This window comes from Streptomyces sp. NPDC054770 (genome assembly GCF_053611985.1).
Genome location: NZ_JBSHBL010000052.1, coordinates 1 through 55,411 on the forward strand (window position 1 = coordinate 1; position 55,411 = coordinate 55,411).

Sequence of the window (55,411 nt, forward strand, 5' to 3'; positions counted from 1 at the left end):
CGCCTGCGCGAACTCCGCGTTCTCGGAGAGGAACCCGTAGCCCGGGTGGACGGCGTCCGCTCCGGCCTCGTGTGCCGCGTTCAGGACCTTCGCGAAGTCCAGGTAACTGGTGGCCGGGGTGTCACCGCCCAGGGCGAACGCCTCATCCGCGGCGCGGACATGCAGAGCGTCCCGGTCCGGATCCGCGTAGACGGCCACGCTCGCGATCCCGGCGTCCCGACAGGCCCGGGCCACGCGGACAGCGATTTCGCCACGGTTGGCGATGAGCACCTTGCGCACGATTGAGGCTCCCTCCTTGAAACAAGCCGAGTTTAGGGACTGCCGACACGGCACTTCGACCCGTCCCCAATGGTGACCTTGCCCACACGGAGCGTGATGCGAAGCTCACCCGACCCGGGAAATCCCTTGTCGCACCTCGGTACGCAGGACTCCTTCGGGAAACCCTAGCCCCGTCATGTGGTCAAGGTCTCTGTGAGAGCGTGCCGCGCCCCACTCCGTTTCTTTGTTGAGTCCCTACGAATGGCCCAACGTTTCTTTGCTGCCGACCGGACCCTTGTCCCGCGGTTTACCCGTTAGTAGCGTTCGCGATGTCTTGAACGTACTTCAAGTAACACCGGCTCGGTCCGAGCCGTGATCGAAAGTGGGTGGGACCGGTGGTGCGCAGACCGGTGGCGTGGGTGGTGGCGGTCATACTCTTCGCCGAGGCATTCGGCATCGCGGCATTCAACTGGTTCATGGGAGTGGTCGTCGACCACCAGCAGATGTCCCTGGCCGGCCTCGACGCGGACAAGATGTCGGTGTCCGCGAAGGCCGGCGCCGTCGTCTTCGGCCTCTACTTCGCGCTGTGCGGCCTGGTGGCCCTGCTGGTCGCCGTACGCAACCGGGCGCCCGCAGGCCTCGGCCGGGTGCTCCTGATCAGCGTCGCGGTCGTGCACGGCCTGCTGGGCGCCGTCGCCTGGGGTCTGATCGGCCCTGCCGCGTTCGGGTACATGCTGGTCGTCCTCGCGCTCGTCGTCCTGCTGCTGATGACGTACGACCAGGTGGACGGTGCCGGTGCCGCCGGGACGGAGGCCGACGGCGGCGGCGAGGACGGTTCCGGTCCCGCGGTCGGCCCGCAGCCGGAGCGGGAGCCGAAGAACGACACGCCCCCCGCGGGGCCGCTCACTCCGCCGGCGCCCACAACTCCGTGATGCCGACGCCCAGCTCCGCGAGCAGCCGGCGGACCAGGGGCAGGCTGATGCCGATCACGTTGCCGTGGTCGCCGTCGATGCCCTCGATGAACGGCGCGCTGCGGCCGTCCAGGGTGAAGGCTCCCGCCACGTAGAGGGGTTCGCCCGAGGCGACGTACGCGGCGATCTCCGCGTCGGTGGGCTCGCCGAACCGCACGACGGTGGACGCGGTCGCCGACACGTGCCGGTTGTTCGCCGTGTCCCAGACGCAGTGCCCGGTCTGCAGGGTGCCGGCCCGGCCGCGCATCGACTTCCAGCGGGCGGTGGCCTCCTCGGTGTCGGCCGGCTTGCCGAGGGCCTGGCCGTCGAGGTCCAGCACGGAGTCGCAGCCGATGACGAGCGCGCCCTGGACGTCGGGGCGGGCGGCGACCACGGACGCCTTCGCCTCGGCGAGGGCGAGGGCCAGCTCGGCCGGGGTGGGGGCGGTGACGGCGTCCTCGTCGACACCGCTGACGATCACCTCGGGGGTGAGACCCGCCTGGCGCAGGAGATTCAGCCGGGCGGGGGACTGGGAGGCGAGGACGAGTCTGCGCATGGGGGAAGCGTATCGGGGTGGGCCGACAGGGGGATGCTCACCTCACGCCGAGCACGATCATCAGTACGACCATGACCAGGGCCAGGACGACGCCGAGCCGCCGGAGGGTGTTCTGCATGTCCTGCAGGTCCTTCGGCGGCTCGTCTTCGGGGTCCGACCACAGCATGTCACCAGCGTGGGGCTTGGCCGACCTGGGCGCCTGAGTAGGGGTACTCAGATTGGTGCTCGGGGTTCCACTTAGGTGCGCCCACGCGGCGGAGCCGCATATCGATACAGCCGCGCGCCCCCAGGGGGTGGTGGCTCAGCTCGGCCAGTACGTGCGGGTCCATGCGCTTGCGCTCGGATGCGGGACCCGGCGTTGGGCGATGCGGCTCGGGTCGGACCAGGCGCTTCTTGTCGTCGGGGTGCCGGACGGGACGGCCGCCATGGCCGCTGCCCTCGCCCTTACCACCGCCAGTGCGGCGGCCAGCTCCTCCGGGGTCGGGTTGCCCCGTATGACCTTGATTGTCACAGCGGCTCCTTACAGGGGGATGTTGCCGTGCTTCTTCGGGGGCAGGGACTCGCGCTTGGTACGGAGCTGGCGCAGGCCCCGTACGACGTGGCGCCGGGTGTCCGACGGCATGATGACGGCGTCGATGTAGCCGCGTTCGGCCGCCGTGTAGGGGTTGAGGAGGGCGTCCTCGTACTCCTGGATGAGCTGTGCCCGGGTGGCATCGACGTCGTCCGCCTCGGCGATGGTGCGGCGGTGCAGGATGTTGACCGCGCCCTGGGCGCCCATGACGGCGATCTGGGCGGTGGGCCAGGCGAGGTTGAGGTCGGCGCCCAGGTGCTTGGAGCCCATGACGTCGTAGGCGCCGCCGAAGGCCTTGCGGGTGATGACGGTGATGAGGGGGACGGTGGCCTCGGCGTAGGCGTAGATCAGCTTGGCGCCGCGGCGGATGATGCCGTCGTGCTCCTGGTCGACGCCCGGCAGGAAGCCGGGGACGTCGACGAAGGTGATGACCGGGACGTTGAAGGCGTCGCAGGTGCGGACGAAGCGGGAGGCCTTCTCGCTCGCCTTGATGTCCAGGCAGCCGGCGAACTGCATGGGCTGGTTGGCGACGATGCCGACCGGGTGGCCCTCCACCCGGCCGAAGCCGGTGACGATGTTCGGGGCGAACAGGGCCTGCGTCTCGAAGAACTCACCGTCGTCGAGGACGTGCTCGATCACCGTGTGGATGTCGTACGGCTGGTTCGCGCTGTCCGGGACCAGGGTGTCCAGCTCGCGGTCCTCGTCGGTGACGGCGAGGTCGGCCTCCTCGGGGAAGACCGGGGGCTCGGAGAGGTTGTTGGACGGCAGGTACGACAGCAGCTGCTTGACGTACTCGACGGCGTCCTTCTCGTCGCCGGCCATGTGGTGGGCCACGCCGGAGACGGAGTTGTGGGTCCGGGCGCCGCCCAGCTCCTCGAAGCCGACGTCCTCGCCGGTGACCGTCTTGATGACGTCCGGGCCAGTGATGAACATGTGGGACGTCTGGTCGACCATGACCGTGAAGTCGGTGATGGCCGGGGAGTACACGGCGCCGCCGGCGCAGGGGCCCACGACGAGCGAGATCTGCGGGATCACGCCGCTCGCGTGGGTGTTGCGGCGGAAGATCTCGCCGTACGCGCCGAGGGAGGCGACGCCCTCCTGGATCCTGGCCCCGCCGGAGTCGTTGATGCCGATGACCGGGCAGCCGGTCTTCAGGGCGAAGTCCATCACCTTCACGATCTTCTGGCCGTAGACCTCGCCGAGGGCGCCGCCGAAGACGGTGAAGTCCTGGGAGAAGACGGCGACGGGACGGCCGTCGACCGTGCCGTACCCGGTGACGACGCCGTCCCCGTACGGGCGGTTCTTCTCCAGGCCGAAGTTGGTGGAGCGGTGCCGGGCGAACTCGTCCAGCTCGATGAAGGAGCCCTCGTCGAGGAGCAGCTCGATCCGCTCACGGGCCGTCAGCTTGCCCTTGGCGTGCTGCTTTTCGACCGCACGCTCCGAACCGGCGTGTGTCGCTTCGTGGACACGGCGCTGGAGATCCGCGAGCTTCCCCGCGGTCGTGTGAATGTCGATCTCTTCCGGCTCGGACATCGGGATGCGGCTCCCTGCCTGCTCAAAAGGGGGGACGGTTACTCATCCGTAGCGTAGTGGGGCGCCTTCCAAACGGCAGTGCGGCGTACAACACACCTAGGGTGGCTTGCATGACGCCGCGAGATGCAGCAGATGCGAACAACAGTCGTTGGTCCGACCTGGACCGTCCACCGCTGAACGGGACGGGGTTGCGCAAGGCCCTGGTGCGGGACGGCGGGGACGGGGGTCTGTACCGCGACATCGAGATCGTGGACCGCACCGGCTCCACCAACTCCGACCTCGTGGCGCGGGCCGTCGCGGGGGACGCCGGCGAGGGCGTGGTGCTGGTCGCCGAGGAGCAGACGGCGGGGCGGGGCCGGCTGGACCGGCAGTGGACGGCGCCGCCGCGCTCGGGTCTGTTCTTCTCGGTGCTGCTGAAGCCGGCCGAGGTGCCGGTGGCCCGCTGGGGCTGGCTGCCGCTGCTCACCGGGGTGGCGGTGGCGACGGGGCTGGCGCGGGCGGCGGGCGTCGACATGGCCCTCAAATGGCCGAACGACCTCCTGGTCACCGTGGGTGAGGAGGAGCGCAAGACCGGGGGCATCCTCGCGGAGCGGGCCGGCGAGGACGGGGTGGTGGTCGGCGTCGGCATCAACGTCACGCTCCGGGCGGCGGAGCTGCCGGTGCCGCAGGCGGGGTCGCTGGCGCTGGCCGGGGCGGTGAGCACGGACCGGGAGACGCTGCTGAGGGCGGTCCTGCGGTCGCTGGAGGACTGGTACGGGCGCTGGCGCGCGGCGGGCGGCGATCCGGCCGTGAGCGGGCTCCAGGAGGCGTACGCGGCAGGGTGCGCGACGCTGGGGCGGTCGGTCCGGGCGGAGCTGCCCGGGGACCGGTCGCTGGTCGGGGAGGCGGTGGCGATCGACGGCGACGGAAGGCTGGTGATCGCCACGGGGGAAGGGGTTCAGGAGCCGGTGGGGGCGGGGGACATCGTGCATCTGCGGCCGGCGTGAGGGCGGGGGTGGGGGCGCTTACCGCGCTGGCCGGGTGCCGCTGCGCCCACCCGTGCCGCCCTGCGGCACGCCTGCCCGCAGCTGGGAAGCTGACGCGACTGCAGCGCCCCGTAAGGGGCGCGGGGAACTGCGCGGGCAACCCCCACTCACCCGCACTCGAAACTCGACCCCTCACCACCCCGATGTCGGCTTACCTCACGAAGTGAGCTACCGCACAGCTGCCGTAGAGTTGAGGCCGGTCGGTATGCGACCGCGGTAGATCGGAAGGGCAGCAGGCGTGACCGTCGACGACACGGGCTCCGGCGAGGGCGCGGACGCCGCCGACTCCGGCGAGGACCCCCTCGCGCTGCGTCTCGAAGGCCTGATCCTCGGGGCCGAGCGCCGCTACACCCCCTTCCAGGCGGCCCGCAGCGCCGGCGTCTCCATGGAGCTGGCGTCGAGGTTCTGGCGGGCGATGGGCTTCGCCGACATCGGGCAGGCCAAGGCGCTGACCGAGGCCGACGTGCTGGCCCTGCGCCGGCTCGCCGGCCTCGTCGAGGCGGGGCTGCTCAGCGAGGCCATGGCGGTGCAGGTGGCGCGGTCCACGGGGCAGACCACCGCCCGTCTGGCGGAGTGGCAGATGGATTCCTTCCTGGAGGGCCTGACCGAGCCCCCCGAGCCGGGTATGACCCGGACCGAGGTCACGTACCCGATCGTCGAACTGCTCCTGCCCGAGCTGGAGGAGTTCCTCGTCTATGTCTGGCGCCGCCAGCTCGCCGCCTCGGCCGGCCGGGTCGTGCAGGCCACCGACGACGAGGAGATGGTCGACCGCCGGCTGGCCGTCGGCTTCGCCGACCTCGTGGGGTTCACCCGGCTGACCCGGCGCATGGAGGAGGAGGAACTCGGCGAGCTGGTCGAGGCCTTCGAGACCACCGCCGCCGACCTGGTGGCGGCCCGCGGCGGCCGGCTCATCAAGACCCTCGGCGACGAGGTCCTGTACGCCGCCGACGACGCCGGTGTCGCCGCCGACATCGCGTTGCGCCTGGTCGAGACCATGGCGAACGACGAGACGATGCCGGAGCTGCGCGTCGGCATGGCCTTCGGCACGGTCACCACCCGGATGGGCGATGTCTTCGGTACGACCGTGAACCTCGCCTCCCGCCTCACCTCCATAGCGCCGCGCGACGCCGTGCTCGTGGACAGCGCCTTCGCGGAGGAGCTGATCCGGGTGGGGGAGGCGCCGGCCTCGGAGGCGGCCGCCGCGGAGGAGGCGGCGACCGCCGAGAAGGAGGGCGAGGAGCCCCCGACGTACCGCTTCGCGCTCCAGCCGATGTGGCAGCGCCCGGTGCGAGGCCTGGGCGTGGTGGAGCCCTGGCTGCTCACCCGCCGGGACGGCGAGCCGTAGCCGCCGGCGGGCCGACGCACAGTCCGACGACCGGCAGGCATACCCCGCCGCCCGGCTGATCCGCGCTGGGTGTCGGCGTCGGCGTCGGAGCGGGTGCGGGGTCCGTGGCCGGTGGCGGCGGAGTGCTGGTCGGCCGGGTCGGGGCCGTCGGGATGGTGGTCGGGACCGTGCCGGTGCCGGGCAGTGCGGTGGGCGAGGCGGACGGTGCCGCGGAAGCCGTGCGGGCGGCGGCGGTGGCCGTCGGTGTCGTGCTCTCGCCGTCCGTCGCGGTGGCCGCAGAGGGCGTCGCCCTGAGGACCGTACCGACCGTGGCGGCCGCGTTCGCCGGGCGGTCCGTGACGTCGGCGGTCGGGTCGAGGTGGGGCTCCGCCTCGGCGGTCCCGGCCGGGCCGGTGCCGCCGCCGTCCGGGATCAGCCGTACGAGGCTGAGCGCCCCGGCGGCCAGCGCGAGCCCTCCGGCGGCGAACAGCACCTTGCGGGGCCGGGGCTTGCGGTGCCGCCCCCGGCGACCGGCTGCAGACGTTCCTGTCATGACGTTCCCTCCCCGATTCCCTTCCCGATCCCTCCTCGCTGCGCGCCCCCCCGATGCGCCGTGGCGAGCGCACGTTATGCGCTCCCGTGGGGCGTGCGCCCGGAGTCTCCCGGGATGTCACTCGAACGAGGGTGTCCAGGAGCGGCCGGTACCCCTTTCCTCCGGCCTGCTCGGGCTGCGATGATCGAGGGAGTTAACAGGCGTTAACTCGTGGGCGGGTCGAGCGGAGGGTGACGGACATGAGCGAGGAGCGGTACGGGGAGTTCGTGCTGGTGCGGCGGCACGGGCACGTCGCGGAGCTCGTGCTGGACCGGCCCAAGGCGATGAACGCGGTGTCGACGGCGATGGCCCGCTCGATCGTCGCCGCGTGCGCCGCGCTCGGTGGCGACCGGGACGCGCGCGTGGTGGTGGTGACCTCGTCGCACGAGCGGGCGTTCTGCGTCGGCGCCGACCTGAAGGAGCGCAACGCGATGACCGACGCGGAGCTGCTCCGGTCGCGGCCGCTGTCGCGCGGGGCGTACACCGGCGTGCTGGAGCTGCCGATGCCGACGATCGCCGCCGTGCACGGCTATGCGCTCGGCGGGGGCTTCGAACTGGCCCTGTCCTGCGATGTGATCGTGGCCGACGACACGGCCGTGGTGGGCCTGCCGGAGGTGTCGGTGGGCGTGATCCCCGGCGGTGGCGGCACGCAGCTGCTGCCGCGCCGGGTGGGTGCGGCCCGGGCGGCCGAGCTGGTCTTCTCGGCGCGGCGGGTGGAGGCGCCCGAGGCGCGGGAGCTGGGCCTGGTCGACGAGCTGGTGGAAACGGGGCGGGACCGGGAGGCGGCGCTGGCGCTGGCGGCGCGGATGGCGGCGAACTCGCCGGTGGGGCTGCGGGCGGCGAAGCGGGCGTTGCGACTGGGGCACGGGCTGGATCTGCGGACGGGGCTCGAGGTCGAGGACGCGGCGTGGCGGACGGTGGCGTTCTCGGGGGACCGGGCGGAGGGGGTGGCGGCGTTCAACGAGAAGCGGCGGCCGGAGTGGCCGGGGGAGTGACGTGCGGGTGGGCTGTGGCTGGGGCGGGGGGTTTCGCTTACCGGCGCTGGCAGGGTGCCGCTGCGCCCACCCTCCCCCACTCTCGGCTTCGCTCGAGCGGGGGGACCCCCATCGCCCTGCGGCACGCCTGCCCGCAGCTGATGCTTTTAGGGGCGCGGGGAACTGCGCGAGCAACCCCCACCGGCCCGCAGGTCGCGACGATGCCCCCGCTCCGCAACACCTGTTCGCCGCACCAATGTCCCGAATGAACCAGATTCTCCCTAACCTGGAGTGATGGGTGAGGACAACCGGCTGGTCGCCGTCGTCGCGCTGGCCCAGGGCATGGCCGCGGCTCACACCCCACGTGAGTGCTGGCACGCCGCCGCGGCCGGTGCCTGCCGTGCGCTCGACGGCAGCTTCGCCGCGCTCTCCGTCTGGGAGCGCGAGCTCGGCCGGCTCCGCGTCCTCGTGAACGTCGGGGAGCGCGCCCCGGAGGAGGAAGAGTTCCCGGAGGCCGAGGCCTACCCGGTGCACCAGTTCCCGGAGATCACCGAGTTCCTCCACGAACGCTGGGCGGGCGGCGGCGGCCCCAACGCCTGGGTCGAGACGGCCGAGGGTCCCGCCGCCGGCCGCCCCGGCTACTCGCACCAGCGCGTCGCCGCCCTGCGCCGCCGGGGCCGCGGCTGCTGCCTGGTCGCGCCGATCTTGCTGCACGGCAGGGCCTGGGGCGAGCTGTACGTGGCCCGCGCCGCCCGCGCCCCCGTCTTCGACCGTGCCGACGCCGACTTCGCCACCGTCCTCGCCTCGGTCGTCGCCGCCGGGATCGCGCAGACCGAGCAGTTGGAGGAGGCCCGCCGGCTCGCGTACACCGACGCGCTGACCGGACTCGCCAACCGCCGTGCCGTCGACGTACGTCTCGACGAGGCGATCGAGCAGCACCGTGCGGACGGGGCGGTGGTCAGCCTCGTCGTCTGTGACCTCAACGGGCTCAAGAAGGTGAACGACACCTGCGGGCACGCCGTCGGCGACCGGCTCCTGGAACGCTTCGGCTCGGTGCTCTCGCTGTGCGGGGCGATGCTCCCGGGCGCGCTCGCCGCGCGGCTCGGCGGGGACGAGTTCTGTCTGCTGGCGGTCGGTCCGGCGGCCGACGACGTGGTGAAGGCGGCCGGCGAACTCTGCCGCCGGGCCGGGGAACTGGAGCTGGGGGAGGGGGTCGCGTGCGGGGTCGCCTCGACCGCGGACCCGATCGGGCCGGTGCGTTCGGGCCGCAGGCTGTTCCGGCTCGCCGACGCGGCCCAGTACCGGGCGAAGGCGCTGCTCGCGGACCGGCCGGTGGTGGCCGGGCGGGAGGGACCGGACGACCCCGTCGTACGGCTGGCCGACGCGCCGCCGCCGGAGCGGGCCGAGCGGCGCAGCTTCCGCGGGCGCCGGGGGCTGTGAGGCGGGACTGTGACGTACAAGTAAGGGGCAACCCCGTACCCCACTAGTGACAGCAGCTACATTCACTGCGTACGCTCCTGAATATGGATATGCACACTGTGGTGGTGGGGACGTCCGGTGTCACCGCGTCCGACGTTCTCGCCGTGGCGCGCGGCGGCGCCCGGATCGAACTGTCCGCGGAGGCCGTCACGGCGCTCGCGGCGGCCCGCGAGATCGTGGACGCGCTGGCGGCCAAGCCGGAGCCGGTCTACGGCGTCAGCACGGGCTTCGGCGCCCTGGCGACCCGGCACATCAGCCAGGAGCTGCGGGCCCAGCTGCAGCGCAACATCGTCCGCTCGCACGCCGCCGGCATGGGGCCGCGGGTGGAGCGCGAGGTCGTACGGGCCCTGATGTTCCTGCGGCTGAAGACCGTCTGCTCCGGACACACCGGTGTGCGTCCCGAGGTCGCGCAGACCATGGCCGACGTGCTGAACGCCGGTATCACCCCGGTCGTGCACGAGTACGGCTCCCTGGGCTGCTCCGGGGACCTGGCCCCGCTCTCCCACTGCGCCCTCACGCTGATGGGCGAGGGGGACGCCGAGGGCCCCGACGGGGTCGTCCGGCCCGCCGGCGAGCTGCTCGCCGAGCACGGGATCGCCCCCGTCGAACTGCGCGAGAAGGAGGGACTGGCCCTTCTCAACGGCACCGACGGCATGCTCGGCATGCTGGTCATGGCCCTCGCCGACCTCGACATGCTCTACAAGTCCGCCGACGTCACCGCCGCGTTGAGCCTGGAGGGGCTGCTCGGCACGGACAAGGTGCTCGCGCCCGAGCTGCACGCCATCCGGCCGCATCCGGGACAGGGCGACAGCGCCGCCAACATGCTCGCCGTGCTCCGGGGCTCCCAGCTGACCGGGCACCACCAGGACGACGCGCCGCGGGTCCAGGACGCGTACTCGGTGCGGTGCGCTCCGCAGGTCGCCGGCGCGGGGCGGGACACGCTCGCGCATGCGCGGCTGGTCGCCGAGCGGGAGCTGGCGTCGGCCGTCGACAACCCGGTCGTCCTGCCCGACGGGAGGGTCGAGTCGAACGGCAACTTCCATGGGGCGCCGGTCGCGTACGTCCTCGACTTCCTCGCGATCGCGGTGGCCGACCTCGGGTCCATCGCCGAGCGGCGGACGGACCGGCTGCTGGACAAGAACCGCAGCCACGGGCTGCCGCCGTTCCTCGCGGACGACGCGGGCGTCGACTCGGGGCTGATGATCGCCCAGTACACGCAGGCGGCGCTGGTGAGTGAGCTGAAGCGGCTTGCCGTTCCGGCGTCGGCCGACTCGATTCCGTCCTCGGCGATGCAGGAGGACCACGTGTCGATGGGGTGGTCGGCCGCGCGCAAGCTGCGGACGGCGGTGGGCAATCTGGCGCGGATCATCGCCGTCGAGCTGTATGCGGCCACCCGGGCCATCGAGTTGCGGGAGGGCCTGACGCCGGCGCCGGCCTCGCAGGCGGTGATCGAGGCGGTGCGCTCCGCGGGGGTGCGGGGGCCTGGGCCGGACCGGTACCTGGCTCCTGATCTCGCCGCGGCGGAGGAGTTCGTGCGGGGCGGGGGCGTGGTCGCGGCGGTGGAGAAGGTGACCGGAGCGTTGCGGTAGTCGTTTGGCCGCGGGTGCGTGGGGGGCTGGTCGCGCCCACGCGGCGGTAGCCGCATATCGATACAGCCCCGCGCCCCTGGGTTTCCTTCCGCGCCCCTTCTGCAAGGGGCGCGGGGAACTGTGCTGCTACCCCAGCTTCTTCGACTGGGCCTTGATCACTGCCGGTGGCACCGTGTACGTCTTGCCGGTCATCATCGCGCCGATGTTCATCGTGAAGTACGTCGCGACCGTGTTGCCGTAGCGGACCACTTCCGCGTGCAGGGGGCCCTTGTCGCCGTCCATGTCGGTGGTGGCGGTGAAGGCGACGGACTCGTCGCCCGAGCCGGAGGCCTTGGTGGGCGTCACCTTGGTGACCTTCTGGTCGTCGCCGGTGGCGCCGCCCGTGAAGCCTGCCGTGCAGTTCTTGAGGGCGGTCGAGACGGCCCGCAGGGCCTCCTCGGCGCCGTTGCCGTCGTACGACGACAGGTCGAGCGAGGTGATGTCCAGGTTCAGGGAGTCCTTGAGCGCGCTCTCGAACTTGCCGTCGGCCAGGTCGTCGAGAGAGGTCGCGTCGTCGGTGGGGTCCTTCTTGTCCTCCCGTACCGTGCGGCCGATCTCGGTCGCCGGGGTGGCCGGGGCGAGGCCGGTGAGGACGTAGGCCAGCGGGCGGCACTTCTCGTCGTCCGACTTGATGGTGCTCCGGGCCGGCGCGTCTTCGCCGATCGGGTTGACCTTGAAGCCGTCCACCTCGCCCTGCGCGAGGATCCGCTGCTTCAACTCCCCGGTGCTCAGCGCCTTGACGGTGGACGCTTCCCGCGCGGTGCCCGCGGTGTCCTCGGAACTCCCGCCGGAACAGCCCGTGATGAGGGCGAGGGACAGCGCGCCGCAGGCGGCGAGGGCGCAGATCCGCACGCCCGATGATCTCTTCATGAGAGGACTCTGGGTCCTCGGTCAAAGATCGGTCAAGTTATTTAAAACTCCAGCCGTTCCCGGCGTACCGAATAGACCACGAAGCCCGCTCCGACGGCGAGGAAAAGGGTGCCGCCGATGACGTACGGCGTGGTGTTCGGGCTTCCGGTGTCGGCGAGTTGGGTGGCGTCCCCGGTCGCCTCGGACGTGGCCTCGGACAGCGCTCGGGCCTGCTGGGTGACACGGGTCGCCGCCCCCTCCGACGTGCCGGTTCTCGCCGGGGCGTCCTGCGACGCGTTGGCGGACGGGACGAACCACAGTGCGCACAGGAGCGTGCCTGCGGCGGTGGCGGTCAGCAACGGGCGGCGAGCGGATGACACGGAATATCGATCCCCTTGTGACGCTGGCGAATTGGCCGTGTGGGCAGATGTTAGTGAAAATCGCGGGTCACGGGAAAGTCACGGGAGGTTTCGGTCGTACGCTCCCGCCATGAGCACTCCAGAGACATCACGTTTTGTACGGCTTCGGGTGGAGCTGGTTCTCGAGGTGGAGGACGGCGACGAGGTCACCAAGGCCGCGCTGCGGCGGATCGCCCAGGATCCCGAGCTGCCCGGCGAGGAGCGGACCCAGGCCGAGGCCGCTGTGACAGAAGACACCGCCGAGGCGCTCGCCTATCTCGTCGACCCGTTCGACCTGGTCAGCGAGGTGCCCGGAGTGGAGCTCCAGCAGGCTTCCTGGTCCAGCGAGCGGATTTCCTACGATCCGGATTCGCCGGACTGGGATCTCGACGAGGATGATGACGACGGCGACGACGAAGAGGGCGGCATCGGCTGAGCGATCCGGGGAACCGGTGACCCCGGGCGGCAACCGCCGTCCGGGGTTTCGTCGTCTCGGAGGGCGCACGGACCGGCCCCTTGCGCACCAGCCGCCCCTGCGGACGTGGTGTGCCCCACAGAACCGAAGAATGTGGAACGGGACGACACGGCCGTAGCGTTGAAGATTCTTGACGGGGACTCTCGGTGTGTTCGCGTACTCGGCAGCGATGGAGAAGCGTGTGATGACGGACAGTAAGCGGCGCAAGGGCCTGGTGGCCGCGTCCGCACTGCTCGGTGGCGTACTGGTGCTCACGGCGTGTTCCGGCAGCGACGACAAGGCGTCCGGCGGCAACAGCAGCTCGCAGTCCCAGGCGGACGAGGCCGCGGCCAAGAAGTCGTCCAAGGCCGACATCACGATCACGCCCAAGGACGGCTCGGACAGCGCCTCCATCAACAACTCCGCCGCCGTCACCGTCAGCAAGGGCACCCTCACCGGCGTGACCATGACCACCGCCGACGGCAAGGCGGTCGCCGGCACCCTGTCCGCCGACAAGACGAGCTGGAAGCCCGACGCCCAGCTGGAGCGGTCCACCACCTACAAGGTCGCCGCCGAGGCCAAGGACTCCGCCGGCCTGGTCGCCCACGAGAACGCCTCCTTCACCACGGTCTCCCCGGCCAACAGCTTCATAGGCACCTTCACCCCCGAGGACGGCTCGACCGTCGGCGTCGGCATGCCCGTGTCGATCAACTTCGACAAGCAGATCACGAACAAGGCCGCCGTCCAGAAGGGCATCACGGTCACCTCCAGCAGCGGCCAGGAGGTCGCCTGCCACTGGTTCTCCACCCAGCGCATGGACTGCCGCCCCGAGACCTACTGGAAGGAGAACTCCACCGTCACGCTGAAGCTGGCGCTCGACGGTGTCCAGGGCGCCTCCGGGGTCTACGGCGTCCAGCAGAAGACGGTCACCTTCCACATCGGCCGCAACCAGATCTCCTACGTCGACGCCAAGACCAAGGAGATGAAGGTCACCGAGGACGGCAAGACCGTCAAGACCATCCCGATCTCGGCCGGTTCCCCGGAGCACACCACGTACCAAGGCATCATGGTGATGTCCGAGAAGTACAAGCAGACACGCATGAACGGCACGACCGTCGGCTTCACCGACAACGACGGCAAGGCCGAGTACGACATCAAGGACGTGCCGCACGCCATCCGCCTCACCAGCTCCGGCACCTTCCTGCACGGCAACTACTGGGGCGCCAAGTCCGTCTTCGGCTCCGTGAACACCAGCCACGGCTGCGTGGGCCTGTCCGACACCAAGGGTGCCAACGACACCACCACGCCCGCCTACTGGATGTACACGCACTCGATCATCGGTGACGTCGTGGTCATCTCCCACACCGGCGACAAGACCGTGGCCCCCGACAACGGCCTCAACGGCTGGAACATGAACTGGGCGCAGTGGAAGGCCGGTTCGGCCGTCTGAGCCATCCGGACGCCAAACGGACACCACGGAAGGCGGCTGCCCTCGGGGCGGCCGCCTTCCGCGTGTCCGGCCGGTGCTGACAGCCCCGTGCGGGGAGATTCCTGGTCTCCGGACAGCCTTCTCATGCATCTCTTATTTAGGCCTTATCGAGCCATCACGGTGCGTCCCTACCTTGCGGTCATGTTCTTCACCTACCTGAGGCGCGAACTGCGCCGCCGCAGAAAGGCGGCTCTCGTCGTCGCCTCCGGCCTCGCGCTGGGCATCGCACTGGTCATTGTGGTCAACTCCGTGTCCAACGGCATGGGGAAGGCGCAGGACAAGGTCCTCCAGTCGCTGTACGGCCTGGGTACGGACATGACGGTCACCAAGGCCGCGTCGGCGACCACGAGCGCCTCGCAGCGGCCCCGCTTCAACTTCGACGCGCAGAACAACGGTTCGTCGAGCACGCAGAGCAGTGACCGCGTCATGGTGCAGGGCTTCACCACCCTCGCCTCCACCACCGTCACCAAGGTCGGCGACCAGAAGGGCGTCGCGACCGCGGTCGGCGGGCTGAACCTCAACGTGGTCAAGATCAGCGGCCAGTTCACCCGGGGTCAGTTCCAGCAGAACCAGGGCTCGGGCGGCACCGGCGGCACCCGCGGCGGCGGTGGCGGCACCGGAGCGCCGCAGGGCGAGGTCAAGGGCGGCGGTGCCAACTTCGACGTCAACTCGTACACGGTCTACGGCACCGACGTCACCCAGACCGACGTCGGCCCGCTGACCTCGTCGAAGATCACCAGCGGCCGTACCTTCAAGACCACCGAGACGAACGCCAAGGTGCTGGTCGCCGACTCGGCGTTCGCCAAGGAGAAGAAGTACAAGGTCGGTTCGACCGTCACCATCAACAAGGTCAAGTACACGATCATCGGTATCGCGACGGCCGACAGCGGTGACGCGGCGGCCAACCTGTACATGCCGCTGAAGCAGGCGCAGACGCTCGCCGACGAGAAGAACAAGGTCACCACGATCTACGTCAAGGCGACCGACTCCAAGCAGATCTCCTCGGTCAAGAAGACCATTCAGAGCAACGTCTCGGGTACGACGGTCACCACCTCCGCGGACCTCGCGGACACCGTCTCCGGCTCGCTGTCCACGGCGTCCTCGCTCGCCACCAACGTCGGCAAGTGGCTGTCCATCGCGGTGCTCGTGGCCGCGTTCCTGGTCGCCGGCCTGCTCACCTCCTCGGCGGTCTCCCGCCGCGTCCGTGAGTTCGGCACGCTGAAGGCGCTGGGCTGGAAGTCCGGCCGGGTCACCCGGCAGGTCATCGGCGAGGCCATGGTCAACGGCCTGGTCGGCGGGGCGCTCGGGATCGGGCTCGGACTGGTCGGCGCGTACGTGGTCACCGCGATCAGCCCCACGCTGCAGGCCTCCCTCGGCGGTGGCGGCGGTGGCGGCACCGGCACCGGTGGCGGGGGCTTCGGCGGCGGTGGGGCCGGCGGCTTCGGCGGCGGTCCCGGCCGGCAGACCGCGAAGACCCTGGAGGTCGCCCTCACGGCTCCGGTCAGCGTGACGACGATCGCGCTGGCGGTGGGTCTGGCGGTGGCCGGCGGTCTGATCGCGGGCGCGTTCGGCGGCTGGCGCGCGTCCAGGTTGCGGCCGGCGGACGCACTGCGGCGGGTCGAGTAGCTGACGTCGGCTGTGGCTGGGGGCGGGGGTGGGGACGCTCACCGGCGCTTGCCGGGTGCCGCCCGCGCCCACCCGTGCCGCCCCAGCGGCACGACTGCCCGCGGCTACGTCAGCTGACAGGACGCCCGCGGCTGAAGCGCCCCTTCAGGGGCGCGGGGAACTGCGCGAGCAACCCCCACCGGCCCGCAGTGGACACCCGACCGCCCCACCCCGAAACCCTCCAGGAGCCACCATGTACGAACTCAGAAACGTCACCAAGCTCTACTCACGCGGCAAGGACACCGTCCGCGCCCTCGACGGTATCGATCTCACCATCGCCGACGGCGACCGCCTGGTCATCCAGGGGCCCACCGGCGGCGGCAAGTCCACCCTCCTGCAGATGCTGGGCGGCCTGGACCGGCCGACGTCCGGTGAGGTCGTGCTCGACGGCACCGACCTGGCCAAGCTCTCCGAGACCAAGCTGACCCGGGTCCGCAGCGAGAACATCGGCTTCGTCTTCCAGTCCTTCAACCTCATCCCGACGCTCACCGCCCAGGAGAACGTCGAGACCGCCCTCGTCCCGCTCGGCGTCAAGACCAAGGTACGGCGTGAACGCGCCGCCGAGGCACTGACGTCGGTCGGTCTCGGCGAGCGCCTCGGTCACCTGCCCGGCGAGCTGTCCGGCGGCCAGCAGCAGCGTGTCGCCATCGCCCGGGCCCTGGTCAAGAACCCCAAGGTGCTGCTCGCCGACGAGCCCACCGGCAACCTCGACGAGGGCATGCGCGACGAGATCATGGACGTACTGGAGCGCATGTGGAAGGAGCACGGGCTGACCTTCATCATGGTCACCCACGACTCCGCGATCGCGAAGAAGGCCCCGCGCCTCGCGACCATCCGCAAGGGCAAGATAACCGTCAAGGAGAACGCGGGCGCGTAACACCGGCGCGCCGGGTACAACCGCGCGGTTGTGTAACGGTGTTCACCCCGGCGCGTAACAGTTGTCCCGCACTCTTCTTACCGGTCTCTCATCTATTGAGCCCGCTGATCACCCCCCGGCATACTCCGTATTCCGGGGGGTTGACGTATGTGCGTACGAGACTGCCCCCGGCCGGGTGAACGGGGAATTCACCCGGTACACCGTCTCCTGGGGGAGTCTTGCGCAGACAAGTGAAAAGAGCCGCTGCGGCCACGGTGGCCACGGCGGCGGCCGTCGCGCTCGCCGCGGGCATGACCAGCCCGGCTTCGGCGAAGCCGGAACAGAGCGCCGCCCCGGCCGCGGCCGCGTCTTCGCTCACCGCCAAGCACCACGTCACCCTGATCACCGGCGACCGGGTCGCCCTCGACGCCAAGGGCCGCGTCGTCGGCCTGGAGCGGGCGAAGGGGCGCCAGCACATACCCTTCCGGATCAGCAAGGCCGGCGGGCACACCCTCGTCGTCCCCGGTGACGCCGTCCAGCTGGTGGCCTCCGGCAAGCTGGACCAACGGCTGTTCGACGTCACCGAGTTGAACCAGGCCGCGACCCGCAAGGCGCAGCAGCACGGCCTGAAGGTCATCGTCGGGTACAGCGGTGCCGCCACGGCCACCAAGGCCGACGTGCGGGACGCGGGCACCCTGCGGCACAGCCTCAAGGCGCTCAACGCCGACGCCGTGCAGACCCCGGTCAAGGACACGCCCGAGCTCTGGGACGCGGTCACCAACGGGGACAGGGCCGCCGCCGGCATCGCGCACGTCTGGCTCGACGGCGTCCGCAAGGCCAGCCTGGACAAGTCCGTGCCGCAGATCGGCGCGCCCGCCGCGTGGAAGGCCGGCTACACCGGCAAGGGCGTCAAGATCGCCGTACTGGACACCGGTGTCGACACCACCCACCCGGACCTCAAGGACCAGGTGATCGAGTCCAAGAACTTCAGCACGGCCGCCGACGCCTCGGACCACTTCGGCCACGGCACGCACGTCGCCTCCATCGCGGCCGGCACCGGCGCCAAGTCGCACGGCAAGTACACGGGTGTCGCGCCCGGCGCGAAGATCCTCAACGGCAAGGTCCTGGACGACACCGGCTCCGGTGACGACTCCGGCATCCTGGCCGGCATGGAGTGGGCGGCGGCCGAGGGCGCCTCCGTCGTCAACCTCAGCCTGGGCGGCTTCGACACCCCGGAGATCGACCCGCTGGAAGCCGAGGTCAACAAGCTCTCCGAGCAGAAGGGCATCCTGTTCGCGATCGCCGCGGGCAACGAGGGCCCCGAGTCGATCGGTTCGCCGGGCAGCGCGGCCGACGCGCTCACCGTCGGCGCCGTCGACGGCAAGGACAAGCTCGCCGACTTCTCCTCCACCGGCCCCGCCGCCGACGGCTCCATCAAGCCGGACGTCACCGCCCCCGGCGTGGACATCACCGCGGCCGCGGCCAAGGGCAGCGTCATCGACCAGGAGGTCGGCGAGAACCCGCCCGGCTACCTGACCATCTCCGGTACCTCGATGGCGACCCCGCATGTCGCGGGCGCCGCGGCGATCCTCAAGCAGGAGCACCCCGACTGGGGCTTCCAGGAGCTGAAGGCGGCCCTGACCGGCTCCGCGAAGGGCGGCAAGTACACGCCGTTCGAGCAGGGTTCGGGCCGGATAGCCGTCGACAAGGCCATCAAGCAGACCGTGGTCGCCGACCCGGTGTCGGTGAACTTCGGCGTCCAGCAGTGGCCGCACACCGACGACACCCCGGTCACCAAGCAGCTGACCTACCGCAACCTCGGCACCAAGGACGTCACCCTCAGCCTCGCGGCGACCGCCACCGACCCCAAGGGCGCGGCGGCCCCGGCCGGCTTCTTCAAGCTCGGCGCGGCCAAGGTGACCGTCCCGGCGGGCGGCAAGGCCTCCGTCGGCCTCACCGTCGACACCAAGCTGGGCGGCACCCTCGACGGCGCCTACTCGGCGTACGTGACGGCGACCGGCGGCGGCCAGAGCGTCCGCACGGCGGCCGCGGTCCAGCGCGAGGTGCAGTCGTACAACGTCACGGTCAAGCACATCGGACGCGACGGCAACCCGACCGGTGTCTACAACACCGACCTCACGGCCTACTCGGGTCTCGGCAACGGCCGCGACTACCTCGTGCCGGCCGACAACTCCGGGACCGCCACGATCCGGGTACCCAAGGGCACCTACCTGCTCGACGCCTGGATCGCCAAGGACTTCACCACCTTCGACGGCGGTCTCGACTGGCTGGTCAACCCGAAGCTGAGCGTCACCAAGGACCTCACGCTCACCATCGACGCCCGCACCACCAAGTCCGCCGACATCACGGTGCCGGACGCGCAGGCCACCCCGCACTCGGCGACCGTCGACTACATGTACGACCCGGCCGGCATCGGGTTCGGGGTCGGCTTCGACACCTTCGACAAGATCCGGATCGCACCGCTGGGCGGCGAGGTCAGCGGTCTGACCCAGACCTGGAGCGGCCAGTTCACCAAGGGTGCCGGCGAGGAGTACGACGTCGCCACCAGCGCCCAGGTCAAGAAGGTCCAGGGCGACAAGGTCCGGCACTTCAAGACCAGTGAGCTCGCCACGGTCACGAACGCCGTGGGCGCCTCCGCCCCCAACAAGACGGGTGCGATCGCCCCGTGGGGCGTGGTCGGCGAGGACTTCGTGATGGGCGACGCGGTGGAGCAGAAGCTGCCCGTCACCCGCACCTTCCACATCTCCACCGTGGACGGAGCCCAGTGGGCCTTCGACGTCACGCAGTACTCCGGTCACGACGCCCAGGGCCTGCCGATCGCCGACGCCTTCTACACGCTGGGCGACCCGAAGACGTACAAGGCCGGCCAGACCTACCGCAACACCTTCAACAGGGCCGTCTTCGGCCCGCACCTGAGCAGCGAGTACGGCCTGTTCCGGAACGGCAACCAGATCTTCGGCGTGGTCCCGCTGTTCTCCGACAGCGCCCGGCACGCCGGATCCTCCGACTTCCTGTCGGTGAACACCACCCTGTACCGCAACGGCACCAAGGTGGGCTCCAACCAGGACCCGCTGTTCGGCGACGGCGTGTTCACGGTGCCGTCCGCGAACGCCGAGTACAAGCTGACCACCTCGGTCATCCGCTCGGTCAAGGTCGCCGCCGCCTCCACCCGGATCGACGCGAGCTGGACCTTCCACTCGAAGAAGCCGGGCAGCAACACCGTGCTGGCCCAGCTCCCGGCCTCCACCGTCCACTTCGGCGCCGCCACCGGCCCGGACAGCCGCGTCGAGGCGGGCAAGAAGGTCACCTTCCCGGTCACCGTCGAGGGCGCGGCCGCCGGCCGCAACCTGCAGTCCCTCGGGGTCTGGGTGTCGTACGACTACGGCCAGACCTGGAAGAAGCTGACGGTCAGCCACGGCAGGATCACCGTCAAGAACCCGGCCAAGGGCAAGGCCATCTCGTTCCACGCCAAGATCGCCGACAAGAAGGGCAACAAGTCGACGATCTCGATCTACAACGCGTACTACGCCAAGTGAGGGCGCCGGTCGCCGAGTAGCACCCCAGCGAGCGGCCCGTCGGAAGCGCGGCTTCCGGCGGGCCGTTCTCCATGCCGTCGATCAGGGCCGCCGATCAGGGCCGCCGGGTCAGGGCCGTCGGTCAGGGCCGTCGCTCAGGGGTGCCGGGGTGATCCGGGTCGCGTCCGTGCCCCAGCTGGCCAGCAGGCGCAGCGCCTCGGCCGACGCCGAGCCCGGTTCCGCGTGGTAGGTGACCAGGGCCTGGTCCTGGTCACCTGGCATCCGGAACGACTCGTAGTTCAGGGACAGCTCGCCCACCAGCGGGTGGTGCATCCGCTTCATCCCGTACGACTTCTCCTTGACGTCGTGGGTCGCCCACAGCCGGCGGAACTCCTCGCTCTTCACGGAGAGTTCCCCGACCAGCGCGGAGAGCCGGGTGTCGTCCGGATAGCAGCCCGCGTCCATCCGCAGCTGGCAGACGATGTCGATCGCCTTCTGCTCCCAGTCGACGAAGAGCTCGCGGTAGTCGGGCCGCAGGAACGTCAGCCGGGCCCAGTTGCGCTCCGCCACCGGCAGCTCCGCCCAGTCACCGAAGACGGCTGCCGCCATCCGGTTCCACGCCAGGATCTCCGAGCGCCGCCCCACGATGTACGCAGGCACGCTCTCCAGTGACTCCAGCAGCTGGCCCAGCGACGCCCGCACCTGCTGCGGCCGCGCCGACGCCTTCTTCTTGTGCTGCTTGCCCTTGGCGAGATGCATCAGATGCGCGTGCTCGGCGTCGGTCAGCCGCAGCGCGCGGGCGATCGAGTCCAGCACCTCCGCCGACACGTTCCGCCCGTTGCCCTGCTCCAGGCGCGTGTAGTACGCCACCGACACCCCGGCCAGCTGCGCCAGCTCCTCGCGCCGCAGCCCCGGCACCCTGCGGTGCCGCCCGAAGTCCGGCAGCCCCACGTCCAGGGGGCGCAGCCGGGCCCGCCGGGTGCGCAGGAACTCGCTGAGCTCGGCACGCCGGTCCAGGGACGGGGAGGCGGAGGAAGGGGCGGAGGGGGAGGCGGCGGTGGCGGGCAGGGGCTGGTCTTCCATACATCCAGTATTCACGGTCGTACGCACAGGATCCTGACCCCGCCGGTGGTAGGCACGGCAGACGTACGCAGAGGCGGGGGCTGGGTGACGGACGTAGCGTGGAGGAGTCTGGAAAGGCGCCCGGGACGGAAGAAGGCAACCGGGCGCGAAGGACACCCCTAGGAGAACCCCCCTCATGACCACTGTTGCTGCTTACGCCGCGCCCGCCGCGAAGGCCCCGCTGGAGCGGACCACGATCGAGCGGCGCGCGGTCGGCGAGTTCGACGTCCTCATCGACATCGAGTTCGCCGGTATCTGCCACTCCGACATCCACCAGGCCCGCGAGGGCTGGGGTACGGCGATCTTCCCGATGGTGCCCGGTCACGAGATCGCGGGCGTCGTCTCGGAGGTCGGCCCGGGTGTCACGAAGTACGCGGTGGGGGACCGGGTGGGCGTCGGCTGCATGGTCGACTCCTGCCGTGAGTGCGACAACTGCAAGGCCGGTCTCCAGCAGTACTGCACCGGCGGCGGCCCGACCTGGACGTACAACGCCGTCGGCAAGGACGGGCAGCCCACCTACGGGGGCTACTCGCACAAGATCGTCGTCGACGAGAACTACGTCGTCCGCATCCCCGACGGCCTCTCCCTCGACGTGGCGGCCCCCCTGCTCTGCGCCGGCATCACCACGTACTCCCCGCTCAAGCACTGGAACGCCGGTCCCGGCAAGAAGGTCGCGGTCGTCGGCCTCGGCGGCCTGGGCCACATGGGCGTGAAGATCGCCGCCGCCCTGGGCGCGGAGGTCACCGTCCTGTCCCAGTCCCTCCGCAAGAAGGACGACGGCCTGAAGCTGGGCGCCACGCACTACCGCGCGACCAGCGACCCGCAGACCTTCGCCGATCTCAAGGGCACCTTCGACATCATCCTCAACACGGTGTCCGCCCCGCTCGACTTCGACGCCTACCTGTCGCTCCTGAGGACCGACGGCGCCATGGTGAACGTGGGCATCCCGGAGGAGCCGGTGCACATCCTGCTCTCCTCCGTCTTCGGCAACCGCCGCAGCCTGAGCAGCTCCGGCATCGGCGGTATCCCGGAGACCCAGGAGATGCTCGACTTCTGCGCCGAGCACCACCTGGGCGCCGAGATCGAACTGATCAGCGCCGACCAGATCAACGAGGCGTACGACCGGGTCGTCAACAGCGACGTCCGCTACCGCTTCGTGATCGACACGGCGACGATCTGAGTCACTTCCGCCTGCCGAGCAGATACAGCAGATAGGGGCCGCCGACCAGGGAGGTCAGCGCACCGACCGGGATCTCCAGCGGAGGCACCAGGGTGCGGGCCACCAGGTCGGCGGTCACCAGCACGACCGCGCCCGTCAGCGCCGAGCAGACCAGCGGCAGCTGGGGGGTGCGGGTGAGCCGCCTGGCCAGCTGCGGCGCGGTCAGCGCGACGAACCCGATCGGCCCGGCGGCACCGGTCGCGGTGGCGGCGAGCACGACGCCGAGGGCGGTGAGACCGAGCCGGGCCCGGTCCACCCGGAGGCCGAGGGCGGCGGCGGTGTCGGGGTCGAGCCCGAGCGGCCGCGCCGCCCGGGCCGCCCACACCAGCCCCGGCAGGGCGAGGACGAGGACGACGGCGAGCGGCCCGGCCTGCTCCCACCCCCGCCCGTTCAGGCTCCCGGTCAGCCACAGCTTGACCTGTTCGGCCGCGTCCAGCTCGCTGTCGGTGAGATACAGCTGGACGACGGCGGACAGGGCGACGCCGATCCCGACGCCGGTCAGCACGAAGCGGCTGGGCTGCATGCCGTGGCGCCAGGCGAGTACGTACACGAGGGCGGCGGCGCCGAGGCCGCCGGCCACGGACACGGCGGGCATCGCGGAGGGCGACGCCACGGCGCCGGTGGCCAGCGCGAGCACGGTCGCGGCGGCGGCGCCGTGCCCGACGCCGATGACGTCCGGGCTGGCCAGCGGGTTCCGCGTGACCGTCTGCACCAGCGCCCCGGCGAGCCCGAGCGAGCCGCCGACGAGGGCCCCGAGCACGATCCGGGGGACGCGCAGCGTGTTGACGACGAGGTCGTACGGGGTCGGCTCGCCGCGGAGGGTGCGCCAGACGTCGGCCGGGGGGATGTAGGTCTGGCCGAGGGAGGCGGAGGCGGTCATGGCGACGGCGAGGAGGCCGAGAAGGGCGAGGGCGACGAGGATCGAACGCCGGTGGAGGACGAGGGAGAGGCGGGGGTGGGGCCGTAGTACTACGACTGCGGGCCGGTGGGGGTTCCTCGCGCAGTTCCCCGCGCCCCTGAAGGGGCGTTTCACAGCTACCCAGCTGCGGGCAGGCGTGCCGCAGGGCGGCACGGGTGGGCGCAGCGGCACCCTGTCGGCGCCGGTAAGCGAAACCCCCCGCCCCCGGCCCCAGCCCCGGGTGCGCCTCATGTCACGGCACCTTTCCTCCGTACCAGGGCCACCAGCACCGGCACCCCCACCAACGCCGTCATCACCCCGGCCGGCACCTCCGCAGGAGCCCGCACCACCCGCCCCAGCACATCGGCGGCGACCAGCAACCCCGCCCCCAGCAGCGCCGACAGCGGCAGCAGCCGCCCGTACCCGCCGCCCCTGACCAGGCGTCGCGCCACGTGCGGCACCACCAGCCCCACGAACGCGATCGGCCCGGCTGCGGCCACCGCGGCAGCGGTCAGCAGGGTCGCCCCCAGCGCCGCGCAGCCCCGTACGACGTGCACCCGGTGTCCGAGCGAGCGGGCCGTCTCGTCGCCGAGGGCCAGCGCGTCCAGGCCTCGGGCGCAGGACAGCACCAGCACGGCGCCCGCCGCGAGGAACGGCAGCATCCGTACCACCGTCCCCGTGTCCCGCCCGCTGAGCGCCCCCACCTGCCAGAACCGGAACTGGTCGAGGGTGGCGGAGCTGGAGGTGAGGACGACCGTCGTGGCGCCCGCGGTCATGGCGGAGAGGGCCGTGCCTGCCAGCGCCAGCTTCACCGGGGACGCCCCGCTCCGGCCCCGTGCCGCGATGCCGTAGACCAGGCACGCGGCGAGGACGGCGCCGGTGAAGGCGTACCAGACGTAGGCCCCGAAGCCGTACCCGGAGCCGCCGAGGACGATGGCGAGCACCACCCCGGCCGCCGCCCCCTGGCTCAGGCCGAGGATGCCGGGGTCGGCGAGCGGGTTGCGGGTGACCGCCTGGAGCGTGGCGCCGGCCAGGCCGAGCGCGGCGCCCGCGGTGAGGCCGACCTCGGTGCGGGGCAGCCGCAGGGAGCGGACGACGAGCGCGTCGGGGGAGGAACCGCCGTGCAGGAGGGCGTCGAGCACGGCGGCCGGCGGTACGGCACGGGTGCCGACCGCGAGGCTGAGCACGGCGACGACGGCCACCGCGAGGGCGGCCGTCGGCCAGACGAGGGCGCGGCGCACTTACCGGAGGTGCTCGGCGAGCTGGCGTACCACCAGACGCGCTGCCGTGGGACCGGCGTTGAGGTACCAGGGGTCGTCGTCGACCTGCACGGCGTGCCCGGCCTCGACCGCCTTCAGGGACTTCCACAGTGGCCCGGCGAGCACGGTCGACGCGTCCGTCTTCGCCGCGTCGCCCTGCACGGAGTAGAAGATCCAGTCACCGTCGGCGATGTCGACCTTCTCCGCGCTGATGTCCTGTGAAATGGCGTTGAACTGCTGCGACTTGGGGCGGGAGAGGCCCATGTCGACGGCTATCGAGCCGGTGAAGGAGGAGACGCCGAACATCCGGGTGCGGTCGGGTGTGAAGCGGACCATGGACACGGTGGCCGAGCCGTCGAGCGCGGACCCGCTCTCCTCGGCGTTGTCCACGATGCCGTCGAGCAGTTCCTGCGCCTTCTGCCCTTCGCCGACCGCGTCCCCGACCAGCAGCAGGTCCCGCTTCCAGTTGATGCCCTGGCCCGCGGTGACCACGGTGGGCGCGATCTTCGACAGCTGGGGGTAGAGGTCGCCGAGCGAGTCGTTGACCAGGATCAGGTCGGGCTTGGCGGCGGCCAGCGACTCCAGGTTGGGGGACTGGCGGGTGCCCGCGTCGGTCATCGCGGCGAGCTGCTTCTTGTACTGCGGGAAGGCGTCGGCGAGGTAGTCGGGGACCAGTCCGGCGTTCTCGGCGCGGGTGCCGGCGGTCGGGACGACGCCGAGGGTGAGCAGGTCGTCGAGCTGCCCGGTGCTGAGCACCGCGATCTTCTTCGGCCGGGCCTCGATGGTGGTCTTCCCCTCGAAGTGGGTGACCGTGCGCGGGAAGACACCGTCGGTGTCGGTGTCGGAGCCCATTCCGTCGGCGAGGGCGCTCGGCGCGGCGGACGGGCCCTCGGAGGCGCCGGCGACCTTGTTCACGGTCCCGTCGCCGTGGGCGCTGCCGGCACCGTCGTCACCGCCGGACGACGAGCAGCCGGCCAGCAGACCGCCGGCCACGGACACGGCGGACACGGCCACCAGGACGGCCCTCAACCTCAACGCACGCACGACGACCTCTCCCGATCGATGACTAAGGCGAGCCTTACCTTAGCTGGTGCCGGGAGTACGTTGGACAGGAGGAGGTCCCACGATGACCGTGAACCTGAACCACACCATCGTCGCCGCACACGACAAGCACGCGTCGGCCCGGTTCCTCGCCGACATCCTCGGCCTTCAAGTCAGCCCGGACTACGGCCCGTTCGTCCCGGTCGCGCTGCCGAACGGCGTCACCCTCGACTTCATGGACACCCCCGGGGACATCCCGCCGCAGCACTACGCGTTCCTGGTCTCCGAGGACGACTTCGACGAGATCTTCACCCGCGTCCGGACGGCCGGCCTCAACTACTGGGCCGACCCGCACCACACCCGCGCCGGCGAGATCAACACCAACGACGGCGGCCGCGGCACCTACTTCGACGACCCCGACGGCCACCGCCTGGAGATCCTCACCCGCCCCTACGGCAGCGGCGGCTGACCCAGCGGGACGGACTCACCGGGCGCGTACGACCGTACGACCGCACCCGCCGCGTCGCCGGTATCCGCAGGGCGTACGACATGGACGCGTCCGCGCCCGCCGACCCGGCCCGTCGCGCCGGTCACCTCCAGCACGGTGTTCTCGTCGATCGCCACTCCGTACGGCACCGACCCCCGCGACACCGCCGCGACCAGCCGCCCCAGCGTGCCCCACTGGGCCGCGTGCACGTCCACCGCGAAGGGCACCAGACCGAGCCCCGGCCGCACCTCGACCTCTTCGAGATCCTCGGCGGTGTCCGGCGGGCAGACCGGGACACCGTCCGCCAGCCAGCCGCCGACCACGGCGCGCCGCGCGGCCAGCACGGCACCGGCGGAGAATCCGGCGTAGGGGATGCCGCGTTCGCCGAGCAGACCGGTCAGCCGCCCGGCGCACCGCGCGAACGCATCCTGGTACGCGGGCGTGAGCCCGCCGCACACCAGCAGCCCGTCCACACCGTCCACCGGCGGGCCGGGTTCGAACCGTCCGCCGAGCGGCACCAGCAGCGGCACCGCCGCCTGTGCCCCCGCGCTCCGCAACGCCTCCGCGTACCGCGCGAACTGCTCCTCGCCGTCCCCCTCGTCGACGATCACACACCCGATCCGGCCGCCGCCCGAGGCCCGCAGCAACGGCCCGTACACCTCGGCCGCCGCCTCCCAGCCGCCCCCGATCAGAGAAGTCCCGCCACCCACGAAGAGATCCCTCCCGCGCCCCGGGCCCCGGTCAGGCCCGCAGCCCCTTGAGACCGTCCTGGGCGGCCATGACCAGCTCGATGCCCCGTTGGTCGGTGGCGGGTTCGCGCATCTGGTTCGTCACGTACGCCATCGCCAGCCGCTCGTCGGGGTCGACCCAGACCAGCGCACCGCCCCAGCCGCCCCAGCCGAGGGCGTTGCCGAAGAGGCCGTAGCCGAGGCCGTACCGGGCCGGCATGCCGAGGACGCGGTCCTCGCCCTCGAACTGCGGCTCCCGCGCCCGCGCGCATCCCTCGGGGGACAGCACCCGCACCCCGCCGACGGTTCCGCCGCAGGCGAGCAGCGACTGGACGAGGGCGACCGAGCGGGCGTTGCCGTAGCCGCTCGCCGCGGGGATCTGCGCGCGGCGCCAGGCGATGCTGTTGCCGTCCCGGACGCGGAGCGCGGTCGCCGTGGTGGGGGCGGTGGGGGTCGTGTCGCGGGCAGCGGCGCCGGCCGTGTAGTCCTCGTCCTTGCCCGGCGGCGGCACGGTCAGCGCCACCCGCGGGTCGTCCTCGGGGCCGAGGCCGAGATGGAAGTCCGCGCCCAGCGGCCCGGCCACCTCCGCGGCGAAGAACTCGCCCACGCTCCGCCCGGTGATCCGGCGCAGCACCTCGCCCACCAGGAACCCCTGGGTGAGCGAGTGGTACCCGGCCACGGTCCCCGGCTCCCACTGCGGGGCCTGCCCGGCCAGCCGCGTCGTGGCGGTCGTCCAGTCGTACAGCTCCTCGACCGGCCCCTCCCAGTCGGGCAGCCCGGCGGTGTGCGACAGCAGGTGCCGCACCAGCACGTTCCGCTTGCCGGCCGTGGCGAACTCGGGCCAGTACCGGGCGACCGGCGCGTCCGGGTCCAGCCTGCCCCGGTCGATCAGGACGAGCGCGCACAGCGCGGTCATCGTCTTCGTCACGGAGTACACGTTGACGATCGTGTCCCGCTCCCACGCCCGGGTCCGCCCGGCGTCGGCGAATCCGGCCCACACGTCCACCACGGGCTTCCCGTCCACGAAGACGGCCACGGCACCGCCCAGGTCGCCGTCGTCGATCAGTCCGGCGAGTGCGGTGGGCACGGCGGTGAACAGCTCGTCGTACGAGCCATGGATGTCGGCCATGTACGCCATTGAGCCCGCGCGAGCGCGCCCCGGCAACCGAATATCCGGCCCGGCAATCGGATGTCCGGCCCTGTCTAGCCCATCAGGCCGACGAACATCGTCCGGTGCAGGGTCTCCACGTGGCCGCGCGCGATGTCGGCCGCCCGGGCCGCGTCACCCGCGCGGATCGCCGCCACCAGGGCCCGGTGCTCGGCGTTGGACTCGCGCAGGGCGGTGAGGGGGTAGGGGAGGTAGTAGGCGTAGAGCCGGCGCAGCACGGTCTCGTAGGCCGCCACGCTCGCGTCGAGGCCGGTGGCGTGGGCCACGGCGAGGTGGAAGCGCTCGTCGCAGGAGTGGAACTCCGCCCAGCTCTCCGCCCGGTCCATGGCCGCGACCAGCACGTCGAGCTCGTCCAGGGCCGCGGCGGTCGCGGTGCGGGTCGCGAGATGGGCCAGCCCGCACTCCAGGACGACCCGCTCGTCGATCAGGCGGTGCACCTCGGTGGTCTGCCCGTGGTACGCCTCGGCCGCGTCGACGACCCCCCGGGTGGGCTGCTCGGCGACCAGGGTGCCGCCGTTGCGGCCCCGTCTGCGCTCCAGGACGCCGTCCGCGCACAGCGTGCTGAGCGCGCGGCGCACGGTGATCTCCCCGACGCCGAGCGCCTCGGCTATGGCGTCGGTCTGGGGCAGCCGCTCGCCGGGGGAGAGCAGCCCGAGGTCGACCGCCATGGCGATCCGGGCGCGCACCGTGTCCAGCGCGGTGAGCCGGCGAATCCCGTTCAGCTTGGGCGAGTTGAGGGCGAGGACGGTCCCCTCGGGGTGCGCCGGTGCGGATCCGTTCGGGGTGCCGGTCATGCCCTCAATGTAGCGGTCCGTAAAACTGCTCATAATGAGACCATTGTATAAGGGCTCATATTGAGTTAATTTCCTGGCCATGTCCCGCCCCCTCCCCGTCGCGCTGGTCCAGGCCCCTCCCCGACTGGCCACGGACCCGCTGTCCGGCTTCACCGAAGACGTCGGGGAAGTGCTGGCGCGCTTCCCGCGGACCCGCCTCGTCGCCTACCCGGAGCTGCACCTGTGCGGCACCGAAGGCCCGTCCGCCGAGTCGGAGAGCGAACTGCAGGCCGCGGCGGAGCCGCTCGACGGCCCCCGGGTGCGGCGGCTCGCCGAGCTCGCGGGCGACCTGGGCGTATGGCTGTTCCCGGGCACCGTGTGCGAGCGCGGTCCGGGCGGCGAGCTCTTCAACACCGCGCTCGCCTTCTCCCCGGAGGGGCGGCTCGCCGCCCACTACCGCAAGATCTTCCCGTGGCGGCCCTTCGAGCCGTACACCCCCGGCGACCGCTTCGTCGTCCTGGACCTCCCGGACACCGGCCGGGTCGGCTTCGCCATCTGCTACGACGCCTGGTTCCCGGAGGTGGCCAGGCACCTGGCCTGGATGGGCGCCGAGGTCATCGTCAACCCGGTGATGACCACGTCCGCGGACCGCGCCCAGGAACTCGTCCTCGCCCGGGCCAACGCCATCGTCAACCAGGTCTACGTGGTCAGCGTGAACACCGCGGGCCCCGTCGGCACCGGACGCAGCCTGGTCGTCGACCCCGAGGGACGCGTCCGCGTGCAGGCCCCCGACTCCGCGCCCACCGTGCTGACCGACGTCCTCGACCTGGACGACGTGACCCGCGTGCGGACCTACGGCACGGCCGGTCTCAACCGCATGTGGGACCAGTTCACCGAGGCCGACGCCCCCCTCGACCTCCCGCTCTACGACGGCCGCCTGGACCCCCGCCGCTGGCGGCCGGCCGGCAACTGATCCGCTCCGTCCCCTCCTCCCGCAAGGAACGCCATGTCCGCACCCTCCGCCCCGCCCGCTCTCACCCGCAGCCTGACCCTCAGATCCGTCGTGCTCTTCGGGCTCGCCTACATGGCCCCGATCATCGTGCTGGGCACCTACGGCGTCGTCGCCGACAGCACCCACGGCGCCGTGCCGACGGCCTACCTGCTGGCCCTGGTCGCCATGCTCTTCACCGCGCACAGCTACGGGAAGATGGCCGCGGCCCACCCCGTCGCCGGGTCCGCCTACACCTACGTGCGGCGCTCCATAGACTCCCGGATCGGCTTCCTCGTCGGCTGGGCCACCCTGCTGGACTACTTCTTCCTGCCCATGGTCATCTGGCTCATCGGCGGGGCCTATCTCCAGGCGGAGTACCCCTCGGTGCCGTTCTGGGTGTGGATCATCGCGTTCATCGTCGTCACCACCGCGCTCAACATCCGGGGCATCAAGACCGCGGAGCGGGTGAACGACCTGCTGATGGTCTTCCAGGTGCTGGTCGTCGCGATCTTCGCGCTGCTCTGCCTGCACCACGTCTTCCAGCACCAGGGAGCGGCCGGACTCGTCAGCGCCACCCCGTTCTCGAACCACGCGACCGACCTCGCGGGCATCTCCGCGGGCGCCGCCATCGCCGCGTACTCCTTCCTCGGCTTCGACGCGGTCACCACGCTGACCGAGGAGACCGTCGAACCGCAGCGCACCATCCCCCGCGCCATCATGCTGACCGCGCTGATCGGCGGCGGCATCTTCGTCGTCGTCGCCTACGCCACCCAGCTGGCACACCCCGGGTTCGCGTTCACCGACTCCAGCTCCGCCGCGTTCGAGATCGCCAAGGCGGTCGGCGGCGACCTGTTCTCCTCCGTGTTCCTGGCCGGCCTGATCGTCGCCCAGTTCGCCTCCGGCATCGCGGCACAGGCCAGCACCTCACGGCTGCTCTACGCGATGGGCCGCGACTCCGTCCTGCCCAAGAAGGTCTTCGGCAGCATCCACCCCAAGTACCACACCCCCGCCTTCAACATCCTCCTCGCCGGTGCCGTCGGCCTGATCGCGCTGCGCCTGAACGTCGCCACCTCCACGTCCTTCATCAACTTCGGCGCGTTCACCGCCTTCACCTTCGTCAACCTGTCCGTCATCGCCACCTACGTCCGGGAGCGCCGTGCGGGCCGCCGTCCCGCCGTGTGGTCGTACGTCCTGCTCCCGGCGGTCGGCGCGATCGTCGACGTGTGGCTGCTGTGCCACCTCGACGACAAGGCCCGGACCCTCGGCCTGATCTGGCTGGCCATCGGCGTCTGCTACCTCGCCTACCTCACCCGGGGCTTCCGCAAGGCCCCGCCGGAGATGACCTTCGACGAGGACCCGGCCCCGGCGGCCGATCCGCAGCCGGCCCACTGACACCGGCCGCGGGCCTCTTCCGGCGCCCCGCTCCTGCGAACAGGCGCGGGGCACGGAATCGACGGGGACCCTCGCGCGTTGTGGAGGGTGGGCCTCGGACGCCGGTGGTTGTGCGAGCCGGGTGGCCCGAGTGACCAGGCCGACGAGTATTGGAGGGGCCGCGATGACTGCGCAGACGCAGAGGGCCGTGCTGGCGGGCGGATGTTTCTGGGGAATGCAGGACCTGATCCGCAAGCAGCCGGGCGTGACGGCGACCCGGGTGGGATACACCGGGGGTGACGTGGCGAACGCGACGTACCGCAACCACGGCACGCACGCGGAGGCCATCGAGATCCTCTTCGACCCCACGAAGACCGACTACCGGGCGCTCCTGGAGTTCTTCTTCCAGATCCACGACCCGACCACCAGGAACCGCCAGGGCAACGACATAGGCCTCAGCTACCGCTCGGCGATCTACTACGCGGACGACGAGCAGAAGCGGATCGCCGAGGACACCATCGCGGACGTGGACGCCTCCGGACTGTGGCCGGGCAAGGTGGTCACCGAGGTGGAGCCGGTCGGCCCCTTCTGGGAGGCCGAGCCCGAGCACCAGGACTACCTGGAGCGCTACCCGGCCGGCTACACCTGCCACTTCCCCCGCCCGGGCTGGAAGCTCCCGGCGCGCGCGAAGAGCTGACCACGGGCGGCGGTCCGGCGAAAGGCGGAGCCCGCGCGGGTACGGAAGACACCCGCTGGGACACTGTCGTCATGGACACCACACCCGAGCAGATAAGCACCCGGACGGCGGCCGCCTGGACCGTCGCGCTCGTGGTCCTCGGAGGATTCACCGGCTACGCGTGGGACGGCCCGTTCCTCGCCGTCACCTGTGCACTTTCCCTGGCAGGCGGCGGCGCGGTCGGCACGATCCTGTCCCGCCGCCGGATCACGGCGGCCGTGGAGGAGGGCCGGGGCCGGGCCGCCGCCCTCGGATACGCCGACGGGATCGCGGACATGGTGGTGCTCGGCATATCGGCGTACCGGGCGGTCGCCTTCCCGCTGTCCGGCCCCGACGCGGTGGACGCCGCCGAGCGCAGGGCGCGCCGCCGGGCCGCCTACCGCCTCACCGCCGCCGACGGGCTCCCCCATCAGATCCGCGAGGCCGCGGCCGCCGCGCTCGAAGCGATCGACGACGGGGGCGACCGCGAGGCCCAGTCCGCCGTGGCGGACCTCATGAAGGCCGTCCGGGAGCAGCGCCACGGGGCGTGACGGCTGCTCGTCGGAGCGACTGCTAGCGTCCGCCCCTGTGAACGACAGCGTGTACGTGGGAAATGCGGGCAAGGACGCGCCTCTGGACCGGGGCTGGCTTCTCGGGCACTTCAAGGACGCAGGCGATCCGCGCCACAGCGAGGCCGTGGAGATCAAGTGGGGCGTACACCCCCGCGGCGACGAACGCGCGCAGTGGGTGAAGGGCGAGGAACGCACGGCCCTCCTGATCCTCGTCAGCGGCCGCTTCCGCGTCGAACTCCCCGGCCGCAGCGTGCTGCTGGCGGAACAGGGTGACTACGTCGTATGGGGCCGCGGCGTCGACCACTCGTGGTTCGCGGAGGAGGACTCGGTGGTCCTGACGGTCCGATGGCCGTCCGTGCCCGGGTACGCGGTACCCGGTGGCCGGGCGGAGGGCTCGGCCTGAGCGTCAGGACGGGGGCGGCGGAGTCGCACCGACCCAGCGCTGATAGGCGTCCATGTCGACGTTGCCGCCGCACACGACGGTGACCACGTGCCGGCCGGCGAAGCGGTCGCGGTCCTCCAGGATCGCCGCGATGCCGAGCGCCGCCGACGGTTCGACGACGAGTCCGGCGTGGTCGAGCAGCATCCGCATACCGGCGACGATCGACGCCTCCCGGACCAGGACGGCGTCGTCGGCGACCAGGAGCAGGTCGTCCAGGACGGCCGGGATGGGATGCCGGCCGGCGACCGCGTCGGCGATGGTGTCGGCCGAGTCGGTGCTGACGACGCGCCGCCGGTGCCAGGAGTGCGTCAGCGCCGGTGCGCCCAGCGGCTGGACGCAGACCACCTCGACCCCGGGCGCCAACGCCTTCAGCACATGACCCACGCCGGTGGCCAGCGCGCCGCCGCCGAGAGCCACCAGGACGGTGTCGAACGACGGCTGGGCGTCCACCAGTTCCAGGCCGATGGTCGCCGCGCCCTCGCAGGTCTCGATGTCCAGGCTGTCCTCGACCAGCCGGATGCCGTCGTGCCGTGCGACGGCCGCCGCCCGCTCGCGGGCCGCCTCGTGGTCGCCGTCCACCAGTTCCAGCCTGGCGCCCAGCGCCCGGATGCGGTCCAGCTTGGCCGCGGTCGCGTAGCGGGAGGCCACCACGGTCACGTCGAGTCCCCGGTCGCGACCGGACCAGGCGAGGGCCTGGCCGAGGTTGCCCGAGCTCGCGCACACCACGGCCGGTGACCCGCGCCCGGCGAGCAGGCTCGCGACCACCTCGGTGCCGCGGGCCTTGAAACTGCGGACCGGGTTCGCCGTTTCGAGCTTGATGCTCACGGCGCACCCGAGGCCGGGTTCCAGCGCCTCGCAGCGGTACAGCGGAGTGCCGAGGAAGACCGGGTCGATCACCCGGCGCGCGGCCCGGATCCGAGCGGTGTCGAGGCGTGTCTCCTGCATGACAGAGGAGCGTAGCGAGTCGGTCGGAGCCGCCGGTTCTCCTGACAGGGCGTCAATGGAGTGCTTTGATATGGCACGGATTCGCTGTATATGGCGGCATCTCTGACCTTGGGGGACGAAAAGTGACAGAAAAAGCAACATTCAATAACTACGGTGACAGTTACGGTCCGCAAATCGGTCACGTGGAGCACGACGCGTACATCACCACGTCCCGGGACGGACAGCCGTCGGAACTGTCCCTCGCCGATCACGTCACCGCTCTTGGCCGGGCCCTGGACGCGGCCCACGCACACAGCCAGGTCGACGACGGCACCTACGCGGACGCACGGCAAGCCCTGGACGAGGCCGCCCGGCTCACCGAACCCGCCGACGAGGAAGAGCGGAACGCCTTCGTCCGCGCGCTGCGCAAGCTCAAGGGCCTGGTGGAGGACGTGAGCGGACTGGCCACCGCCGTGGCCGCTCTGATCGCCGCCGTCGCGGGGCGGCGATGACCCCGCCGCCCGGGCAACCGGACGACACGGGGCCGGTGTTCAACGCCATGGCCGGTTCCTGGGTGGGCGCACAGATCGGCTGGGTCAACGGCAACGTGTACCTGCCCGGCGCCGACGCGCCCCCCGAGGAGCAGTTCGCAGCCGGCGTGCGCGAACTCAACAGCAACAACCGGCTCAGCGCCCTGCGGTACCTCGGGAAGGCCTTCGAGGCAGGACGCACCCCCGAACGCGCCTACTACCTGATGCTGGCGATCCTCAGCGACCAGCCCTACGAACTCCTCAGCCAGGAGCACATGGAGCTCCTGCGCCAGACGGCGGCCTTCGCCCACGAGCCGGGCGAACCGGGAGGCGCGGACGGACCCGACGCCTACCGGGCGGCCGTCTGGATCATCTGCCAGTTGCTGATCCTGATGAGCCGGCCCCCGGAGACCGTGGACGCGGACGGACAGCTCCTCTCCCTGTTCAGCGGCATCGACGCACTGCCCGCACACCGGCGTTCGGAGATCCTGCAACACCTCCAGATGATCACGAACGGAGTGGTCCGGGACCGGCTGGACGCCTGGGACGCGGCGGAGGTGCAGGAGCAGCGCCGGGCCGGCAACCGCGAGACGCGGGCACTCAAGTTCTTCATCCCCGACCCCGTCGCGCCCAAGCAGCGCATAGCCGCCGCCGCGGATCTCACCGGCGTCGACCAGGCCGCGCTGGCGGCCGCCGCGGCCATGGGCATCCTCGGCTCCGTCCTCGCCCTGACCGTCCTCTTCCGGGGCAGCACCGGCACCGCCTTCCTCGTCCTGCTCACCTGCGGCCCGGGCGGCGCCGCCGCCGTGCGATACGGCATGGAACGCCGCTGGCTCGGCGAACGCCTGGCGGACCAGAACCGTCGCCACTTTCCCTGCTGGCCGGGGCACCAGCAGTGGCGGCCGGCCTGGGGGAACGGCGCCGCACCCTTCGACCCGGCCGTGGTCCCCGGTGCCTATCGGATCGCCTGGCCCAGTCGGCAGTACAGCGATTTCCACGCCGGCATCTCCAAGGTCATCGCCAACTTCTTCGACCGCCAGCTCCACGAGGGCGAGGACCGGTCCGCCTGGACCAGCCACTCCGCCGGCATCCGCCTCAGCCTGGCCAACGAACTCACCATCGCCTACGGCGGCACGAACAGCACGTCGGGCCTGGAATGGCTCGTCAGGATGCATGCCGAGGAAACCGCCGGCGCCTGGCGCAACCGCACCCTCTTCGCCTACCAGCAGCAGCTGAACGCCCCGCCGCAGGTCATGTTCGCCTTCGTGGTCGGTGTCGTCTCCTTCGGCATCGGAGCCCTCATCGGCGTCGGCGGCCTCCTCTCGGCCGACACCGGCGCCGACACCGGCTTCCTGGCCCTGCTGCTGCTCGCCGGCGCCGGCGTCCTGGGCTTCAGGACCGGATACGCGGTCTTCGCCAGGCGCCGCACCCACGCCGCCGACGTCCAGGCCTTCGGCCTCAGATACACGAACGAGCTGCGGGTCTGGCACCAATGGCGCGACTACCTCGCCGACCGTCCCACCGACAACGAGATGGCCAAGTGGCTCGACTACGATCTGCGGGCCCTGCGCCGGGAGTCGCTCGACCACTACGGCCTCGGCAACCACGACATCCGCAGGTACTTCTTCGTCACCGAGGCCGATCCCGGTTGCGCCCGCGCCCGCAACCGCTACGGCCCGCCCCGCTACTCGTCGTACATCATCCGGCTGTTCCTCCTCACCGAAGGAGGCGTCCGCCAGCACAAATGGACCATGGACTTCATCACGGCCCGCCACAACCAGGAGGACCGCACGACCTTCCGCTACGACGCCATCGGCTCCGTCGCCGTCACCCAGATCGGCATCCGCGGCCTCGGCGCACTCCGCAAGGTCGTGCCCCTCGACAAGGAGTCCTCCGACCTCGGCGTCGGGACCCGCCCCTCGGACGAGCTGATCCTCAGCCAGGCACTGCGCCTGTCCCTCCTCAACTCCGAGGCCATCTACATCGTCGTCGAGAACTTCCACGACCTGACCGACCGCCTCTTTGAGCAGCCGGACCAGCTCTCCCGGCTCGCCCTCGACTCCTCCGGTGCCTCCACCGCCCTGCGCATCCTCGAGTCCGTCGCCGCGGAGGGCCGCGGCTGGTTCGCCGCCCAACGGGCTTCCCTGGCACGCCGGCTCAAGGGCGCCAACCTCCTCATGTCCCCGGACTCACACGGCCTCTCCCCGGGCCGGACCGCGCTCGCCGGACCGGGCTCCGCGGACATCCCGCCGCCCGCCGCGAACCGCGACGACGACCCGGCCGACGGGAAACCGCACTGATCCGCACACCGCCCCGGCCGGACGGCCGCAGAACGTCGCGGCGGCCACAACTTCGGCCGCCGGCCGGTCAGACCGGCTGTGCGGTCGGTGGGAGCAGCGCCCGTAGCGGGGCGGTGTCGGGGTGGTCCGCCAGGGCGGCGGTCACCGCGGCGCGGAGCGTGGCCTCCGTGCCCGCCTCGCCGTCGAGGTCGGACGCCGAACCGGGCAGCCGTACCGCCGCCGGACGCGACCAGGAGAACTCCCAGTTCAGCAGCGACCGGGCGCTGAACTCGGCCAGCACCATGCTCTGCAGCGAGTCCCGCAGCACCGGCCGTACGGACTCCCGGAACTCCCGGTCCTGCGCGGCGGCCGCCCGCCCCGGCAGCGGCTGCGGCAGCCGCTCGGCCAGCTGCCACAGCCGGCCCTCGTCGATCACCGTGAGCAGCGCGGGCAGCGTCGGCCGGTCCGCCGTGTAGCAGGCGAGCGCCCGGTGCAGCGGGGTGTCGAGCGAGGCCAGCCCCACGGCCATCGACGAGCTCAGCAACTGCGCCCACTCCCCGGCGCGCTCGAACTGCCGTACCTCGTCGGTCAGTACCGCGTCCTCCAGCGCGGCCAGCGTCCGGGCCGGGTCGGCGAGCAGCGCGAGGGCCGGGCCGTCGTCCTGCGCGCCGCGCCCGTCGGCGGGCAGTGCCTCGATCCGCCGCACCCGGTCGGCGATCGGCGGATGCGGGTCGTACGGCGATCTCGGCTCCGCCGGCAGCTCCTTCCGCAGCTCAGCCAGCTCCGTCTCACGTGCCGTCAGCATCCGGCCGAAGCCGCCGAAGAACTGCCCGCGCGGCGGCAGACGCCGGGCCGGCAGACCGAGCGTCGCATACGAGTCGAGGTAGAAGTCGTGGGCGGCGGACAGGACGGGGATCTCGCGGAGCGCCGACGCCGTCGCGTCCCGGCCGGCGATCCGCGCGGCGGCCAGGTCGGCGGCGTACTCCTGCGCACGGGCCGTCGACAGCGTGGCCCGCATGTAGAGCTTCGCGTACGCCGTGCAGACCGCCGCCATCAGCCGGTACGTGATCCCGGCCCCGGCGGTGTGCTCCTGCCGGGCGCGCTCGGCCGCCTCCCTGCCGTCGGTCCGCGCGTGGAAGTGCCCGACGGTCCGCCCGATCTGCACCCGGCCACGCAGGGCGAGCGCCGACAGCCGGGTGTCGCCGCCGGTGAAGTGGCCGTACTCATGGGCGAGTACGGCCTTCAGCCGGGCCTCGGTCAGCCCGGTCAGCAGCGGCACGCCCAGGTAGAGGCAGCGGGGGCCGGGGAGGAGCCCGAGCAGCCGGGGTTCCTCGCCGACCGCCGCGTCGACATCACCGGTGAGCACGACGGCGTCCGGCGCGCGCGTGCCCGTGGCCGCCGCGAGCTCCCGCACCAGCGCCCACAGCCGGGGCTCGTCGGCCTCCGTGACCGGCAGGCCGGGCGGCCCCTCGCCCCTGGTCGTGCGGAGCATGAACATGCCCAGGCTCAGCAGACAGAAACCACAGAGCAGAACAAGGGCGCGCAGCGCCCGCAGAGTTGCACCCATCGGGCAGATCCCCCTACAGAACCCCAGGGAACGGGGAACCGACAACGACACGGAGAAGGAACCGGAACGTGGGGGATGCGGAGCCGATTGAACGCCCTCGATGTTCCGCGCCCCAAAGGGGCGCGGGGAACTGCGCGACCGGCCCCCACCGGCCCGCAGCCGACACACGACGTGTCTTTTCGTCGGCCCCCTCAGCTGTGCAGCGTCGCCGGGCTCCCGCCGTTCGCCTCGTAGCCCGCCACCGCCAGCGCGCGGTAGAGGGCGAACTCGGCGGCCGGGTTCGCCGACAGCGTCCAGGGCACGGCCCCCACATGCCCGTCGACGTGTATCAGCTCGCCCATGGCCTCCGCCCAGCGCTCCGAGCGCACCAGGAAGAAGACCAGCAGATGACGGACGTGCGCGAGCATCGGATCGTCCTGGCGGGCCGAGTGCACCGCGTGCAGGCCGCCGTGGACGGCCTTGGTGACGACCTCGCTCTGGTAGAAGCTCGCCACCAGGTTGACCTCGGGCAGGTGCTCGAAGACCGCGAACAGCGGCATCGCGGCCAGCAGCGAGCCCTGCGGGGCGCGGGCGGCGGCGGCCTCGGCGAAGGAGTACGCCAGCTCGCGCGAGCCGTGCCACTTCTCGCACCAGTAGTGCAGCGCGGCCAGGTGCGCCCCCATGTGGGTCGGCGCGCGGTCCAGGATCTTCAGCCACAGCTGCTCGAACTCGGGCTGCGAGTAGTTCAGCCCGCGCGCCACCGACAGCTCGACGACGTACGGCACCGGGTCACCGGGGGAGAGCAGCGCAGCCTGCCCGCAGGCGTCCCTGGCCTCCTCCATGATGATCCGGAAGTCGTCGGTGCCGGGCGTCGACGTCCGCCACGCCTGCTGGACCAGGAACTCCGCGTGCACGGCCGCGCCGCCGGCGTCCTTGGGCTGCTCGGCCCGCCAGACCCGCAGCCACTGCCCGCCCGGCGTCTCGCTGACCCCGCCCGGCCGCTCCTTGAGCTCCAGCGCCGCCGCGCCGGCGAAGGCCTGTACGCGCTGCCAGCGCAGCTCGCCCGCGATCTCCGTGCCCGCGAGCAGCTGCGAGGCCGCGCGGTAGTCCTGGGTGTGCTGCACGACGTCGAGGACGTCCAGCAGGTCCTGGTCGGGGCCGGGCATGCGGATGTCCAGGTCCTCCTCGCGCACGAAGCCGTAGTCCGCAGGGTCGGCGGCGTCCGGGTGGCCCGGGTGGACCTGCTCGATCATGCCGCGCCGCCGCCGCAGGACGGGGAGCAGCGCGAAGCTCAGCAGGAGCAGCGCCATCAGGACCCAGAGAATCGCCATGCCTCAAGCGAACCAGACGGCGCCGACAATTGGCCAACCGGTGCCCTGACCTGTGGACAACCGCCGCCCCGGCCTGTGGACAACGCACCGGGGGCGTCGGAGCACTAGGCTCGTCAACCATGAGCGACAGGCACCACATCAGTCAGCACTTCGAGACGCTCGCCATCCACGCGGGCAACACGGCGGACCCCCTCACCGGTGCGGTCGTACCGCCGATCTACCAGGTCTCGACCTACAAGCAGGACGGCGTCGGCGGCCTGCGCGGCGGCTACGAGTACAGCCGCAGCGCCAACCCCACCAGGACCGCACTGGAGGAGAACCTCGCCGCCCTGGAAGGCGGTCGGCGCGGCCTCGCGTTCGCGTCCGGGCTGGCGGCCGAGGACGCCCTGCTGCGCACGCTGCTCAGCCCCGGTGACCATGTGGTCATCCCGAACGACGCCTACGGCGGCACGTTCCGGCTGTTCGCGAAGGTCGTCTCCCGGTGGGGCGTGGAGTGGTCCGTCGCCGACACCAGCGACCCGTCCGCCGTGCGGGCCGCGATCACCCCGAAGACCAAGGCGGTCTGGGTGGAGACCCCCTCCAACCCGCTGCTCGGCATCACCGACATCGCCGCCGTCGCCCAGGTCGCCCACGACGCGGGCGCGAAGCTCGTCGTCGACAACACCTTCGCGACGCCCTACCTCCAGCAGCCGCTCTCGCTCGGCGCGGACGTCGTCGTGCACTCCCTGACCAAGTACATGGGCGGTCACTCGGACGTGGTCGGCGGCGCGCTGATCGTGTCGGACCGCACGCTCGGCGAGGAGCTGGCCTACCACCAGAACGCGATGGGCGCGGTCGCCGGGCCGTTCGACTCGTGGCTGGTGCTGCGCGGCACCAAGACGCTCGCCGTGCGCATGGACCGGCACAGCGAGAACGCCACCAGGATCGCCGACATGCTGAGCCGGCACGCGCGCGTGACGCGGGTCCTGTACCCGGGCCTGCCCGAGCACCCGGGGCACGAGACCGCCGCCAAGCAGATGAAGGCGTTCGGCGGCATGGTGTCCTTCCAGGTCACGGGAGGCGAGGAGGCGGCCGTCGAGGTCTGCAACCGCGCCAAGGTGTTCACCCTCGGCGAGTCCCTGGGCGGTGTCGAGTCCCTGATCGAGCACCCGGGGCGGATGACGCACGCCTCGGTGGCCGGTTCCGCCCTGGAGGTGCCCGCCGACCTGGTGCGCCTGTCCGTGGGCATCGAAAACGTCGACGACCTGCTCGAAGACCTCCAGCAGGCGCTCGGCTAGACCGGTCGGCCGGTCCCCGGTGTCCCGGCCGGCCGTACCGGCCGGTTCACCAGCCGACGATGGGCGGAGTCGTCGTGGACGGCGGCTCCACCCACGGATGGACCGTCGCCGCCCAGACCGTGAACGCCGCCGCCGCCGCGCACAGCAGCAGCCACAGCAGGCGGCGGGCCCGGCGCCGGCGCCGCAGCATCCGGCCGCCCCGGCGCAGGACCTCGCCGTAGAGGTCGGGCGGAACCGGGGGCGGTACCTGTTCCATGACCCGCCGGGCCGCGGTCTCGCGCTCCAGGCGGTTCACGACGGTGCCACCTTCGCCCCAAGTACCGCGGGCGCCGCCTTCCGCGGCGGATGCAGCAGGGTGGCCGTCGCCCGGTCGCAGAGCGCGTGCACGCGCTCCGCGGGCAGACCGAGCAGCGCCGCCGTCTGTTCCTCTGCGACCCCCTCGTACAACCGCAGCACCAGGATCAGGCGTTCCCGGGGCGTGAGCGCGGCGAGGGGGCTGCCGGGGTGCGGGCGGGTGCGGCTGAGCGGGCCGCCGTACTGGTGCCAGGCGGAGTTCGCGAAGCGCAGGGCGAGGTACTGACGGGCCCGGTCGTACGGGTCCTCGCCGCGCAGCCGGTCCCAGCACGCGTACGTGTGCGCGAGCGCGAGGGTCAGCAGGCGTCGTGCGCGCGGGTTGGCGTCCGGCGCCTCGGCGGTCAGCAGGGTGGCGGCATGCAGCAGCCGGCCTGCCGCGCCCGCGACGAACGCCTCGAACTCCCGGGCCCGGCGGGCGTCCTGCAACGCCTGCCGATCATGCACCGTGCCTCCCCGACCGCAGGGCCCCGACACGGGTACGGGTACGACGGGGCCCGGTCTCATATGAGGCCAGGGGCGGGCCCACGGTCAAGAGCCGCGCGCCACGTGCGCGTGGCGGATACGCGGATGCCGACCGGACGCCTCAGGGGGAGTTCGTGCCCGGCGGAAGGCCGGAAGGGCAGAAGGGCGGAAGGGCGGAAGGGCGCTCAGGAGGCCGGTGCCGTGTCCGAGCCCGGCGGCACCGCCATCCGCGCGGACAGTGCGCTGTTGAAGCGGGTGAGCAGCGCGCAGAACGTCTCGCGCTCCTCCGGCTCCCAGTCCTGCGTCAGCTCCGCCATCAACTGGCGCCGCGACGAACGCACTTCCTCCAGCCGCGACAGCCCGCGCGGGGACAGCTGGAGCACCACGGCCCGGCCGTCCTCGGGATGCGAGGTGCGCTTGACGAGCCCGGTGTCGACCAGCGGAGCCACCTGCCGGGTGACCGTGGACGAGTCGATCCCCATGCTCGCGGCGAGCGCCTTGACCCCCATGGGGCCTTCCTTGTCGAGGCGGTTGAGCAGCAGGTACGCGGCGCGGTCCATGGAGTTGCGCACCTGGCCGACGCCGCCGAGCCGGGTCTGTTCGGCACGGCGGGCGAACACCGCCACCTCGTGCTGAAGCGTGTCGAGAAGACCGCTGTCACCGACGGTCGTCATGTCCATCGACATTTCAGGTGTTGTGGGCATGGCGGGGGGCTCACTTCATGAAAGGAGTGCTGATGTGGGGGACAGAGTACGCGGACAGGGGGCGAGCCGTACCGGCGCTGCGCAAACCGGTCTCGGAGCTTGGTCACACCCGCGCCGTCGGCCCGTGAACTGCGAGACTTGAGTCATGAGCTACAGCACGGCTGACTCCTTGCGCCCCGTCACCCTCGACGATGTGCGCGGTGCCCAGAAGATGCTCACGGGCGTGGCGCGGGTGACCGCGATGGAGGGCAGCAGGTACCTGTCCCAGCAGGTCGGCTCGCCCGTGCACCTCAAGTGCGAGAACCTCCAGCGCACCGGTTCGTTCAAACTGCGCGGCGCCTACGTCCGGATCGCCGGCCTGCTGCCTGAGGAGCGCGCCGCCGGAGTCGTGGCCGCGAGCGCCGGGAACCACGCGCAGGGTGTGGCGCTGGCCTCGTCGCTGCTCGGTGTGCACTCCACGGTGTTCATGCCCCACGGCGCCCCGCTGCCCAAGATCAGCGCCACCGAGGACTACGGCGCGGAGGTGCGGCTGCACGGCCAGGTGGTCGACGAGACACTGGCCGCGGCCCAGGAGTACGCGGCCGAGACGGGCGCGGTGTTCATCCACCCCTTCGACCACCCGGACATCATCGCCGGTCAGGGCACGGTCGGGCTGGAGATCCTGGACCAGTGCCCGGAGGTCGGCACGATCGTGGTCGGCATCGGCGGCGGCGGTCTCGCGGCCGGGATCGCGGTCGCCGTGAAGGCGGTCAGGCCGGACGTGCGGATCGTCGGCGTCCAGGCGGAGGGCGCGGCCGCGTATCCGCCCTCGCTGGCGGCCGGGCGCCCGGTCACGGTGGCGAACCCGGCGACGATGGCCGACGGCATCAGGGTCGGACGGCCCGGTGACGTGCCGTTCGCGCTCGTCGAGGAACTGGTCGACGAGGTCCGCACGGTCAGCGAGGACCAGCTGTCCGCCGCGCTGCTGCTGTGCCTGGAGCGGGCCAAGATGGTCGTGGAACCGGCCGGGGCCAGCCCGGTCGCGGCGCTGCTGGGCGAGCCCGGCGCCTTCGCCGGGCCCGTCGTCGCCGTGCTGTCCGGTGGCAACGTCGATCCGGTGCTGCTCCAGCGGGTGCTGCGGCATGGCATGGCCGCGCAGGGCCGCTACCTGGCGGTACGGCTGCGGCTGACCGACCGGCCGGGCGCTCTCGCCACCCTGCTCGGGGTGCTGTCGGCGGTCGACGCCAACGTCCTCGACGTGAGTCACGTCCGGACCGACCCCCGGCTCGGGCTCGCGGAGGCGGAGGTCGAACTCCACCTGGAGACCAAGGGCCCCGCCCACTGCACGGAGGTCGGCCGGTCCCTGCGCGAGGCCGGTTACACGGTCATCGACTGACGGCGGGGGCCGTCCCCCTGCGTTCCTCGGTGGAAAAACACCAGGTCAGAGCCTGTTCATTCACTCGTTCGGGAAAATCCGTCGACGGACGCGATACATCGCGTTATGGTGTGTCGCGTGGCCACTGCCGCCCCGCCCCGCGCCCACCCTCGCACCGGCGGAAAACCATAGGCGGACCGAGGCCCGCATATCTACTCTTTCTCGCAGAATCCCCGACGACGTGGAGACCCATATGCCAGGCGCCATCTATGCCGAAGGCCTGGTCAAGACCTTCGGCGACGTAAGGGCTTTGGACGGCGTCGACCTCGACGTCCCCGAAGGCACGGTCCTCGGACTGCTCGGGCCGAACGGCGCGGGCAAGACGACGGCCGTCCGCTGCCTGACGACCCTGCTCCGGCCCGACAGCGGGAAAGCCGTCGTCGCGGGCATAGACGTCCTCAGGCAACCGGACGCCGTACGCCGCTCCATAGGCCTGTCCGGACAGTTCGCGGCGGTCGACGAGTACCTCACCGGCCGCGAGAACCTCCAGATGGTCGGCCAGCTCTACCAGATGCGGGCCAAGCAGGCCAAGGCCCGCGCGGTCGAGCTGCTGGAGCAGTTCAACCTCGCCGACGCCGCCGACCGCCCCGCCAAGACCTACTCCGGCGGCATGCGCCGCCGCCTCGACCTCGCCGCGGCCCTGGTCGTCTCCCCGCCGGTGATGTTCATGGACGAGCCGACCACCGGCCTCGACCCCCGCAACCGCCAGCAGCTGTGGGAGGTCATCCAGCAGCTGGTCTCCGGCGGTACGACCCTGCTGCTCACCACCCAGTACCTCGAAGAGGCGGACCACCTCGCCCACGACATCGCGGTCGTCGACCACGGCAAGGTCATCGCCCAGGGCACCTCCGACGAGCTCAAGGCCCGCACCGGCGGCGAGCGCGTCGAGGTCGTGGTGCACGAGCGCGAGCACATACCGACGGCCGCCGAGGTGCTGCGCGGCTTCGGCAAGGGCGACACCACCGTCGAGGAGCACACCCGCAGGCTCACCGTGCCCGTCACCGGCGGTGCCAAGCTGCTCGCCGAGGTCATCCGCGAGCTGGACTCCCGGGGCATCGAGATCGACGACATCGCCCTGCGCCGCCCCACCCTCGACGACGTCTTCCTGTCCCTGACCGGACACGTGGCCGAGGAGAAGCCCGAGGACAACGGCGAAAAGGGCCGCCAGAAGGACACCCGCAAGGAAAGCCGCAAGGAGGCCGTGAAGTGAGTGCCGTCACCGACACCGCCCGGGTCCCGGCCGCCCCCGGCAACGCCGTGACCCAGTCGTTCCGCGACTCGATGGTGGTCGCGAAACGCAACCTGATCAGGATGTCCCGGATCCCTGAGATGATCATCTACGGGCTCATCCAGCCCATCATGTTCGTGGTGCTCTTCACCTACGTCTTCGGCGGTTCCATGCAGATCGGCGGCAGCACCAGCGCCACCGACTACAAGAACTTCCTGATGGCCGGCATCTTCGCGCAGACCGTCACCTTCGCGACGGCCAGTTCCGGAGCCGGTATCGCCGACGACATGCACAAGGGCCTCATCGACCGCTTCCGCTCCCTGCCTATGGCCCGAGGCGCGGTCCTGACCGGCCGCACCCTCGCCGACCTGGTGCAGACGGCGCTGACCCTGGTGGTCCTCGCGGTGGTCGCCCTGATCGTCGGCTGGCGCGTCGGCACGAACGGCGGTACCAACGCCGGCAAGGTCCTCGCCGCCTTCGGCCTGCTGCTCCTGCTCGGCTACGCGTTCACCTGGATCGGTGCCCTGATCGGCATGTCCGTCCGCACCCCCGAGGCGGCCACCTCCAGCGGACTGATCTGGCTGTTCCCGGTCACCTTCATCTCGAACGCGTTCGTGGACACCAGCCACATGACCCCGTGGCTGCGGCACATCGCCGAGTGGAACCCGTTCAGCGCCACCGTGCAGGCCGCCCGGGTGCTCTTCGGCAACCCCGGCCAGTCCCTGTCGGGTGCCTGGCCGATGCAGCACCCGGTGTGGGCGTCGCTGATCTACTCGGTCCTGATCATCGCGATATTCCGGACGCTGGCGGTGCGCAAGTACCGCTCCGCCACCGGTTGATCGAGCCTCCCGTACAGGGCGCGAACAGGCCCCCATCCGAGAGGGTGGGGGCTTCTTCACGTTCGCGCCGAGTCGAGGTGACGATCATTCCGCTGATCCGGGTTTTTTGCGCTGGTTGGCATTGAAGCGCGCCTTCTTCTGACGATTCCCGCACGTGTTCATGTCGCACCACCTGCGGGTGCGACTTTGGCTGGTGTCGAAGAAGGCGGCTCGGCAGGTCGGTGATGCGCACAAGGCCAATTTTCCGTCTCGCTCGCCTGCGATGATGCTGATCGCGTCGGCGGCGATCACGCCGAGGGCATCCTCCACGCAGGAAGCCGAGCCGAGCCGCCATCGCCGCTTGCCCTCGGGCGTCAGGATCGCCGCGGCCCGACCCTGAGCGCTGCAGTCATTGATGACCTGGACGGCAGAGGCGGGGAGAGCCTCTTGGATCGCGGCCGCTGTCGCGGCGGCGTGGATCGACTCCCTCAGTTCCCGTGCGAGGTCGAGCTGGGCGGTGGTGCAGGAGTCCACGGCGAGGCCGTTCACTGCCAGCCAGTCGACGAGCCGGTGCGGTGTGGGAATGCGCTCCACGGCGTTGCCATGACGCTCCGACAGGGTCCCCGTGAAGCTGGTCGCCAGCACGTTACCGAGGCGGAAGTCAGGGAAGCCGGCACGCATGGAACCACCTTAGCCGGTTGCAGTGCGGCCCGGAGAACTGTTAGAACCGTCTTAGATGGTTCTCGTCAGACCGTAGCCGGTTCCGCGATGGCCAGGAGGTCTCATGCCCCGTCCGACCAGCGACGTGCAAGCACTTGAAACCCACGCGACTGACTCCGACCTCGACGATCTGCGCGCGCGACTGGCCGCGGCGCGACTACCGGAGGCCGAGACGGTCCGTCCCGCCGCGCCCGGCCCTCGCCGATGGGAACAGGGCGTTCCGCTCGCCGACCTCGTCGATGTCGTGAACTACTGGCGCACCGGATACGACTGGCGGTCGTTCGAAGAGCGCCTCAACCGGATCGGCCAGTTCCGCACGACCATTGATGATCTGGGAATCCACTTCCTGCACCGCCGATCCACGCGCGCAGATGCCACTCCTCTGATCTTGACGCACGGCTGGCCGGGCAGCATTGCCGAGTTCATCGATGTAGTGGACGAGCTGGCGGATCCGGCAGACGCAGACGCGCCGGCGTTCCACGTCGTGGTCCCGTCGCTGCCAGGCTTCGGTTACAGCGACAAACCGGCCACCACCGGGTGGGGAACCGAAAAGATCGCGGCCGCATGGGTGGAACTGATGGGAAGGCTCGGCTACAGCGAGTTCGCAGCCCACGGCGGCGACTGGGGAGGCAATATCACCACAGTTCTCGGCGGCAGGTTCCCGGCGCACGTTCTCGGCATCCACACGACGTTCGCGGAGGGGCCGCCCGGTCTGACGACGGACGGGTTGACGGCGGTCGAGCGCAAGTGGACCGAGGAAACCCGCGATTTCTGGCACCACCGTGCGGCGTACGCGAAGCAGCAGGCGACTCGGCCGCAGACCATCGGCTACTCGCTCGTCGACTCACCGGTCGGGCTTCTCGCCTGGATCCTCGACAAGTTCGCCGAGTGGACGGATACCGAGGACAGCCCGTTCGAGACGATTTCCAGAGACAGCATCCTTGACAACATCACCCTGTATTGGCTGACGCGTACCGGCGCGTCGGCGGCCCGCATCTACTACGAAAGCCACAACTCGCTGGACCCCGAACTCCGGGTCGACGTCCCGTCGGCGATCAGTATCTATCCCCGCGACATCGAGAAGTGTCCGCGCCCCTGGGCACAGGAGCGGTACCGGCGGATCGTCCGATGGAGGTCGCCCGAAAACGGGGGACATTTCCCGTCGCTGGAGGTTCCCGGGTATTTCGTCAAAGACCTGCAAGAGGGCCTCGCGGCAGTGCTGGCCGCCAATCGGTGAACGCGGCTCGGCGGCTCGGCACTCGATCATAGCCTGATCCGGCTCAAGGCGTTGCCCGGCGCCCGGCACGACAAAGGCCCCCGGCGTCCCGTGGACGCCGGGGGCAGGTGTCTGCGCGGGTCAGCCCGAGTAGGGCTCGGCCTTGAGGATCTTCACCGAGGCCTTCTTGCCGTTCGGCAGCTCGTACTCCGCGTCCTCGCCCACCTTGTGGCCGATCACACCGGTGCCCAGGGGTGACTGCGGGGAGTAGGTCTCCACGTCGGCGCTCGCGTACTCGCGCGAGGCCAGGAGGAAGGTCATGGTGTCGTCCTCGTCGCCGTCGAAGGCGATGGTCACCACCATGCCGGGCGCGACGGCGCCGTCCGTCGACGTCGGGGTCTCGCCGACCTTGGCGTTCTCCAGGAGCTGGGTCAGCTGGCGCACACGGAGCTCCTGCTTGCCCTGCTCCTCCTTGGCCGCGTGGTACCCGCCGTTCTCGCGCAGGTCGCCCTCCTCGCGCGCGGCCGCGATCTTGGCGGCGATCTCCGTGCGCGCAGGACCAGACAGGTACTCCAGCTCGGCCCTGAGCTGGTTGTACGCCTCCTGGGTCAGCCAGGTGACGTTCTCGCTGGTCTGGGTCACAGGTGCTCCTCGTCGGTACTGGGAATACAAAGCATCGCCCTACCCAGAAGCATGTTCCTTCACGGAAGGGCGAAACCACGAGCCTAACAATTCAACGGCGTAAGGGGGAGGACATAAGCCATCAGAATCACGTCAACGCAGGTCAGCGCCTACGTATTCGGGCTTATGTCAGTCGGCGTGGCAGCCGAGCAGCTCCGCCGTGGTGCCCCGGGCCATCGTACGGAGCGTGACCACCCGGTCGATCTCGGTCGCGGACCCGGTGAAGTGGAAGTCCGCCCGGCCCACCTCGGAGCCGTCCGCGGCCTGGGAGCGCAGCGTGCAGTAGCCGGAGGCGCCGGAGTCCTTGTGGACCTCCAGATGTACCTTGACCGCGTTGTCCGAGGCGTCGAAGGTGATGACCTGGGCGCTGATCTTGTTCTGCACGACATAGTGGTAGGCCCAGTAGCCGACCAGGACCAGCAGCAGTGCGCCCAGCAACGCACCGGCGATCTTGAGCTTGCGGTCGGCGCGCTCGTCCGAGGCGGTGCCGTAGCGGCCCTCGGGCAGCCGCGTGCTCGCGGTACTCATGATCGTCCTCCGGACGCCGGAATTATTCGCCCCTCGATTCGGTCACTATAGAAGCCGCCGATTGCCCCCGAGCTACCGGGGCGCCGACTTACCAAGGATTGAGTCTTGACTGACCAGCTGCGACTGATGGCCGTCCACGCCCACCCCGACGACGAGTCGAGCAAGGGCGCGGCCACCATGGCGAAGTACGTGTCCGAGGGGGTGGACGTGCTGGTCGTGACCTGCACGGGCGGAGAGCGCGGCTCCATCCTCAATCCCAAGCTCCAGGGCGACAAGTACATCGAGGAGCACATCCACGAGGTACGCAAGAAGGAGATGGACGAGGCCCGCGAGATCCTCGGCGTCAAGCAGGAGTGGCTCGGCTTCGTCGACTCCGGCCTGCCCGAGGGCGACCCGCTGCCGCCGCTGCCCGAGGGCTGCTTCGCCCTGGAGGACGTCGACAAGGCGGCCGGTGAGCTGGTGCGCAAGATCCGTGCGTTCCGCCCGCAGGTGATCACCACCTACGACGAGAACGGCGGCTACCCGCACCCCGACCACATCATGACCCACAAGATCTCGATGGTGGCCTTCGAGGGCGCGGCGGACGCCGAGAAGTACCCCGAGGCCGAGTTCGGGCCGGTCTTCCAGCCGCAGAAGCTGTACTACAACCAGGGCTTCAACCGCCCGCGCACCGAGGCGCTGCACAACGCGATGCTGGCGCGCGGCCTGGAGTCCCCGTACGGCGACTGGCTGAAGCGGTGGAACGAGTTCGAGCGCACCGAGCGGACCCTGACCACGCACATCCCGTGCGCGGACTACTTCGAGATCCGTGACAAGGCGCTGATCGCGCACGCCACGCAGATCGACCCGGACGGCGGCTGGTTCAAGGTGCCGCTCGACCTCCAGAAGGAGGTCTGGCCGACCGAGGAGTACGAGCTCGCGAAGTCGTTCGTCGATACCTCCCTCCCCGAGGACGACCTCTTTGCGGGCATCCGCGACAATGCCTGACATGAGCGCAAGCCTGGCACTGACGCAGCACCTCGTCCCCCTCGCCAAGGAGGTCGACGAGAACAAGGTCACCCCCGGCGTCCTCGGCTTCATCGTCTTCGCGGTGATGGCCCTGGCGGTCTGGGGTCTGATGAAGTCCATGAACAAGCACATGCAGAAGGTCGACTTCAAGGAGTCCGCCCGGAGCGGGGCGGACTCCAAGGCCCCGGCCGACCGCAAGGGCTGACCGCCGGGGCCGACCTGCGTCACGCCCCGGCCGGTACCGGCACGCCCATCACCTCGCGGGCGTGCCGGCTGGGCACCATGCCCAGACGCCAGGCCTGCCAGCCCGACTCCAGGTGCACCCCGCGCTCCAGGAGCACGCCGTACGCGCCGACGTACTCGGTCAGCTTCTCGTCGCGCTGCGGGTGCGCGGAGCGGGCCAGCTGGGCCAGGTCCTCCTGGGCGACGGCGGTGCCCACCTCCACGCCGCCGGGCGCGGCGTAGGGAAGCAGGGTGCAGCGCAGGAAGCGGGCCCAGTCCTCGCCGCGCCGGTCGCCGTACGACGTGAACAGGGTGACCGCCTCGTCGCACAGGGCGAGAGCCTGCTGGGTGCGGGTGTTGCCGGCGTCGACGACGGCCAGCTCCAGGCAGGTCCAGGCCTCGCCGTGGACCACGCCGATGCGCTGGAAGTCGGCACGGGCGTCGACGAGGAGCTGGCGGGCGAAGCCCGAGTTGCGCAGCGAGCCGGTCTGGGCCGCCCGCTGGTCTCGGGTGACCCGGGCCGAGTGGTGGCGGGCGCAGGCCAGGCCGTAGACGTCCCGCATCCGGGCGAACATCGTGCGCGAGCGCTCCAGCTCGCGGACCGCCTGGTCGAGGTTGCCGGTCTCCTCCAGGGCCTGGCCCAGGTAGTACACCGTCCAGGCCTCACCGCGCGCATCCTCGTTCTCACGGTGCCGGGCCGCCGCCCGGCCGAGGCCGTCGACCGCGGGCGACGCGTCGCCGTCCACCAGCCGGGCCCGGGCCAGCTGGGTCAGCGCCCAGGCCTCGCCACGGGCGTCGCGGGTACGGCCGTAACGGTCCAGCGCGGCCCGCAGCTCCCGCTCCGCCCGGGGTACGTCGCCCATGCGCAGCGCCAGCTGGCCGAGCTGGAAGTGCGCCCAGGCCTCGCCGTGCACCGAACCGCCCTCCCGGTGCAGCACCAGCGAGCGGGTGAGCAGGTCGAGAGCCTCGGGCAGCCGGGCCCGGTCGCGCTGCACCGCCGCCAGGGCGTGCATCGTCCACGCCCGGTCGGTGGCCAGTTCGGGGGCCGCCTGGAGGTCCAGGGCCTCCTGGAGCTTGGCCGCCGCCTCGGTGAGGTGCCCCTGGTGGTGCAGGGTGATCCCGAGCGAGCACAGCGCACGGGCCGCACCGGCGTCGTGATGCGCCTCCAGGTAGAGGTCGACGACGGAGGTGAGGGTGGTGCGGGCCTTGTCCAGTTCGCCCAGCTGACGGGCGGCGATACCGGTACGCCACTGCACCGAGCGGACAAGGAGACCCTGGTCGACAGCTTGGGCCAGCTCGCTGATCTCACCGAGCCGGTAGAGGTCGCCGCGCAGCAGGCAGTAGTCGCACAGCGCGCCCAGCAGGTTCTGCACGGCGGCCTGGTCGACGCCCTCCGCGTGCCGCAACGCGGCCGTGATGAAGCTCGATTCGTCGTCCAGCCAGCGCAGCGCCTCGTCGAGGGAGGTGAAGCCGTGCGGGCTGAACCGGTCCGAGCGGGTCGACATGTTGCCGTCGACCAGGCGCAGCACGGAGTCGGCGAGCTCCGCGTAGTTCACGATCAGCCGCTCCTGCGCGGCCGCGCGGTCGGCCGGGGTCTCCTCGTCCAGGAGACGGGCCTGGGCGAAGGAGCGGACCAGGTCGTGCAGGCGGTAGCGGCTGCCGCGGACGTGGTCGATCAGGCCGGCCCGGGCCAGCGCGACCAGGTGACGGGTCGCCTCGGCCTCGTCGGCGCCGAGCAGGGCGGCCGCGGCCGCCGCGCCCATCGAGGCCCGGCCCGCCAGCGCCAGCCTTCTCAGCAGCCGTCGCCCGGGCTCCGGTTGGTCGGTGTACCGCAGCCACAGCACCCGCTCCACCGGCCCGACCGGACCGTACGCGCCGAGATCCGTGGCGAGCTGGAGCGGGGAACGCGAGCCCAGCGACGACCCCGCCACCCGCAGCGCCAGCGGCAGCCCGCCGCACAGCTCCCGGATCCGGTCCGCCGACTGCGCGTCGTAGGGCCCCGACGTGTCCTCGGCCGCCGCGTCCAGCAGCTCCTCCGCGCCGGCCGCGTCCAGCGCCGTGACCGGCAGCTGGTGCACCCAGGCCGGCAGGTCGGCGGGCAGGTCGAGCTGGTCCCGGGCGGTGACCAGGACCAGGCTGTCGGAACGCTCCGGCACCAGGGTGCGCACCTGCTCGGGGTCCGAGGCGTCGTCCAGCACGATCGTCACCGCAAGGCCCGTGAGGTGCTGGTGGTACAGCTCGCTCAGCCGCTTGACCTGCTGGTCGGCGGAGGAACGCTCACGGAACAGCAGCTGCTCGCGCGGCGCGCCCAGCCGGTTGAGCAGATGCAGCAGGGCGTCCCGGGTGGGCAGCGGCGGCTCGTCCTGGCTGTCGCCGCGCAGATCGACGACGACCGCGCCCCGGAAGAGGTCCTTCAGCTCGTGGGTGGCCCGGACCGCGAGGGCCGTGCGGCCGGAGCCGGGCTCCCCGTGCAGCACCACCACCGTCGGACGGGTCTCGGTGGCCGCCCGGGCCGCCTGCGCCCACTGCCGGATCCGCGCCAGCTCCTGCTGCCGGCCGGCGAACGGGCTGTCCGCGTCGGGGAGCTGGCCGAAGGACTGCTGCAGCACCGTACGCCTGCGGGCCGCCGCGCTCTTGTCGGCGCCGCGCAGCCCCGGGGCCTGCTTCTTCGGTCCCGTGGAGGCGCTGAGCACCCGCTGCTGATCGAGGAACGGCCGGATGCCCCGCACCTCCAGCGCGGTCAGCCACTGCAACCGCAGCTGCTCGGGACCGCCCGGCTGACCGGCCGCGCCGGCGTGGTGATGAGCGGCGGGCAGATGGGACCCGGCGACCTTGACGACCGTGGCGGCCGCGCCGATCACCCCCACGGCCACGCCCGCGCCGAGGGCCGTGGCCGCCCCGGTGCCCAGGGAGAGGTCGGCTACGGTGGCGGCGACCGCCGCGACGGCCGCGACCAGCAGAGGAGTTCCGGCGCCCTCCTTGGCGTAGCGGCGGCCGAAGCTCGGCCGGCCCGCCTCCGTCTCGTCGAGAGCCTGGGTGTACGCCGCGTACTCCTCGGCGGCCGTCCGCTCCATCTCCTCCAGCCCGCCGCGCGCCCGGGACAGCAGCACCTGCCCGTCGACCCGGCCGCCCGAACGGCGGACCTCCTCCTCCACGGCCCGCACCAGCAGCCGATCGGCTTCCGCCCGGTGGGCGTCCCGCATGTCCCGTCCCCCTCCAGCAGCAACTCCTTTGTGTACAAGTCTCCTTGCGAAGGGTCGCGATGGCGAGGGGGTGACGATCAGCCGATCGGTGAGGGTTCGGTGGTGGTCCCGGTCAACGGGCGTCCCGACTGCCGGACGTCCTGGCTACCGGGCATCCCGGCTACCGGGTGGCCCGGCCGGGCTGGGCGGCGATCCGGCCCCAGCCCTTGGACAGCGCCAGGTACACGCAGGCCGCCGCCAGCCCCGCCTCCGCCACGGCGCTCGCCAGTGCCTCCACCAACTCCGTGCCCACCGCCGACGTCGTTATGTCGAACCACGCGTCCAGGACCGCGACCGATGCCGTCGCCGACGCCGTGAGGCGGGCCCGGGCGTCACCCCGCAGGCCCAGCACGGCGGTTGCCGCGCATCCCAGCGCCATCAGGACGTCCAGCCCGATCCAGGCCACCGACCAGTTGTGCACCTCGGTCCTGGTGGGCAGCGTCAGCGCCAGCACCACCATCCACGGCACGAGCAGCACTGCGGACGATCCGAGAAGGATCAGCGCCCACCTCTTCAGCAGCCTCATCCGCTTCGTCCTTCGGTCTCGCATCGGCGTCAAGCGGTTGAACACCTGGTCCCCCTCGTCTTGTTCCGGTTCGGTGGCTGTGGAACCTGTGAATCGCACGGCTCCTCCGGCATGCCCTTCACGCTAGACCGCAGAGAAAATTCTGCAAAGAAAGTTCGGCGGATGTCAGGGGAGGCTCAGGGATGTCTCAGGGTTCTCAGGGTTACGGTGACCGCATGACCGACGGCACGCCCCCGACGGCCGGAGCGCCCGAGCCCGCCGCACACCCCGAGACACCCGCCGCAGACCCCGAGACACCCGCCGCCCCCGCCGCACCCGCCGAGCTGACCAGCCTGGAGCGCACCGCCCTCTACAAGTCCCTCGGCAACCCCCTGCGCCGCCGGATCCTCGACTACCTCGCCCGGCACGGCGAGGCGAACTCGACGGTGCTCGCCCGCGAACTGGGGGAGAGCTCCGGCACCACCAGCTACCACCTGCGCAAACTCGCCGAGCAGAAGCTCATCGAGGAGATCCCGGAGAAGTCCGGCGGCCGGGAGCGCTGGTGGCGGAGCCTGCCCTTCAGCCACACCACACCCGACCCGGCGACGATGACGACGGAGGAGTTCGAGGCCGCCAGGCACCTCGCCCTGCTGAAGATCGACATCGACACCCAGCTGTTCCGTCGCGCCCACGAGGAGTACCGCGGCCCGGACGGCTGGGCTCATGTCCAGCGCCACGGCACCTGGCTGACCAGGGACGAGCTCACCGCCTTCATGCGTGAGTACCGCGCCCTGCTCGACCACTACGGGCACTCGCGCGAGACCGCCCCCGAAGGGGCGCGCCCCGTCAACATGCGTTTCTACGCCGTGGCCGAGCCCGTGGGAGAGTGGAACGGTGAACCGACTGGCCCATGAGACGTCCCCGTACCTCCTCCAGCACGCCGACAACCCCGTCGACTGGTGGCCCTGGTCGGCCGAGGCCTTCGAGGCCGCGCGGGCCGCGAACAAACCCGTCCTGCTGAGCGTCGGGTACAGCTCATGCCACTGGTGCCACGTCATGGCCCACGAGTCCTTCGAGGACACGGCCACCGCCGACTACCTCAACGAGCACTTCGTCAGCGTCAAGGTCGACCGTGAGGAACGCCCGGACGTCGACGCCGTCTACATGGAGGCCGTGCAGGCCGCCACCGGGCAGGGCGGCTGGCCCATGACCGTCTTCCTCACCCCCGACGCCGAACCCTTCTACTTCGGCACGTACTTCCCGCCCGCCCCCCGCCACGGCATGCCCTCCTTCCGGCAGGTCCTGGAGGGTGTCCGGGCCGCCTGGACCGACCGGCGGGACGAGGTCGCCGAGGTCGCCGGGAAGATCGTCCGCGACCTGGCCCAGCGCGAACTCGGCCACCAGGCCGGCCGGCCGCCCGGCGAGCAGGAACTCTCCCAGGCGCTGCTCGGGCTCACCCGCGAGTACGACCCGCAGCGCGGCGGATTCGGCGGTGCCCC

55 protein-coding genes (1 of these 55 cut by a window edge) are annotated in these 55,411 nt (G+C 71.3%); 29 read left to right on the forward strand and 26 right to left on the reverse strand.

The genetic code is table 11. The features are described from left to right. Positions 1–279: biotin carboxylase N-terminal domain-containing protein (locus ACWGKQ_RS34935; RefSeq protein WP_453296037.1), on the reverse strand; the 279-nt coding region annotated here is incomplete at its 3' end. Positions 280–644: 365 nt separating this feature from the next. On the opposite strand from ACWGKQ_RS34935, the gene ACWGKQ_RS34940 reads away from it, so the two are divergent. After that, entirely contained in the window at positions 645–1,190 is a 546-nt protein-coding gene (locus ACWGKQ_RS34940) for a hypothetical protein (RefSeq protein ID WP_453296038.1), read from the forward strand. Here ACWGKQ_RS34940 and ACWGKQ_RS34945 read toward each other — a convergent pair. The 4 genes from ACWGKQ_RS34945 to ACWGKQ_RS34960 all read right to left on the reverse strand — a co-directional run bounded on the left by ACWGKQ_RS34945 (position 1,162) and on the right by ACWGKQ_RS34960 (position 3,868). Further along, a complete protein-coding gene (locus tag ACWGKQ_RS34945; RefSeq protein WP_453296039.1) occupies positions 1,162–1,764 on the reverse strand; it encodes a Maf family protein in 603 nt (200 codons plus the stop codon). The two genes, ACWGKQ_RS34940 and ACWGKQ_RS34945, sit on opposite strands and share 29 nt — an antisense overlap. Before the next feature lie 37 nt (positions 1,765–1,801). Next, the gene (gene mmpB / locus ACWGKQ_RS34950) at positions 1,802–1,930 is read right to left on the reverse strand and encodes a morphogenic membrane protein MmpB (RefSeq protein WP_268239945.1); all 129 of its coding nucleotides are present in this window, start codon (positions 1,928–1,930) and stop codon (positions 1,802–1,804) included. A gap of 135 nt (positions 1,931–2,065) precedes the next feature. Then, positions 2,066–2,275 carry an acyl-CoA carboxylase epsilon subunit gene (locus ACWGKQ_RS34955; protein WP_453296040.1) on the reverse strand — a complete coding sequence of 70 codons (210 nt, stop codon included), beginning with the start codon at positions 2,273–2,275 and terminating at the stop codon, positions 2,066–2,068. 9 nt (positions 2,276–2,284) lie between these two features. Further along, positions 2,285–3,868, reverse strand: a complete 1,584-nt coding sequence (locus tag ACWGKQ_RS34960; RefSeq protein ID WP_453296041.1) for an acyl-CoA carboxylase subunit beta — start codon at positions 3,866–3,868, stop codon at positions 2,285–2,287. A 110-nt stretch (positions 3,869–3,978) separates the two neighbouring features. Here ACWGKQ_RS34960 and ACWGKQ_RS34965 point away from each other — a divergent pair, with 110 nt between their 5' ends. Together ACWGKQ_RS34965 and ACWGKQ_RS34970 are read left to right on the forward strand one after the other, a co-directional pair. Next, entirely contained in the window at positions 3,979–4,854 is an 876-nt protein-coding gene (locus tag ACWGKQ_RS34965) for a biotin--[acetyl-CoA-carboxylase] ligase (RefSeq protein ID WP_453296042.1), read from the forward strand. Positions 4,855–5,131: 277 nt separating this feature from the next. Continuing rightward, positions 5,132–6,238: an adenylate/guanylate cyclase domain-containing protein gene (locus ACWGKQ_RS34970; protein WP_453296043.1), complete on the forward strand. Its 1,107-nt coding sequence runs from the start codon at positions 5,132–5,134 to the stop codon at positions 6,236–6,238. Here the strand turns inward: ACWGKQ_RS34970 and ACWGKQ_RS34975 are convergent. Further along, positions 6,213–6,770 carry a hypothetical protein gene (locus ACWGKQ_RS34975; protein ID WP_453296044.1) on the reverse strand — a complete coding sequence of 186 codons (558 nt, stop codon included), beginning with the start codon at positions 6,768–6,770 and terminating at the stop codon, positions 6,213–6,215. The genes ACWGKQ_RS34970 and ACWGKQ_RS34975 overlap by 26 nt on opposite strands. A 239-nt stretch (positions 6,771–7,009) precedes the next feature. Between ACWGKQ_RS34975 and ACWGKQ_RS34980 the strand changes: the two genes are divergently transcribed. The 3 genes from ACWGKQ_RS34980 (at position 7,010) to hutH (ending at position 10,851) form a co-directional block, all read left to right on the forward strand. Further along, a complete protein-coding gene (locus ACWGKQ_RS34980; RefSeq protein ID WP_453296045.1) occupies positions 7,010–7,804 on the forward strand; it encodes an enoyl-CoA hydratase/isomerase family protein in 795 nt (264 codons plus the stop codon). A 273-nt stretch (positions 7,805–8,077) separates the two neighbouring features. Then, on the forward strand, positions 8,078–9,223 hold the full coding sequence (locus tag ACWGKQ_RS34985) for a diguanylate cyclase domain-containing protein (RefSeq protein ID WP_453296046.1): 1,146 nt from the start codon (positions 8,078–8,080) through the stop codon (positions 9,221–9,223). 89 nt (positions 9,224–9,312) lie between these two features. Further along, positions 9,313–10,851 (forward strand): histidine ammonia-lyase, encoded by a 1,539-nt coding sequence (gene hutH, locus ACWGKQ_RS34990; RefSeq protein ID WP_453296102.1) that lies wholly within the window; start codon positions 9,313–9,315, stop codon positions 10,849–10,851. Positions 10,852–10,977: 126 nt separating this feature from the next. Here hutH and ACWGKQ_RS34995 read toward each other — a convergent pair whose 3' ends face one another. Next, on the reverse strand, positions 10,978–11,760 hold the full coding sequence (locus ACWGKQ_RS34995) for a hypothetical protein (protein WP_453296047.1): 783 nt from the start codon (positions 11,758–11,760) through the stop codon (positions 10,978–10,980). Positions 11,761–11,801: 41 nt separating this feature from the next. Continuing rightward, positions 11,802–12,119, reverse strand: a complete 318-nt coding sequence (locus tag ACWGKQ_RS35000) for a hypothetical protein (RefSeq protein WP_453296048.1) — start codon at positions 12,117–12,119, stop codon at positions 11,802–11,804. A gap of 109 nt (positions 12,120–12,228) precedes the next feature. On the opposite strand from ACWGKQ_RS35000, the gene ACWGKQ_RS35005 reads away from it, so the two are divergent. The 5 genes from ACWGKQ_RS35005 to ACWGKQ_RS35025 all read left to right on the forward strand — a co-directional run bounded on the left by ACWGKQ_RS35005 (position 12,229) and on the right by ACWGKQ_RS35025 (position 20,158). Further along, the gene (locus tag ACWGKQ_RS35005; RefSeq protein ID WP_453296049.1) at positions 12,229–12,573 is read left to right on the forward strand and encodes a hypothetical protein; all 345 of its coding nucleotides are present in this window, start codon (positions 12,229–12,231) and stop codon (positions 12,571–12,573) included. A gap of 223 nt (positions 12,574–12,796) precedes the next feature. Continuing rightward, positions 12,797–14,041, forward strand: coding sequence for a L,D-transpeptidase (locus ACWGKQ_RS35010; RefSeq protein ID WP_453296050.1), 1,245 nt, complete (start codon positions 12,797–12,799; stop codon positions 14,039–14,041). 180 nt (positions 14,042–14,221) lie between these two features. Then, on the forward strand, positions 14,222–15,706 hold the full coding sequence (locus ACWGKQ_RS35015; protein WP_453296051.1) for an ABC transporter permease: 1,485 nt from the start codon (positions 14,222–14,224) through the stop codon (positions 15,704–15,706). A 232-nt stretch (positions 15,707–15,938) separates the two neighbouring features. After that, the gene (locus tag ACWGKQ_RS35020) at positions 15,939–16,622 is read left to right on the forward strand and encodes an ABC transporter ATP-binding protein (RefSeq protein WP_453296052.1); all 684 of its coding nucleotides are present in this window, start codon (positions 15,939–15,941) and stop codon (positions 16,620–16,622) included. A 230-nt stretch (positions 16,623–16,852) separates the two neighbouring features. Continuing rightward, the gene (locus ACWGKQ_RS35025; protein WP_453296053.1) at positions 16,853–20,158 is read left to right on the forward strand and encodes a S8 family peptidase; all 3,306 of its coding nucleotides are present in this window, start codon (positions 16,853–16,855) and stop codon (positions 20,156–20,158) included. Between the two features lie 108 nt (positions 20,159–20,266). On the opposite strand, the gene ACWGKQ_RS35030 is transcribed toward ACWGKQ_RS35025, so the two are convergent. Then, positions 20,267–21,220 carry a helix-turn-helix domain-containing protein gene (locus ACWGKQ_RS35030; protein WP_453296054.1) on the reverse strand — a complete coding sequence of 318 codons (954 nt, stop codon included), beginning with the start codon at positions 21,218–21,220 and terminating at the stop codon, positions 20,267–20,269. A 175-nt stretch (positions 21,221–21,395) separates the two neighbouring features. On the opposite strand from ACWGKQ_RS35030, the gene ACWGKQ_RS35035 reads away from it, so the two are divergent. Continuing rightward, entirely contained in the window at positions 21,396–22,439 is a 1,044-nt protein-coding gene (locus ACWGKQ_RS35035) for an NAD(P)-dependent alcohol dehydrogenase (RefSeq protein ID WP_453296055.1), read from the forward strand. 1 nt (position 22,440) lies between these two features. On the opposite strand, the gene ACWGKQ_RS35040 is transcribed toward ACWGKQ_RS35035, so the two are convergent. From ACWGKQ_RS35040 to ACWGKQ_RS35050, 3 genes are all read right to left on the reverse strand, one after another. Then, positions 22,441–23,511 (reverse strand): FecCD family ABC transporter permease, encoded by a 1,071-nt coding sequence (locus tag ACWGKQ_RS35040; protein WP_453296056.1) that lies wholly within the window; start codon positions 23,509–23,511, stop codon positions 22,441–22,443. A 113-nt stretch (positions 23,512–23,624) separates the two neighbouring features. Further along, positions 23,625–24,617 carry a FecCD family ABC transporter permease gene (locus ACWGKQ_RS35045; RefSeq protein WP_453296057.1) on the reverse strand — a complete coding sequence of 331 codons (993 nt, stop codon included), beginning with the start codon at positions 24,615–24,617 and terminating at the stop codon, positions 23,625–23,627. Further along, complete coding sequence (locus ACWGKQ_RS35050) at positions 24,618–25,670, reverse strand: ABC transporter substrate-binding protein (RefSeq protein WP_453296103.1); 1,053 nt, start codon at positions 25,668–25,670, stop codon at positions 24,618–24,620. It abuts the gene before it with no gap. A gap of 91 nt (positions 25,671–25,761) precedes the next feature. On the opposite strand from ACWGKQ_RS35050, the gene ACWGKQ_RS35055 reads away from it, so the two are divergent. Continuing rightward, entirely contained in the window at positions 25,762–26,145 is a 384-nt protein-coding gene (locus ACWGKQ_RS35055; RefSeq protein WP_453296058.1) for a VOC family protein, read from the forward strand. Here ACWGKQ_RS35055 and ACWGKQ_RS35060 read toward each other — a convergent pair. The 3 genes from ACWGKQ_RS35060 to ACWGKQ_RS35070 form a co-directional block, all read right to left on the reverse strand. Next, on the reverse strand, positions 26,127–26,873 hold the full coding sequence (locus ACWGKQ_RS35060) for a hypothetical protein (protein ID WP_453296059.1): 747 nt from the start codon (positions 26,871–26,873) through the stop codon (positions 26,127–26,129). The genes ACWGKQ_RS35055 and ACWGKQ_RS35060 overlap by 19 nt on opposite strands. A 31-nt stretch (positions 26,874–26,904) precedes the next feature. Next, a complete protein-coding gene (locus ACWGKQ_RS35065) occupies positions 26,905–28,020 on the reverse strand; it encodes a serine hydrolase domain-containing protein (RefSeq protein WP_453296060.1) in 1,116 nt (371 codons plus the stop codon). 74 nt (positions 28,021–28,094) lie between these two features. Continuing rightward, a complete protein-coding gene (locus ACWGKQ_RS35070) occupies positions 28,095–28,853 on the reverse strand; it encodes a FadR/GntR family transcriptional regulator (protein WP_453296061.1) in 759 nt (252 codons plus the stop codon). A 79-nt stretch (positions 28,854–28,932) separates the two neighbouring features. Between ACWGKQ_RS35070 and ACWGKQ_RS35075 the strand changes: the two genes are divergently transcribed. From ACWGKQ_RS35075 to ACWGKQ_RS35095, 5 genes are all read left to right on the forward strand, one after another. Further along, positions 28,933–29,805 carry a carbon-nitrogen hydrolase family protein gene (locus ACWGKQ_RS35075; protein WP_453296062.1) on the forward strand — a complete coding sequence of 291 codons (873 nt, stop codon included), beginning with the start codon at positions 28,933–28,935 and terminating at the stop codon, positions 29,803–29,805. A 33-nt stretch (positions 29,806–29,838) separates the two neighbouring features. Then, positions 29,839–31,215: an APC family permease gene (locus ACWGKQ_RS35080; RefSeq protein ID WP_453296063.1), complete on the forward strand. Its 1,377-nt coding sequence runs from the start codon at positions 29,839–29,841 to the stop codon at positions 31,213–31,215. A 163-nt stretch (positions 31,216–31,378) separates the two neighbouring features. Beyond that, positions 31,379–31,891 (forward strand): peptide-methionine (S)-S-oxide reductase MsrA, encoded by a 513-nt coding sequence (msrA, locus tag ACWGKQ_RS35085; protein WP_453296064.1) that lies wholly within the window; start codon positions 31,379–31,381, stop codon positions 31,889–31,891. Positions 31,892–31,962: 71 nt separating this feature from the next. Further along, the gene (locus ACWGKQ_RS35090; protein WP_453296065.1) at positions 31,963–32,460 is read left to right on the forward strand and encodes a hypothetical protein; all 498 of its coding nucleotides are present in this window, start codon (positions 31,963–31,965) and stop codon (positions 32,458–32,460) included. A gap of 37 nt (positions 32,461–32,497) precedes the next feature. Then, the gene (locus ACWGKQ_RS35095) at positions 32,498–32,884 is read left to right on the forward strand and encodes a signal peptidase I (RefSeq protein ID WP_453296066.1); all 387 of its coding nucleotides are present in this window, start codon (positions 32,498–32,500) and stop codon (positions 32,882–32,884) included. Positions 32,885–32,887: 3 nt separating this feature from the next. Here the strand turns inward: ACWGKQ_RS35095 and ACWGKQ_RS35100 are convergent, their stop codons facing one another. After that, the gene (locus ACWGKQ_RS35100; protein ID WP_453296067.1) at positions 32,888–33,868 is read right to left on the reverse strand and encodes a threonine ammonia-lyase; all 981 of its coding nucleotides are present in this window, start codon (positions 33,866–33,868) and stop codon (positions 32,888–32,890) included. A 182-nt stretch (positions 33,869–34,050) separates the two neighbouring features. Between ACWGKQ_RS35100 and ACWGKQ_RS35105 the strand changes: the two genes are divergently transcribed. Then, a complete protein-coding gene (locus ACWGKQ_RS35105) occupies positions 34,051–34,359 on the forward strand; it encodes a hypothetical protein (protein ID WP_453296068.1) in 309 nt (102 codons plus the stop codon). Continuing rightward, positions 34,356–36,677, forward strand: a complete 2,322-nt coding sequence (locus ACWGKQ_RS35110; RefSeq protein WP_453296069.1) for a hypothetical protein — start codon at positions 34,356–34,358, stop codon at positions 36,675–36,677. The genes ACWGKQ_RS35105 and ACWGKQ_RS35110 overlap by 4 nt, the downstream gene beginning before the upstream one ends. A gap of 67 nt (positions 36,678–36,744) precedes the next feature. On the opposite strand, the gene ACWGKQ_RS35115 is transcribed toward ACWGKQ_RS35110, so the two are convergent. Further along, positions 36,745–38,223, reverse strand: a complete 1,479-nt coding sequence (locus ACWGKQ_RS35115; protein ID WP_453296070.1) for a M48 family metalloprotease — start codon at positions 38,221–38,223, stop codon at positions 36,745–36,747. Positions 38,224–38,414: 191 nt separating this feature from the next. Next, positions 38,415–39,533 carry a hypothetical protein gene (locus ACWGKQ_RS35120; protein ID WP_453296071.1) on the reverse strand — a complete coding sequence of 373 codons (1,119 nt, stop codon included), beginning with the start codon at positions 39,531–39,533 and terminating at the stop codon, positions 38,415–38,417. Positions 39,534–39,652: 119 nt separating this feature from the next. Here ACWGKQ_RS35120 and ACWGKQ_RS35125 point away from each other — a divergent pair, with 119 nt between their 5' ends. Continuing rightward, positions 39,653–40,810, forward strand: a complete 1,158-nt coding sequence (locus ACWGKQ_RS35125) for a cystathionine gamma-synthase (RefSeq protein WP_453296072.1) — start codon at positions 39,653–39,655, stop codon at positions 40,808–40,810. Positions 40,811–40,856: 46 nt separating this feature from the next. Here ACWGKQ_RS35125 and ACWGKQ_RS35130 read toward each other — a convergent pair whose 3' ends face one another. The 3 genes from ACWGKQ_RS35130 to ACWGKQ_RS35140 form a co-directional block, all read right to left on the reverse strand. Beyond that, the gene (locus tag ACWGKQ_RS35130; protein WP_453296073.1) at positions 40,857–41,105 is read right to left on the reverse strand and encodes a hypothetical protein; all 249 of its coding nucleotides are present in this window, start codon (positions 41,103–41,105) and stop codon (positions 40,857–40,859) included. Beyond that, positions 41,102–41,608, reverse strand: a complete 507-nt coding sequence (locus tag ACWGKQ_RS35135; protein ID WP_453296074.1) for a sigma factor-like helix-turn-helix DNA-binding protein — start codon at positions 41,606–41,608, stop codon at positions 41,102–41,104. Before ACWGKQ_RS35135 ends, ACWGKQ_RS35130 begins: the two co-directional genes overlap by 4 nt. A 203-nt stretch (positions 41,609–41,811) precedes the next feature. Further along, the gene (locus ACWGKQ_RS35140; protein ID WP_453296104.1) at positions 41,812–42,306 is read right to left on the reverse strand and encodes a MarR family winged helix-turn-helix transcriptional regulator; all 495 of its coding nucleotides are present in this window, start codon (positions 42,304–42,306) and stop codon (positions 41,812–41,814) included. Between the two features lie 169 nt (positions 42,307–42,475). Here ACWGKQ_RS35140 and ilvA point away from each other — a divergent pair, with 169 nt between their 5' ends. The 3 genes from ilvA (at position 42,476) to ACWGKQ_RS35155 (ending at position 45,811) form a co-directional block, all read left to right on the forward strand. Next, entirely contained in the window at positions 42,476–43,705 is a 1,230-nt protein-coding gene (gene ilvA, locus ACWGKQ_RS35145) for a threonine ammonia-lyase (protein WP_453296075.1), read from the forward strand. 232 nt (positions 43,706–43,937) lie between these two features. Beyond that, entirely contained in the window at positions 43,938–44,954 is a 1,017-nt protein-coding gene (locus tag ACWGKQ_RS35150) for an ATP-binding cassette domain-containing protein (RefSeq protein WP_453296076.1), read from the forward strand. Continuing rightward, entirely contained in the window at positions 44,951–45,811 is an 861-nt protein-coding gene (locus tag ACWGKQ_RS35155; RefSeq protein WP_453296077.1) for an ABC transporter permease, read from the forward strand. The genes ACWGKQ_RS35150 and ACWGKQ_RS35155 overlap by 4 nt, the downstream gene beginning before the upstream one ends. An 84-nt stretch (positions 45,812–45,895) precedes the next feature. Here ACWGKQ_RS35155 and ACWGKQ_RS35160 read toward each other — a convergent pair whose 3' ends face one another. Next, a complete protein-coding gene (locus ACWGKQ_RS35160; protein WP_453296078.1) occupies positions 45,896–46,471 on the reverse strand; it encodes a CGNR zinc finger domain-containing protein in 576 nt (191 codons plus the stop codon). 103 nt (positions 46,472–46,574) lie between these two features. On the opposite strand from ACWGKQ_RS35160, the gene ACWGKQ_RS35165 reads away from it, so the two are divergent. After that, positions 46,575–47,747, forward strand: a complete 1,173-nt coding sequence (locus ACWGKQ_RS35165) for an epoxide hydrolase family protein (protein WP_453296079.1) — start codon at positions 46,575–46,577, stop codon at positions 47,745–47,747. A gap of 120 nt (positions 47,748–47,867) precedes the next feature. Here ACWGKQ_RS35165 and greA read toward each other — a convergent pair whose 3' ends face one another. Then, positions 47,868–48,368: a transcription elongation factor GreA gene (gene greA, locus ACWGKQ_RS35170; protein ID WP_453296080.1), complete on the reverse strand. Its 501-nt coding sequence runs from the start codon at positions 48,366–48,368 to the stop codon at positions 47,868–47,870. A gap of 168 nt (positions 48,369–48,536) precedes the next feature. Further along, positions 48,537–48,935, reverse strand: a complete 399-nt coding sequence (locus ACWGKQ_RS35175) for a DUF4307 domain-containing protein (RefSeq protein WP_453296081.1) — start codon at positions 48,933–48,935, stop codon at positions 48,537–48,539. A 105-nt stretch (positions 48,936–49,040) separates the two neighbouring features. Here ACWGKQ_RS35175 and mca point away from each other — a divergent pair, with 105 nt between their 5' ends. Together mca and ACWGKQ_RS35185 are read left to right on the forward strand one after the other, a co-directional pair. Next, positions 49,041–49,922: a mycothiol conjugate amidase Mca gene (mca, locus tag ACWGKQ_RS35180; RefSeq protein ID WP_453296082.1), complete on the forward strand. Its 882-nt coding sequence runs from the start codon at positions 49,041–49,043 to the stop codon at positions 49,920–49,922. After that, on the forward strand, positions 49,915–50,148 hold the full coding sequence (locus ACWGKQ_RS35185) for a hypothetical protein (RefSeq protein WP_453296083.1): 234 nt from the start codon (positions 49,915–49,917) through the stop codon (positions 50,146–50,148). The genes mca and ACWGKQ_RS35185 overlap by 8 nt, the downstream gene beginning before the upstream one ends. A gap of 19 nt (positions 50,149–50,167) precedes the next feature. Here the strand turns inward: ACWGKQ_RS35185 and ACWGKQ_RS35190 are convergent, their stop codons facing one another. After that, the gene (locus tag ACWGKQ_RS35190) at positions 50,168–53,368 is read right to left on the reverse strand and encodes a tetratricopeptide repeat protein (protein ID WP_453296084.1); all 3,201 of its coding nucleotides are present in this window, start codon (positions 53,366–53,368) and stop codon (positions 50,168–50,170) included. A gap of 160 nt (positions 53,369–53,528) precedes the next feature. Further along, positions 53,529–53,933, reverse strand: coding sequence for a hypothetical protein (locus ACWGKQ_RS35195; RefSeq protein WP_453296085.1), 405 nt, complete (start codon positions 53,931–53,933; stop codon positions 53,529–53,531). Between the two features lie 215 nt (positions 53,934–54,148). Between ACWGKQ_RS35195 and ACWGKQ_RS35200 the strand changes: the two genes are divergently transcribed. Then, on the forward strand, positions 54,149–54,826 hold the full coding sequence (locus tag ACWGKQ_RS35200; RefSeq protein ID WP_453296086.1) for an ArsR/SmtB family transcription factor: 678 nt from the start codon (positions 54,149–54,151) through the stop codon (positions 54,824–54,826). Continuing rightward, on the forward strand, positions 54,807–55,411 hold the start of the coding sequence (locus ACWGKQ_RS35205; protein ID WP_453296087.1) for a thioredoxin domain-containing protein. 1,435 nt of this gene lie beyond the right edge of the window; 605 of the gene's 2,040 nt are visible here — the first part of the coding sequence; the start codon lies at positions 54,807–54,809; its stop codon lies off the right edge, out of view. The genes ACWGKQ_RS35200 and ACWGKQ_RS35205 overlap by 20 nt, the downstream gene beginning before the upstream one ends.

What these genes read in the sequence shown, in the direction of transcription:
- ACWGKQ_RS35150 (WP_453296076.1), top strand. Translation starts at nt 43,938, where the DNA reads ATGCCAGGCGCCATCTATGCCGAAGGCCTGGTCAAGACCTTCGGCGAC.
- ACWGKQ_RS35195 (WP_453296085.1), bottom strand. Translation starts at nt 53,933, where the DNA reads ATGAGGCTGCTGAAGAGGTGGGCGCTGATCCTTCTCGGATCGTCCGCA.
- ACWGKQ_RS35055 (WP_453296058.1), top strand. Translation starts at nt 25,762, where the DNA reads ATGACCGTGAACCTGAACCACACCATCGTCGCCGCACACGACAAGCAC.
- ACWGKQ_RS35090 (WP_453296065.1), top strand. Translation starts at nt 31,963, where the DNA reads ATGGACACCACACCCGAGCAGATAAGCACCCGGACGGCGGCCGCCTGG.
- ACWGKQ_RS35140 (WP_453296104.1), bottom strand. Translation starts at nt 42,306, where the DNA reads ATGGACATGACGACCGTCGGTGACAGCGGTCTTCTCGACACGCTTCAG.
- ACWGKQ_RS35115 (WP_453296070.1), bottom strand. Translation starts at nt 38,223, where the DNA reads ATGGGTGCAACTCTGCGGGCGCTGCGCGCCCTTGTTCTGCTCTGTGGT.
- ACWGKQ_RS35020 (WP_453296052.1), top strand. Translation starts at nt 15,939, where the DNA reads ATGTACGAACTCAGAAACGTCACCAAGCTCTACTCACGCGGCAAGGAC.
- ACWGKQ_RS35175 (WP_453296081.1), bottom strand. Translation starts at nt 48,935, where the DNA reads ATGAGTACCGCGAGCACGCGGCTGCCCGAGGGCCGCTACGGCACCGCC.
- ilvA (WP_453296075.1), top strand. Translation starts at nt 42,476, where the DNA reads ATGAGCTACAGCACGGCTGACTCCTTGCGCCCCGTCACCCTCGACGAT.
- ACWGKQ_RS34985 (WP_453296046.1), top strand. Translation starts at nt 8,078, where the DNA reads ATGGGTGAGGACAACCGGCTGGTCGCCGTCGTCGCGCTGGCCCAGGGC.
- ACWGKQ_RS35165 (WP_453296079.1), top strand. Translation starts at nt 46,575, where the DNA reads ATGCCCCGTCCGACCAGCGACGTGCAAGCACTTGAAACCCACGCGACT.
- ACWGKQ_RS35125 (WP_453296072.1), top strand. Translation starts at nt 39,653, where the DNA reads ATGAGCGACAGGCACCACATCAGTCAGCACTTCGAGACGCTCGCCATC.
- ACWGKQ_RS34975 (WP_453296044.1), bottom strand. Translation starts at nt 6,770, where the DNA reads ATGACAGGAACGTCTGCAGCCGGTCGCCGGGGGCGGCACCGCAAGCCC.
- ACWGKQ_RS35005 (WP_453296049.1), top strand. Translation starts at nt 12,229, where the DNA reads ATGAGCACTCCAGAGACATCACGTTTTGTACGGCTTCGGGTGGAGCTG.
- ACWGKQ_RS35160 (WP_453296078.1), bottom strand. Translation starts at nt 46,471, where the DNA reads ATGCGTGCCGGCTTCCCTGACTTCCGCCTCGGTAACGTGCTGGCGACC.
- ACWGKQ_RS35010 (WP_453296050.1), top strand. Translation starts at nt 12,797, where the DNA reads ATGACGGACAGTAAGCGGCGCAAGGGCCTGGTGGCCGCGTCCGCACTG.
- ACWGKQ_RS34995 (WP_453296047.1), bottom strand. Translation starts at nt 11,760, where the DNA reads ATGAAGAGATCATCGGGCGTGCGGATCTGCGCCCTCGCCGCCTGCGGC.
- ACWGKQ_RS34980 (WP_453296045.1), top strand. Translation starts at nt 7,010, where the DNA reads ATGAGCGAGGAGCGGTACGGGGAGTTCGTGCTGGTGCGGCGGCACGGG.
- ACWGKQ_RS35120 (WP_453296071.1), bottom strand. Translation starts at nt 39,533, where the DNA reads ATGGCGATTCTCTGGGTCCTGATGGCGCTGCTCCTGCTGAGCTTCGCG.
- ACWGKQ_RS34945 (WP_453296039.1), bottom strand. Translation starts at nt 1,764, where the DNA reads ATGCGCAGACTCGTCCTCGCCTCCCAGTCCCCCGCCCGGCTGAATCTC.
- ACWGKQ_RS34960 (WP_453296041.1), bottom strand. Translation starts at nt 3,868, where the DNA reads ATGTCCGAGCCGGAAGAGATCGACATTCACACGACCGCGGGGAAGCTC.
- ACWGKQ_RS35200 (WP_453296086.1), top strand. Translation starts at nt 54,149, where the DNA reads ATGACCGACGGCACGCCCCCGACGGCCGGAGCGCCCGAGCCCGCCGCA.
- ACWGKQ_RS34965 (WP_453296042.1), top strand. Translation starts at nt 3,979, where the DNA reads ATGACGCCGCGAGATGCAGCAGATGCGAACAACAGTCGTTGGTCCGAC.
- ACWGKQ_RS35190 (WP_453296084.1), bottom strand. Translation starts at nt 53,368, where the DNA reads ATGCGGGACGCCCACCGGGCGGAAGCCGATCGGCTGCTGGTGCGGGCC.
- ACWGKQ_RS35070 (WP_453296061.1), bottom strand. Translation starts at nt 28,853, where the DNA reads ATGACCGGCACCCCGAACGGATCCGCACCGGCGCACCCCGAGGGGACC.
- ACWGKQ_RS35110 (WP_453296069.1), top strand. Translation starts at nt 34,356, where the DNA reads ATGACCCCGCCGCCCGGGCAACCGGACGACACGGGGCCGGTGTTCAAC.
- msrA (WP_453296064.1), top strand. Translation starts at nt 31,379, where the DNA reads ATGACTGCGCAGACGCAGAGGGCCGTGCTGGCGGGCGGATGTTTCTGG.
- ACWGKQ_RS35075 (WP_453296062.1), top strand. Translation starts at nt 28,933, where the DNA reads ATGTCCCGCCCCCTCCCCGTCGCGCTGGTCCAGGCCCCTCCCCGACTG.
- ACWGKQ_RS35030 (WP_453296054.1), bottom strand. Translation starts at nt 21,220, where the DNA reads ATGGAAGACCAGCCCCTGCCCGCCACCGCCGCCTCCCCCTCCGCCCCT.
- hutH (WP_453296102.1), top strand. Translation starts at nt 9,313, where the DNA reads ATGCACACTGTGGTGGTGGGGACGTCCGGTGTCACCGCGTCCGACGTT.
- ACWGKQ_RS35080 (WP_453296063.1), top strand. Translation starts at nt 29,839, where the DNA reads ATGTCCGCACCCTCCGCCCCGCCCGCTCTCACCCGCAGCCTGACCCTC.
- ACWGKQ_RS35185 (WP_453296083.1), top strand. Translation starts at nt 49,915, where the DNA reads ATGCCTGACATGAGCGCAAGCCTGGCACTGACGCAGCACCTCGTCCCC.
- ACWGKQ_RS35015 (WP_453296051.1), top strand. Translation starts at nt 14,222, where the DNA reads ATGTTCTTCACCTACCTGAGGCGCGAACTGCGCCGCCGCAGAAAGGCG.
- ACWGKQ_RS35100 (WP_453296067.1), bottom strand. Translation starts at nt 33,868, where the DNA reads ATGCAGGAGACACGCCTCGACACCGCTCGGATCCGGGCCGCGCGCCGG.
- mmpB (WP_268239945.1), bottom strand. Translation starts at nt 1,930, where the DNA reads ATGCTGTGGTCGGACCCCGAAGACGAGCCGCCGAAGGACCTGCAGGAC.
- ACWGKQ_RS35065 (WP_453296060.1), bottom strand. Translation starts at nt 28,020, where the DNA reads ATGGCCGACATCCATGGCTCGTACGACGAGCTGTTCACCGCCGTGCCC.
- ACWGKQ_RS35035 (WP_453296055.1), top strand. Translation starts at nt 21,396, where the DNA reads ATGACCACTGTTGCTGCTTACGCCGCGCCCGCCGCGAAGGCCCCGCTG.